The sequence below is a fragment of the Nanhaiella sioensis genome, assembly GCF_046557775.1.
Taxonomy (GTDB): domain Bacteria; phylum Bacillota; class Bacilli; order Bacillales; family SM2101; genus Nanhaiella; species Nanhaiella sioensis.
The window spans coordinates 3,852,472-3,910,142 of the sequence record NZ_JBKAEG010000001.1 but is presented as its reverse complement, the minus strand read 5'-3'; the positions used below and the strand labels follow the sequence as shown (position 1 = coordinate 3,910,142).

Here is a 57,671-nt window from a genome sequence, read left to right as displayed (position 1 = left end):
GAACCATCCTCATCTATCACTTCTTTATGATACGTTACATCTTTACCGACAAATTGATTGTAACTAACAAGATTGGATTGTATGCTCTGTTGTAGCATAAGTTCCATCGATTCTGACATAGCCATCATTTGCTCTAATGAAGAAAACGTTGCCATTTGGGCAATAAAATCCTTATCCTGCATTGGATTTAGTGGGTCTTGATTTTGCAATTGTGTCATTAAAATTTTTAGAAAATCGTCTTTTCCTAATATATCAGACCCTGTATTTCTCTCTTCATTTTGATATGAGGATAAATAATAATCTGCTGGAATTGTAGTAGCCATATTCATCACCTTTACCTATACTTGTAGATTAAGTAAAACTTCTTCAAAAGATAATGGTTCATCATTTGCTTGATTATCATTTTGGTCATCTTGCTCGCTTTGATTTTGTCTCTGTTGGTCATTTTGATCACGGTTAAGGAATCTCATAAATTGTTGTTCTAGTTGATCAGAAATGACTAGTTTATCTACTTGAATATTTTGAGCCTGAAACGATTGCTTTAAGTTAAATAATTGAGACTCTATTAATTCTTTAGCAGCAGTTGAAGACGTAATAATTCTAGCTAGCATACCAGCTTCGGTTTGTTGTAATTCAATTCTTAATGAACCGAGATGCTCAGGGAATAGTTTTATTTGTAATGTTTTATTCCCATTTAAAAATGATAGATTACCTTTTGCTAATATGTTCTGAAAATCTTTAATAAATTGCTCTTGATTAGCACCTTTATCTGGTTGCCCGACAAATAAGACAAATTGTTGAATTTTATCCATTTGCCCTTGTGGAATGTCAACATTCACTACAGGTTGTGTTATAGCTTCTATCGGTTGCTTCAAGGTCATTCCAGATAATAATAGATTATTGTTTTGTGAAGCAGGGACGGTCGAATTACCCTTCGTGAGCTTAATATTTAATCGATTATCTGCACCGATAAAAAATTGATGACGTCCATTTGTTTTCACGTCATGATTACTCGTTTTGTTTTGTTCCTTCACCATTTCAGAAGATGCATTTACTAGTGAATTTAATAGTTGCTGCAAGGTCGATAAACTATCATTGTTACGACCTGACGACGCTCCCTGTAGTTGATTTGTTAAATTTTTCAAATTTTCTACAACATTCATGAGTAAATGTTGGGATACTGTACCATCATTTTTCAGCGAATTAGCAACACGTTCTATAGCTGTAAGAATATCCTCCGATAATTTACCTTGTCCTTGAAGAGTTAGTAATAAATCTTGGCGGATGGTTAAATTATTGGCCATATTATCTATTAATAATATAAGTTCTTCATTAGATAATTCGCTTACATCTGCTGCTAATAACTGATCAAGTTGTTCATTAATATAATCAATGTCCTGCTCTTTCATTTCCTGGGCAACATGAGCTTTTTCATTATGTTGATCTACACTATTATTATTTCCGTTAACGTTAACACCTTTGTCTTGATCCTCTTTTGTTACGTTAGTACTATTGCCTTGATCTTTACTTGAAATTGCTCCTGATAGTTTTTCTTTAAAACCAGAGTCGTTTGATGTTGTATCCAGAAAATTGTCTTTAGCCTTCTTTTGACTAACAGAAATTGGCTGTATTAGTTGTACACTCATCATTTTCACCTCCTCTCATGTAATGACAGAATTTTTACTCACCATTAAATTCTTCTGCTAGTAGCTGTGTAAACTCCGCTGCAGATTTAGGTTCCATTTTTTCTAAGACTGCTGCTCTTTTTTCCATTTCCATTGACGCCAATATGTCTATCACATAGTCATCATCCATCTTTTGCATAATTGCAGCAGCGTTTTTTGCTGTCATATTCTCATATGGACTGACGATTAAATCATCTTTTTTCTCATCATTCTTTTTCACATTTAAATTGTTTAATTCTGCTTCTAACTCATTTATCTGATCTTCTTGTTTTGCGATTGTAGCTATATGATCATCTACCTCAGCCTGTTGGTTTTCAATTTTCGCTTCCAAATCAGCTATAGTGGCTTTTTGTTCTATAATTGTATCTTGGTTCTCATTCATATCAGGATCCGTTGTACCCGTTGTGCTTACAACATTAGCAATGAATGGTATTTGTGCAGCGTATTGCTTTGTATCTTCAAAGACATTACCGCCCTTCAAACTGATGATGATGAGCACTATGCTAAAAGCTAATGCGAACGGGATAACTATTATGAATAGAAACCTTCGGAACTTACTGAGTTCTTTTTTCTTTTTCACTCTGTATTCACCCTCGTTCTTAAAAATTGCTGCACCGAAATTTCATTCATTAATTTATTTTCGTTACACTTATTAGTCATAACGAAGTTTTCATAGTCAATTTCTTTCATTCTTTCATATTTTTTCATTTCAATATTAGCCTCAAGGAGCAACTTTTCTTTTGCTTGCATTTGGGCACGTGCTTCAGCAACTAACTGTTGCAAATTGTTAATATCTTGATCGATTTTTAACATGAAGCGTTGATATTTTTGGATATCCTCAATGGACGATCCTCTCGTTATTTTTTCAGATTGCCCAGCCTGACGTTCTTCCTTTTGCTTTAACAATTCATATAATTTCTTACCTACTATTTCAAAATTCTCAATTGATTTATTATACTCAACAAGAACAGCCTCTTTCTCATGTTCCTTAATCGATAATATTTGATGAAATTTATAAGAATATGTCATTGTATTTTTATTCACCTGTCTCTATTAAACGAAGTAATGACGATACACTATCCTTGCTATTAATCTTATCATTTGTATTCTGCTTCAAGTAATCAACAAGTTTCGGATAAAAACGAATGGCTTCATCTATATTCTTTGATGAACCCCTTTTATATGCTCCAATATTAATTAAATCTTCGGAATTCATATATGTTGATAGAAGTTCTCTAAATTTTTCTGCAGCTACTATTTGTTCGTTTGGTGCTATCTGGTTCATCACACGACTTACGCTTTTTAATAAGTTAATAGCAGGAAATTGTCCTTTATTCGCAAGATTACGATCTAACACGAAGTGGCCATCCAAGATTCCTCTGACCGCATCCGCAATTGGCTCGTTCATATCATCTCCGTCAACTAATACAGAATAAAAGGATGTAATAGAACCGAGTTGATTTGTACCAGTTCTCTCTAATAACTTTGGAAGTATTGCAAATACGGACGGGGTATACCCCTTAGTCGTTGGTGGCTCACCAGTAGCTAAGCCAACTTCTCTTTGTGCCATCGCGACCCTAGTAACTGAATCCATCATTAACATAACATTTAGCCCTTGATCTCGAAAATATTCGGCAATCGTTGTAGCTGTATAAGCGCCTTTTATTCTCATTAAGGCAGGCTGATCGGAAGTTGCTACAATAACGATTGATCGCTTTAGACCCTCTTCTCCAAGATCTCTTTCGATGAATTCACGAACCTCTCTTCCACGTTCACCAATCAACGCGATGATGTTTAAATCTGCGCTAGTATATCGGGCAGTCATGCCCATCAATGTACTTTTCCCAACACCTGATCCAGCGAAAATGCCAACACGTTGCCCTTTCCCAACTGTTAACAGGCCATCTATCATGCGAACACCGACTTCTATTTCTTCGTCAATAGGCGGTCTCTCCATTGGGTTTGGAGGAGACTTTTCCGTCTTAACCGTCGCTAATCCTTTTGGTAGCTCCCCACCATTTAAAGGATGTCCTAACGAATTTAGCACCTTCCCTATTAATGCTGAACCTACTTTTATTTGTAGTGGATTTTTCGTTGTTTCTACAACACTGCCTGACGATATACTACTAACACCCATATAAGGCATTAGTATTACAAATTCATCCCGAAACCCAACAACCTCTGCCATGATTTTATTGTTCTTGTTTGAATCAACGTATATGTAACATACGTCCCCTATTGAGCTTTCGGGACCTTTAGACTCGATCATTAAACCTACAACTCTTGTTACTTTCCCATATCGTTTATATGTGTCTATTGAATGGATGTCATTCATTAAGCTAGCTAATTTCAACTACTATCATTCCTCTACTAAAAGTTCAATTAGTTTAGCCTTTATTTCTTCTAACTGGCTATCTACACTTGCATCAATTTTGCCAAATGATGATTCTATAATACAGCCAGTTTCTTTTCTATCCTCGTCTGGATAGATATATAATTCAGTCATATGGTTTAAAAGATCGAGCAACTCATTTTTGCGACTTATAACAAGGTCATATTGCGATGGGTGAACATATATTTTAATATCAGTATGTTCCTTTACTTCTTTTAAGGCTCGCTTAACAATATGTACGAATTGCCCTTCGTCTCCGTCTAGAGTTTCTCCAAGGATCCGTTCAGCTACTTTTATGCCGATAAGCAGCATTTTTTCCTCAGCTGAATCCAAGATTTCATGGTAATCTTTTTTTGTTAAACTGACTATGTGTTTTGCTTCACTCAATTTTTCACTATACTCGGTGTAGCCAGCTTCTTCACCAGACTGAAAACCTGCCTTATAGCCAGTCTCTTTCGCCTCAGCTTCTAGCTGTTGTTTTTCTTTTAGCCATGCTTGTTTTGTTTGTTCAATTTCTTCATTTACTTGCTTAAGTTGTTTATTGGCATTCTCCAGCAATTCTTTCGCTTCTTGTTTCGCATCAGTTATCAGTTGTTGAGCTAGCTGTTTTTCCGAATCATTGCTAACATTGTCGGCTCCTCCTTCATTTGAAAAAGTTTGGAGTCCTATCACCTTTTTGTCTCTAGAAGTGACTGAAGTAAATGGTGCTTTTATGACGTTAGACAATAATATCATCTCCTCCACCACGAGCCACAATGATTTCTCCTGTTTCTTCTAGTCTACGAATAACTTCAACAATTTTGGTTTGGGCTTCCTCAACATCACGTAAGCGAACAGGTCCCAAATATTCCATATCTTCCTTAAAGGATTCAACCATACGTTTAGACATATTTCTAAATACAACGTCTTTGACCTCTTCACTAGATACTTTAAGAGCAAGAATGAGATCATCATTTTGAACCTCTCTGATTACTCTCTGTATTGCACGGTTATCAAGAGTAACAATATCTTCAAAGACAAACATTCTCTTTTTAATTTCTTCTGCTAGCTCTGGGTCCTGTATTTCTAATGCATCAAGTATCGTTCTCTCAGTGCTTCTATCAACACCATTCAATACATCAACTACAGACTCAATCCCACCGGTTTGATTATAGTCTTGTGTAACAGTTGCCGAAAGCTTCCTTTCCAATACTTGTTCAACTTCATTTATAATCTCAGGAGATGTACCTTCCATTAATGCAATTCTTCTTGCCACCTCTGTTTGTAACTCTTGTGGTAATTCTGACAATATTAGTCCTGCTTGTGCAGGATCTAAGTAGGATAAGACTAACGCAATTGTTTGCGGATGCTCTTCCTGAATATAATTCAATATTTGACTAGGATCGGCTTTCCTGACAAAATCAAAAGGTCTAACTTGTAAGGAGGATGTTAAGCGATTAATAATAATCGCTGCTTGCTCACTCCCTAATGCTTTCTCAAGGATTGTCTTTGCATAGCCAATTCCCCCTTGTGCTATATAATCTTGCGCAAGGGCGATATTATGAAATTCCTCCATAATTTTCTCTTTGGCTTTAGAATCGACCTTTTTAACATTAGAAATCTCTAATGTTAGCCTCTCAATTTCTTCTTCTGATAAATGCTTGTAAATAGATGCTGATACATCTGGACCAAGAGAGATTAAAAGAATGGCAGCCTTTTGTTTTCCTGTTAGTATTGTTTTTCCTTCTTTATTAGCCATCTTTTTTCCTCCTAATCTTCAGCTAACCAAGATCTTAATAGCTTTGCAAAATCATCTGGTTTGTCTTTTGCCATCTTTTCTAACTGTTTTCTTCTCACATTCGTTTCAGTTTCTTTCTCATCATTAACATCTGGAAGGAAAATCTTTGATTGGTCCGTCATATCAATTTCCTCTGTAGCTCGTGATCTGTTATATAGTAATAAAGCGACAAGTAAGATAATGATTGCTAATAATATCGCTCCAACGATGTAAATCCAAGGCGGAATTAACGGTTTAGATGGCGCACTAAATACAGGTTTACCATTAAATTGAGCAATGTGAACGACTACTTTATCTTCCGCATCTTCCACTGTCAATTTGTCACCGTCGTCTAATACGATTGAAGTACGTACGATTGAGCTTAGTATATCTTGAATGTCATCTTTTGGCACAGCAGTAGTATCACCACTAGCTACTGGGGGCTCAACCATTACTTGAATACCAAGATCTCTTACCTTATACGGACTTTCAACTATTTCTTTAGTTATTCGGTCTACTTCACTGTTAATTGTTTCTTCAATACGTTCATATTCACCGGCATTCTCATTATTAGCTGAACTTTGTAAGGTCGTAAGGTCATTATCACCAGCCGGTATCCCCCCAGCTTGAGCACCTTCTCCAGAATACGTTTCTCTAATGGTTTTAGCACTGATTGCAATTCCTTCATTATCATCAGTCGTAGCTTCAACCCTGTTTTCTATCCGATTTTCTTTAGTAAAGTCTAGGTCAGCTGTCACAGAAACAACTACTTTATCTTGCCCCATCATCATACCGAGCATTTGCTGAACTTGTCGTTGAATATCACGCTCAACTTCCCGTTTAATCTCCAATTGATTAGCGATAATTGCACCATCAGAAAAATTATTTTCTTTATTTAGGTCAAAATACTCAAAATTTTGGTTCATTATGACGATATTATCAGTAGGAAGGTTTGGTACACTTTTTGAAACTAAGTGATAAAGCGCTCTCACGTTTTCCTGATCGAACTTATATCCTAGTTTTGTTTGTAGTACAATAGATGCAGATGCTTCCTCTCCAACCTCATTCACAAATAATGTCGGTTGCGGAAGATTAATCATTACTTTGGCATCATCTACGCCATCGATGCCTTCAATTAACCTTGCCAATTCATTTTGAGTAGCATCTAGCTTCAACATATTAAATTCGTTTTCAGTTGTTCCTAAACCTGAATTATTACCGAAATCACCATAGTCAAAGCTGCCACCTTCAGGGATTCCCTCTGCTGCTAATTCAACCATTAGCGTATCGACAATCTCTGTAGGTACCAATATTGATGTTCCATTGTCAGCAACTGTTGATTCTATCCCTCTAGAGTCTAATGTTGCTTTAATCTGCCCAGTCTCTTGTGGTGACAAGTTTACATACAGCGGTTGAAGACTTGTGTTATTAGCTAAAAATAATATAATTACAATTGCTATTCCAAAAAGAGCAATGGCTCCGATCATACCACCCTTTTGGGTTTTTGATCTTGCATTCCAAAATTGTGATAATTTCTCTTTATATTTATTCATTGTCTCGTTCATCATTTTCCTCCGGTTATTCTAGCGAATTCTCGGTTGAGTAAATAACCGTTATTGTTTTACATCATCAGTCTTCTATCCATTTAACGGTTAAGAATATTATGTATTTGTATTTTACACTTGCATTCGCATAATTTCCTGATATGCTTCTACTGCTTTATTTCGTATTTCGAGAGACGTTTGTAAAGTTATGCTCGCTTTTTCAGCTGTAATCATTACTGTATGCAAATCAACATTTTCACCGTTTACAAGGCTTTCAATTGCATTATTTGAAGCAATTTGAGCATCATTTACCCGATTAATAGCACTTTTCAACATAGTAGAGAAGTTTTGTTGTGCTTGAGCAGGTGTGATGGTTGTCTTCATGTTTTGTTCAGGTGTGACAGCAGTACTTACAATTGGGGTTGTACTAATCATTATAATTCACCTACTTTCCTATTTCTAATGCCTTCATTAGCATCCCTTTAGAAGCATTCATAACAGTAACATTTGCTTCATAAGATCTAGTTGCGCTCATTAAATCGACCATTTCCTTCAACGGGTCAACATTTGGTAGCTCAACATAGCCTTCAGTATTTGCATCTGGATGTTCAGGGTCATAAACCAATCGAAACGGCGTCTCGTCTTCCATAATCTTTGTAGCTTTTACACCACTGCTAATATCTTCATTATTCATCGCCTTATTTAAAAATGATGAGAATTGACCACCATTTTCTTCTATATAAACCATTTTTCTTTTATAGGGTTGCCATTCACCATCTACTAATTTCCCGCGTGTCGTATCTACATTTGCCATATTCGATGAGATGACATCCATCCTAAGCCGTTGTACAGTCAGTGCTGAAGCAGTTGTATTCATACTTTGAAAAATAGACATGTATTACCTACCCCCTTTTATAACCGATTTTAATGATGAAAACTTTCCGTTAATTAAATCTGATAAAGCATAAAAATAGATTTGATTTTCAGCTAACAGGGTCATTTCTTTGTCTATATCTACGTTATTCTCATTGTGGTTAAAGATTAAATCACCCCGGCTTGAAACTGACATTGGATGTTGTCCAGAAGACGAGGAGATATTAAAGTGTCTAGCATTTGTTGCGTTGCCTTGAAACTCCTCCATCGCATTTTCTAGATTCAGTTTAAAACTAACAGATTTAGCTTTATAATACGGAGTGTCAACGTTAGCAATATTAGTTGAAATTGCTTTTTCTTTTAAAGATGAATAATTCAACCCCGACTCTAAAGCATTAACCGTATTAGAAAATAGCTTCATTTTAACCCCTCTATTCTTTGTTGAATAATGTAGTAACGCACATAGTTTATTGGTTAATCTGGAAAATCCTATTTAAAATTTGTAGGATAAATTACCAAATAAATAACATGATTTCATTATAACAGCTTTGTATTGCATGTCTATACGGAATGTCTAAAAAAACGACAAATTACCCCCATAAAAATGGCGATAAAAGTCGAATATACTATTTTTTGTCGTTTTAAAACTGGGTAAATTTACCCTTTATTCCACCTAATTTCATTATAAGTATAAAATTTCTTAAAATGTCATACATACTCTACGTTATGTTTATGAAGTGCGGATACATATTCAGGAGGTTTTAATATAAATAGCTAGTGTATCATTTGATCTTTGTGCAAGAGATAACAACGTTAATCTGAACTCATAGTAATGATAAAAGGACTTATTATTGAATGAGTGCAAGGCTTGAAAAAATCCACTTAGTGAAACAGTTCGAAGACATTTAAGGGGAAGATTAATTGGGATAGGATAGGTAGGATGAAAAGATTTACAGGACACCGCTACAACGAATGAACGAAAAGTAGCAGCACAGAAAAAGCAATAGAATAATTTTCAGAAACGGCACTTGTCGTATTATCACCATTAAGCTATCAATAAGATAATTAATATATTGTAAGAGGAAACTATGACATGCTAACTTCTTAGTTGTTATTTATACCTATAGAAAAAGAAGTCTTATGTGATTATTTTCATTATATAAAAGAAAAGATGCTGCAATACTATAGTGGTATTGCGTTTAGTAGTAAGATGAACAATAATCAATGCGAAAATAGCCTTTAGTTACTATTATGATCCTACGAATCATGACAAGAAATTCAAGTGTACTTCCTTACTCTCCTAAATAACACAAAAACAGCTAAAGAAAAATAGGTAATTTTTCTTTAGCTGTTTTATTTGTTAACTAGTTAACGTACAGCCTTCTCCAATAAAATTAATTAGATTTAAGCTTTTCTAGCTCTACTAAAAACTTATCATTTAACACCTTAATATACGTACCTTTCATTCCTAGTGAACGAGACTCTATTACACCAGCGCTTTCTAATTTTCTCAATGCATTTACAATAACAGATCGGGTAATCCCTACTCTGTCAGCGATTTTACTAGCGACTAATAGACCCTCGCTGCCATTTAACTCTTCAAAGATATGCTCAATCGCTTCTAATTCACTATAAGAAAGTGAGCTGATAGCCATTTGTACGACAGCTTTACTTCTCGCTTCTACTTCAATTTCTTCAGCTTTCTCACGTAAAATCTCCATTCCTACAACAGTTGCTCCGTACTCAGCAAGAATGAGATCATCATCATGGAACTCTGCTTCAACGCGAGCCAAAATCAATGTTCCAAGACGTTCTCCACCACCATTAATTGGCACAACCGTAGTTAGCCCAGATTTAAATAATTCTCTATTTTCTACAGGGAAGGCTGTATATTCACTTTGTACATCTAAATTAGAAGATGTTTCAGTAATATTGAATAAGTTATTCGTGTACTCTTCTGGAAATTGGCGATCTTCTAGCATTTTCTTCATGCGCTCATTTTCTATTAATCGATTAATTGAAAAGCCAAGTAGTTTACCACGGCGACTTAAAATAAAAATATTACATTCAATTACATCACGTAGCGTATCAGACATTTCTTTAAAATTTACTGGTTTTCCAGCCGCTCTTTGGAGCATAGCATTAATTTTTCTCGTTTTTTCTAACAAATTCATTTCTTTCTTCCTCCTGTACTTTGCATTCATCAACTTCAGAGGTTATGTAAAAAGTCGGGTGCAGAACGATAATACTAAGAAGATCATAGTAGAATTTTCTGTTCTAATCCGATCTTTTCATCCTCCGTTAGAACACCTAGTTATAATATAAATTGACTTAAGTCTTTATCTTTTGCTATCATGCTCAGTTTTTCTTCAACATATTGTTGTGTTATCGTAATGCTCTCCATCGTAATATCAGGAGCTTCAAAAGATAATTCTTCAAGAAGTCGTTCTAAGATTGTATGAAGTCTTCGTGCTCCTATATTGTCAGTGTTTTGATTTACGTCAAATGCGATTTCAGCAAGCTTACGAATAGCATCGTCAGAAAATTCAAGTTGTATACCTTCTGTGCCTAATAATGCTGAATATTGTTTCAATAAGGCATTATTTGGCTCTGTTAAAATTTTAACAAAGTCTTCAATCGTCAACTTCGTTAATTCTACACGAATCGGAAATCTCCCCTGTAACTCTGGAATTAAATCCGACGGTTTAGCGATGTGGAATGCTCCAGCTGATATAAATAATATGTGGTCTGTTTTTACCGATCCATATTTTGTAACGACGGTTGAACCTTCAACAATTGGTAAAATGTCTCGCTGCACACCTTCACGAGATACGTCACCAGAAGATGATTGTTGACTTTTACTTGCGATTTTATCAATCTCATCAATAAATATAATTCCTGTTTGCTCTGCCTTTTGAACGGCTTCTTGTGTTACTTCATCCATATCAATAAGCTTCTGTGCCTCTTCATGTGTTAATACTTTGCGAGCTTCACGTACAGTTAATTTGCGCTTTTTCCGTTTCTTTGGCATCAGCCCACTCAAAGCATCCTGCATATTCATGCCCATTTGTTCCATACCTGAGCCTTGAAGCATGTCGAACATTGACGGTTGCTGTTCCTCTACTTCAACAGTCACATAATAATCTTCAAGCTCTCCTAATGCAAGCTTATGGGCAATTTGCTTGCGTTTTTCTTTTACTGAAACCTCGTCAGCTTGTTCCTCATTGTCACTTTGGGAAGATTGACCTCCAAATAACATCTCAAATGGATTTTTATAGTTTGTTTGTTTAGATTTCCCTGGAGCTAATAGCTCAACAAGACGTTTGTTGGCGTTTTCTTCCGCTCTTTCCTTCACTGCTAACATTTTTTCCTCTTTAACAAGACGGACTGACGTCTCCACAAGGTCTCTGACCATAGATTCAACGTCACGACCAACATAACCTACTTCAGTAAACTTAGTCGCTTCTACTTTAACAAATGGAGCTCCGACAAGCTTAGCTAAACGTCTAGCAATTTCAGTCTTACCGACGCCAGTGGGTCCTATCATTAAGATGTTTTTCGGTACAACTTCATCTCTAAGCTTCTCATCGAGAAGACTTCGACGGAAACGATTTCTTAAAGCAACAGCAACAGCTTTTTTTGCATCACTTTGACCTATAATAAACTTATCTAACTGCTCTACAATTTGTCTCGGAGTGAGATTCTTTCTCATTAAAAACCCTCCTTCATTGCTCAAAGTTGTTCAACGATAATCTGATCATTTGTATACACACAAATTTCACCAGCAATTTCTAAAGCAGCTTTGGCGATTTCTTCAGCTGATAAATTATCTCCAGCATAATTTTTAAGTGCTCTGCCTGCAGATAATGCATAATTACCACCTGACCCAATAGCTAAAATTCCATCATCAGGTTCGATCACTTCACCGGTACCCGAAATAAGTAATAAATGCGTTTTATCCATTACAATTAACATCGCTTCTAATTTATGGAGAACTTTATCTGACCTCCACTTTTTCGCGAGTTCAACCGCTGCCCTTTTAATATTTCCATTATACTCTTCTAGCTTTCCTTCGAATAGCTCAAACAGCGTAAAGGCATCTGCAACAGAGCCAGCAAAGCCTGCTATAACTTTTCCTTGAAATAGTTTTCGAACCTTTTTGGCAGTGTGTTTCATTACAACGGCATTACCGAAAGTCACTTGACCATCACCTGCCATCGCACATTGCCCATTGTGGTGAATAGCAAAAATTGTTGTAGCATGAAACGTTGACATGACATATCCTCCTTTTTTACACTCACTCAGGCTCTTGGATGGTGCTTCATGTAAATATTACGCAAATGATCTTTAGTTACGTGCGTATATATTTGTGTTGATGACAAATGCTCATGCCCTAAAAGTTCTTGAACAGATCGCATATCCGCACCTTCATTTAATAAATGTGTGGCGAATGTATGCCTAAGAACGTGTGGACTTATATGTATAGTTATGGAAGCCTGCTTTATCATCTTATCGAGTATGACACGAACTCCTCTTGCAGTTAAAGGCTCACCTCTATAATTTAAAAACAGATGTCCTGTTTTTACTTGCGACTTATCCTGCAAGATTTGCCTACCTTCAGAAATGTATTTTTCAATTGATTCATGAGCAAAGCTACCAAATGGCACGTATCGTTGTTTATTTCCTTTTCCAGTAACTAATACTGTACCAATTGAAAAATCCAAGTCTTGTATTTGAATATTACAGCACTCACTAACACGAATACCAGTAGCATACAACAATTCTAGTATTGCTTGATTACGCAGCCCTAAAGGCGTTGAAATATCACTGACAGCAAATAATTGTTTTAGCTCTTCTTCATATAAAAATTGCGGTATCCTTTGTTCCTGCTTCGGTAAAGAAACGATGGAAAAGGGATTTTCGTTCACTAATTCTTCTCTTAACAAAAAGGCGAAAAAGCTACGCAGGCACGAAACCTTTCTTGCTATAGACTTTCTTGCATATTTCTTGCTATGAAGTTCAGTCAAATAGATACGAACATCAGCATATGAAACATCCAAAAGCTTATCAATCGCCTGTTGATTCATAAACTGAAGAAAATGCAAGATATCATTTTTATAATGCATTATGGTATATTCTGAATAGTTTTTTTCAATTTGTAAATATTCAATAAATAATTGTAATTGTTTGTTCACATTTTTCAATTCGCCATACACCTCGCAAGGGCTACTAAATAGTAACATACTTTAGTAGCCCCTTGCAAACAATTTCTATACATTTTTTATAAAATTCTGAATTGTTTCTAACGCGCGATTTGCATAGCTTTCATAGCGTTCTTTTTTATTCTTTATCCTTACACCTAGGTCAGGAAACAAGCCAAAATTCGCATTCATTGGTTGGAAGTTTTTTTCATTTGTCGTTGTAATATACTTAGCCATACTTCCTATCGCTGTTTCTTGTGGGAATACTAACAAGCTCTTTCCGTCCACTGATCTGGATGCATTAATTCCAGCTACCAAACCTGAAGCAGCAGATTCAACATATCCTTCTACCCCTGTCATTTGTCCTGCAAAAAACAAATTCGGCTTATTATGGAATTGATATGTTGGCTTAAGTAAGTGAGGTGAGTTAATAAATGTGTTTCGGTGCATCACCCCATACCGAACGATCTCAGCGTTTTCTAAACCAGGAATAAGTCGTAACACTTCTTTTTGTGCTCCCCACTTTAAATGCGTTTGAAAGCCCACTATATTGTATAACGTTCCTGCTGCATCATCTTGTCTAAGTTGAACAACAGCATGCGGTCTTTTTCCGGTACGCGGATCTTCTAAACCAACAGGCTTTAACGGGCCAAAAAGCATTGTTTTGTGACCACGTTGTGCCATAACCTCAATTGGCATACAGCCCTCAAAATAAATTTCCTTTTCAAATTCTTTTAGTGGAACTACTTCTGCATTGATTAATGCCTCGTAAAATGTATTAAATTCCTCTTCGTTCATAGGACAGTTAATATAAGCAGCCTCACCTTTATCATAGCGAGATTTCAAATAAGCCTTGTCCATATTTATGCTTTCTTTGTCAATAATCGGTGCAGCAGCATCATAAAAATAAAAATAATCCTGACCCGTTAACTCTTTTATGTTGTTCGACAATGCCTTTGATGTCAAAGGTCCTGTTGCGATAACTGTAGGGGTATCATCTATATTAGTCATTTCCTCGTTAAACACCGTAACATTCGGATGATTTTTCACATAATCTGTGACCTTGTCCGCAAATTCGTGGCGGTCAACAGCTAACGCTCCACCTGCTGGCACAGCACATTCGTCCGCTGCTTTAATTATAACTGAATCTAACATACGCATCTCTTCTTTAAGTACGCCTACAGCGTTTGTTAAGCTGTTTCCTCTCAAAGAGTTACTACAAACTAGTTCAGCAAATTTATCTGTATGGTGTGCAGGAGTTTGTTTAACAGGCCTCATCTCATATAAATTCACCTGAAAACCACGCTTAGCAATTTGCCAAGCAGCTTCACTTCCAGCAAGTCCTGCACCAATTACGTTTATAGCTTTTGTAGTCATTCTTTTTCCTCCATTATTGCATTAGCTTTCACAGTTTTTTGCTATCCAAAAGAGGTGAGCATCAAGTTAGCTCACCTTTATGGTTACTTCTGTTGCTCTTCTTTATAGTCACAATTTACACATTGAACTTGCATACCTTTTTTCAGTTTTTTCTCAACAAGCATGTCGTCACATTTAGGACACATACGTGCAATCGGTTTATCCCAAGAAACAAAATCGCATTCTGGGTATAAGTTACACCCATAAAATACTCTTTTCTTTTTACTTTTACGTTCAACGATACTCCCTTTATTACATTTTGGACATTGAACACCAATTTCTTTTACGATTGGCTTCGTGTTTCGACAATCAGGAAAATTTGAGCAGGCCATGAACTTACCGTATCTTCCCATCTTTATGACCATTGGATTCCCACAAAGCTCACAATCAACACCTGCAGGTTCATCCTTAATCTCCACTTTCTCCATTTCTTTCTCTGCTTTTGTTAAATGCTTTTCAAAGTCTTGATAAAATTTATCAATAATCGAAATCCATTCAACATCTCCAACTTCAATTTCGTCAAGATTTCGTTCCATATTAGCTGTAAATTCTACATCAATAATATCTGGGAAGAATTCAACTATGAGGTCCAATACTATTTCACCTAATTCAGTTGGAGTGAACCGCTTATTTTCTAGCGCAACATAACCACGTCTTTGGATGGTATCTAAGGTAGGCGCATACGTTGATGGTCTTCCAATCCCTAACTCTTCGAGCGTCTTTACTAGCCTTGCTTCTGTATATCTCGGAGGTGGTTGTGTAAAGTGCTGCTTTGGCTCTAGGTCCTTCGAAATGATTGTATCACCCTTTTGTAGATCAGGTAACATATGATTTTTTTCTTCTTCTTGATCATCTGTACTCTCAACGTACACTTTCATAAATCCAGGGAATTTTACTTTTGAACCATGTGCTTTAAACATCACACCTTCATTTTCTAGCACAACAGTCATCGTATCCATCGTTGCTGGAGCCATTTGACTCGCAACGAACCGTTCCCAAATAAGCTTGTATAAACGAAATTGATCTCTACTTAAATACTGTTTAATTGAAGCTGGATCTCGATGTGTACCAGATGGTCTTATTGCTTCATGTGCGTCTTGAGTATTTGCTTTCTTTTTTTTGTTGCGTTTATCCTCGGATAAATATTGTGTTCCATATTTATCTTCTATGTAAGCAGCAGCCTCGTTTTGGGCAGTATCAGAAATCCTTGTAGAATCAGTACGCATGTATGTAATGAGACCGACCGTACCACCCTTACCAAGCTCAATCCCTTCATAGAGTTGCTGTGCAAGCATCATTGTCTTTTTTGCACGGAAATTTAGCTTTCGTGCAGCTTCTTGCTGTAATGATGATGTCGTAAATGACAGCGCTGGATTACGTTTTCGTTCCTTTCTTGTCACGTTATTTACTTTAAATTCATTCCCGTTTATTTTACTAAGTACACTTTTTACATCGTCTTCCGATTTTAACTCTAACTTTTCACCCTCGATACTATGAAAGAAAGCTTCGAACTGTTTTTTTCCTTTAACAAAATCGGATCTGATTGACCAATATTCTTCTGGGATAAATTCCCCTATTTCTTTTTCTCGATCAATAATTAATCTAACCGCTACTGACTGTACTCTTCCAGCGCTTAATCCTTTTTTTACTTTTTTCCACAATAAAGGACTAATATTATACCCTACTAATCTGTCAAGTACTCTTCGAGCTTGCTGGGCATCGACTAAATCCATGTTTATCGCACGGGGATGCTTAAATGATTCTTTAATCGCATCCTTCGTTATTTCATTAAATACGACACGGCAGTTTGAATTAACATCGATTGCTAGGCTGTGAGCAAGATGCCAAGCGATCGCTTCTCCCTCACGATCAGGGTCAGCCGCTAAGTAAATCTTTTTTGCTTTTTTAGCAGCATTTTTTAATTCCTTTAAGACTGGCCCTTTACCTCTTATCGTAATATACTTTGGGTCAAAGTTTTTGTCTATATCGACACCCATTTGACTTTTCGGTAAATCTCTAACATGTCCCATGGAAGCTTTTACTTTATATTTTTTTCCTAAATATCGTTCAATCGTCTTCGCCTTAGCAGGCGATTCCACAATAACTAGATAATCTGACATTCAAATGTCCTCCTCAAGAGGGTAATGATAATAATTCTCTAGGCGTTTACAAATGGCCTATCTATTTTCTCAACTCTCAATATTAATATAATTTTTTCTGATTTATAAAATCTTCACTATTATTAAATATTCACATACAGTTTGTCAAACACTACTCTCAAAAAAGTTAACAAACCTTATATTTGTGATATCATTTCAGCTTCAATATCGTTGCTCGACATAACAAGCTTTGCCCCTTGTTGAATGAGCTTATTTGTTCCAATTGAATGCTCAGCAAAAATTGAACCTGGTATAGCAAATACCTCTCTCCCTTGCTCTAAGGCTTGATCAGCTGTAATGAGCGAACCACTCGATTCTCTTGCTTCTATAATAACTGTACCGAACGACAAACCGCTAATAATTCTATTTCTCATAGGAAATTGCCAGCGTTCAGGTCTTACGAAGGGCGGGTATTCTGATAATAATAAATTTTCCTCACTTAACATATTTGCAAGTTTTGCATTCTCTTTTGGATAAATATATTGAAAACCACCTGCAATAACAGCGATAGTTTTTCCCTTGTTTAATAAAGCTAACTCATGTGCTTTAGAGTCAATGCCTTTTGCTAAGCCACTAATAATGGTCCACCCCGACTGAATTAAAGGTAAAATGACCCTTTCTATACTTTTCAAACCATATGAAGAAGGATATCTCGCCCCCACAACACTAAGACATTTTTGATCTGAAAGTAATCGAATATCTCCTTTGGCATAGATTACCCAAGGGGGATCATATATTTGTTTTAGCATGTTTGGATACTCATCGTCAAATTTTGTAACAATGTGAATATTGTAATCACTATACTTATTTAGCATACTTTGGATGTTAGAAGAATGCAAATCTTTCATGAGATTTTTCAGCTGAGAAGTGGAGATTGGGAGATGTGGTTGAAGATCTGTAAAAGAAGATTGATAGATTCTTGTTAAATTTGGATCGTAAGTTAAGAGGTTTTTTATTGACCTCCATCCGATGCCTCTACAATGATGTAAATGTATTAATCTTTTGCGAAAAGTGTCCATGAGCTCCTTCCTTTCAGACTAAATAGCCCCAAACCGAGTGGTATGGGACTATTTATTTATAGATTAATGAGTTTTACATTTTTCGTAAATGCCTTTTTCCTTAAGGGTAGAAATTAAAGTTTCTCCCATTACAGCTGGAGTATCAGCAACTTGAATTCCACACTCGTTCATCACTTTAATCTTTTCGTCAGCGGTACCTTTTCCACCAGAAATAATGGCACCAGCATGTCCCATACGTTTTCCTGGAGGCGCTGTTCTCCCACCGATAAATCCGACTACAGGTTTTGTCATATTTTCCTTCACCCATAATGCAGCTTCTTCTTCAGCTGTACCACCGATTTCCCCGATCATAATTACAGCATATGTGTCTGGATCTTCATTAAATGCTTTGAGAGCATCGATAAAATCCGTCCCATTCACAGGGTCTCCACCAATCCCTACTGCAGTAGATTGACCAATTCCAGCTTGTGATAGCTGATGAACTGCTTCATAGGTTAATGTTCCAGAACGAGACACTACACCTACATGCCCTTTTGTATGAATGTACCCAGGCATAATACCGATCTTACATTCCTCAGGAGTAATAACCCCTGGACAATTTGGTCCAACTAAACGGGTCTTTTTACCTTCCATATACTTCTTAACCTTTACCATATCAAGAACTGGAATATGTTCAGTAATACAAATCGCAAGGTCAAGCTCAGCATCTACTGCTTCTAGAATTGCATCAGCTGCAAAAGGAGCTGGCACATATATGACAGATACATTAGCGCCTGTTGCCTTCACTGCTTCTTCAACCGTGTTAAATACTGGAACGCCTTCAGCTTCAGTTCCACCTTTTCCTGGTGTCACACCAGCAACGATTTGCGTGCCATATTCTAACATCTGCTTAGTATGAAAAAGAGCTGTTGAACCTGTGATACCTTGGACGATTACTTTTGTATCTTTATTAATAAATACACTCATTTCGTTCCCCTGCCTTTCTTACCCTACGTGTTCTACGATTTTTTGAGCACCATCAGCCATTGATTCTGCTGCAATAATATTTAAACCAGACTCTTGTAAAATTTTCTTCCCTAGGTCGACGTTTGTTCCTTCTAAACGGACAACAAGAGGAACGCTTAATTCTACTTGTTTAGCTGCTTCTACAACACCCGTTGCAATAACATCACATTTCATAATTCCTCCGAAAATATTAACAAAAATCCCTTTAACACTTTCATCAGATAGAATGATTTTGAAAGCTTCAGTTACTTTTTCAGCAGTTGCACCACCACCAACATCAAGGAAGTTTGCTGGGTCACCGCCGTAATGTTTAATAATATCCATCGTCGCCATAGCAAGGCCCGCTCCGTTAACCATACAACCGATATTACCGTCTAATGAAATATAACTTAAGTCATATTTCGAAGCTTCAATTTCTTTTTGGTCTTCCTCATCAAGATCACGGTAAGCTAAAACATCTTTTTGACGATAGAGAGCATTTGAGTCAAAGTTTAATTTTGCATCTAGCGCCATAACGTTCCCATCACCTGTTACAACAAGTGGGTTAATTTCAGCAATGGAACAATCTTTTTCGATAAATGCTGTATAAAGACCTATCATAAATTTGACAGCCTTGTTCACTAGTTCTTTAGGAATATTAATATTAAATGCAATTCGTCGTGCTTGGAAGCCAGTTAATCCAACTACAGGATCAATGTACTCCTTAAAAATTTTCTCTGGTGTTTTTTCTGCTACTTCCTCAATTTCTGTACCGCCTTCCTCTGATGCCATTAAGACGACACGGGAAGTTTCACGATCCAATACAAGCCCTATATAGTATTCCTTTTTAATATCGCAGCCCTCTTCAACTAATAGGCGTTTGATTTCTTTACCTTCTGGACCCGTTTGATGAGTAACAAGTATTTTACCTAAAAGGTCATTTGCATATGTACGAACTTCATCAATACTTTTCGCAATTTTCACGCCACCTGCTTTACCACGACCACCAGCGTGGATTTGCGCTTTCACAACACAAACTTCCGTTCCTAGTTCCTTCGCTGCCTCAACTGCCTCTTCAGCTGAGAAGGCAACTTTGCCATTCGGAACGGCTACCCCGTAACTTCTGAGGATTTCTTTCCCTTGATATTCATGGATATTCATTTCCCATCCTCCTACTAAATAACAAAATAAAATAGACTGCGCTTTCATTTTATATAATGGCTAGTATAATGTCTAGCATTCCAACAAAATTATTATTTTTATCTTTCACCTTGTTGTTTATCCACACGGTAAATAAAGGCAAATATTTCTGCTACTGCTTCATATAATTCTTCAGGAATTGCTTCATTTATATTTAGCTGACTTAACAAATTTACGAGTGTAGGGTCTTCCTGAAGAGGAATATTATGCTCTTCAGCTAGAGAAATAATATTCTCTGCAACAATCCCTTTTCCCTTGCCAACAACCGTTGGGGAAGATTTTTTTTCGCTATCATATTTAAGTGCAATCGCTTCTTTAATTAAATCTACTTTTTCACTCATATACGTATATCTACTCCATAATAGTTGTTATCGACATGCTTTTTCTCTGCTATAGATTTAGTGATTGACACATTTTGTTTTCCTTCAGCCGATTGCAAAACTTTAACTGAAGATAGCTGATAGTCTAACGAAAGTAAATTTTCTTTCAAAACATTTTGCATACTTTTAATGAGATTAGCCAATCCTTCCGTATCATTAATAATTGAAATATTAATAATACGATTTTGAATGTGTACATCTATAACTGTTTCCTTTATTGATTCTAACTCCACAAAAAAGATGACTCGACAAAAATTTGGGTCAATTTCGCCACTCTGTTGTTTTTTTCCACTCCATTGAATTGATACATCAGTCAACCGATCGTATAACGGTACAGGTAGCTGCATCATTATATGTTGAAATGGACCTTGTTCCTGACTTAACAACTGTTGAGCATTTAATCTGTATAAAACGGCCTCAATGCTTTCATTTAGCTGCTTAGAAATAGACTGTTGTAAAATAGTTAACAGCAATGGTTTTATTGACTCTAATCTTTCAATTTCGTGAGGGGTTTTTGTAAAATCTTTTAATAGTGATTCATAGTCTAAGCCCATCGAATTACTAATTTGTTGAAATGCCATTTTAACTGCCGTTCCATTTTCCCATCCATCATTATTTTGAATTGATTGACCAAGTTGGAAAAGAAGCTGTTTCTCCTTAGAACTAAAACCTATTAAATCATCTTTACCTTTTGTTATTTGCTCAACAATTTCATTTAATTTATTGCCTATGCCACTCACATCCATATTTGATCCTAGACGTGAAGAAATTGTTCCGATGATACTTTTATCTTTGTCGGTTATTCCCTCCGCCGTTAATATCGTATGTAGTTGAGCAACCACTTTTTCAACACTTGGTAATAAATTAGACCTGTTCCCTAGCTCCTTGGAAGAATCAATATCTACTTGTATAGTATTGTTGGATTTGTTTGTTTGTACAGTAAGTTTATCAAGTATTGATAATAAAGTTTGTTTGTCCGCTATGTGAGCATTGTCATCAACGAGCGTCTGCAGAAGCTTACTTAAAGTGGTTTCTTGCGATTGACTATTTATCGAAATAATTGACGCTATTTTCGCTTGCAGCAGTTTATTCTCTGCTGATTGGAACTGTTGAGCTCCTAATAATTCTTGAATTTGATACAACTGTTTGCTTAACGGCTCTTTGCCGTATGTAGATGAAATTGAATGATAAACTTCATCCGTAAATGGGAGGTCATTAACGAGCATCGTTTTAATCGTTTGTAACGTTCCTTCACGATCAGTAGATTGTAGAAACCAATTACTAGCATGGTTGATCTCCCCTTTCGTGAAGGGCATGTTTTCTTTCATCAAAAAACGGAGAAGAGCAATATTAGCCTTTGAGTCATCCAATTGAAATTGACTGAGGAGTTGGGTGATCATACTAGATTCGTTCATTTGATTTTTTGTAGATGCGGCATTTCCTATTACTTTTAAATTTAATTGCCCCTCATGATTTGTAGCCTGAAACCAATAGTCTACACCTACCGATAACGGCACTTCAAATGAAGCCAATAATTTCATTCCACCAATTTGAACAGCAGCAATATCATTAGGAAAAAGCTTCGTTACTTTCCCTTGAAAAATATCTCCTTGATTTATTGATACCGCTTTAGTTTGTTGAACCTCTGTATCGTTAATAAAAGTGTGTATAAGCGACGGATGAATCATTATTGTTTACACCTCACTGACCATTTCTAATGTCTCACGCACCGGGCTAAATGTTTTACGATGTTCTCTCGTTACGCCAAATTGTTGCAACGCTGTCATATGCTCTTTTGTGCCGTACCCCATATGCTTTTCGAATTGATATTGAGGAAACTCTTCTGCTAAGTTAATCATTATCCTGTCTCGTGTCACTTTAGCTACAATAGAACTAGCTGCTATTGCAATACTTTTTGAGTCACCTTTTATAATCGATAACTGTGGTAAGTCCGTTGACAATTCCATGGCATCGATCAATAGAAAATCAGGCTGTACGTTAAGGTCTTCAATTGCCTGTTTCATGGCATATTTTGTTGCTTGATATATATTTATTTCATCTATTTTCTGTGCAGAAACAATGCCAACACTTGTTGTAACCGCATGCTCCATAATATAATCATACAAATATTCCCTCTTCTTAAATGATAGCTTTTTGGAGTCATTTAACCCTGGTAAATAAAAGTCTTTAGGTAATATCACAGCTGCAGCTACAACTGGACCAGCAAGTGGTCCCCTACCAACCTCATCTATACCTGCAATGCTATTATACCCTTGTTTATATAGGCTTTTCTCATATGTACTCATCTCAATAAATAGCTGTTGTTGAGTGTGATGTTCCTCCTGTTGTTTCAACCACCTAGTCAGTAGTTGTTGAACACCTTTTCGATCATCATCCTCGCATTTTTTAATAATTGGATCCTCTATATTAGTCGTCCCATCTAAAATTTGCTTTATTTGTTTTACTGTAAGTTTATTCATTCTCAATCACTCTTTCAATATGGCTCTCTGCGTAAACTTTATCATTCTTTCAAAATTATTATTATGTAGTAATATGTTTGTGGAAACAAACGCCATAACACTTTACATGTGTTGATCTTTTGTAAGAAGAAATCAACGCGCTACGTATACAGCTGTCATTGACCCGTGTCAATACTGCTTAGAAGTAGACTCTTTATATAAGACTATCTGTGTAAACTTTGTTGATATTTATACTAAATACCTCATTATCAAGAAGTTCTTATGTGATTATCAACATTTTATAGTAGTAAAGATTCCACGAAACGATCGTTGTATCCGTACTTATTTATTCGTACGAAGTACAACAATCAATAGCAAACAGCATAGTCATTATATCGGTTCTAAATAAAAAAAATAAAGGCTCGCTAACATAAGCGAGCAAGGCAAGATAAACTCAGATAAGGTAAGGCCTTAACTGAGCGACGTCAATCGAAGACATTTGTTACACAAAGAACAGGGCTAGTGACCTCGTGCTACCCTGAAGAGACTTCATGTCAATTGACATGAGGAGATATGTATATCACCTCTTAAAACACTATGTTATTCATTTTCGGCAGGACTTTCGAATGTTAATGGTCCTAGTTTTTCTGAACGTATTTCTCTTAACACTAACTCAGATACTTTATCGTAATCTATTATCCCACCAGCCATGATACAGCCTCGTCTTTTGCCGATTTCATCAAATGTTATGACGATGTCATCATGAATTTCTTGCAAATTGTATCTATCTTTCAGCCGATCTGGATATTGATGGCTTAAGAATCTTAAAGCGTATACAGTAATATCTTGTAAGTTTAATATCGTATCTTTTATAGCACCTGTTGTAGCAAGCTTTAACCCAACAGCTTCGTCCTCAAACTTCGGCCATAAAATACCCGGAGTATCTAAGAGTTCTAATTCTTTACCAACTTTAATCCACTGTTGTGCTTTTGTTATTCCCGGTCTATCACCTGTCTGTGCAATTTTTTTCTTTGCAAGACGATTGATTAACGTTGATTTACCTACATTAGGAATTCCTACTATAACAGCTCTAATCGGACGTGGTTTCACGCCTTTTTGTCTCATCTTATCAAATTTGTCTTGCAGCATTTCTTTGGAAATGGCAACAATCTGCTTCATTCCTTTACCTGACTGAGAATCAATTGGTATAGCTCGATCCCCTCGTTGTTGGAAGTAATCAATCCATTCTTTTGTTTTACTCGGGTCGGCCATATCAGCTTTATTAAGTAGTATAAGCCTTGGCTTATTACTAATCATTTCATCAACCATTGGATTTCTTGAAGAAGCTGGAATACGTGCATCTACAAGCTCAAAGACGATATCTATGAGTTTTATTTTTTCAATGACCTGACGTTTTGCTTTAGCCATATGCCCCGGAAACCATTGAATTGTCATTTTTTCATTTCATCCTCTCTTACTAGTTTGCTATCCTTATTTTAGAAAACGGCCAATACACAACACTAGTTTTTCCAAGGACTTCGTCAATAGGTATCGTTCCAATATGACGGCTGTCTCTGCTTGCACGACGATTGTCTCCCAAAACAAATAACTCTCCATCCGGAACTGTGACTTCAAATGGGTCCGTAAGAGGTGTACCTGCTATTAGCTCTTTCTTTTTCTCATCTAAATATGGCTCTTCAAACTTTTCACCGTTAATAAAAAGTGTATCATCTTTGTATTCTACATGATCACCTGGCAAACCAATCACTCTTTTAATGTAATCTTTTTCAGCATTAGCATGAAAAACAACGATATCGAAGCGGTGAGGCTCGCCGATTGTGTATGAGATTTTATTGACAATCATTCTGTCTGTATTATTTAAGGTTGGCATCATTGACTCTCCATCAACGACGATTGGAGCGAATAGAAAGTATCTGATGACCGCAGCTAACAATATGGCAATAATTAAGGCTTTAACCCACTCAAATAATTCATTTTTTTTAGTTGTCATAACGCTACCACCTATACTTTTTTAATCTTATATATGAAAAAAGAGCTTGATAGACAAGCTCCTTTTTAGTTCTATTATCGAATTTCTTTAATACGCGCAGCCTTACCTCTAAGGTTACGTAAGTAGTAAAGTTTTGCACGGCGTACTTTACCACGTCGAATTCTTTCAAGTTTAGCAATTTTAGGTGAATGTAATGGCAATGTACGTTCAACACCTACACCGTAAGATACTTTACGGACAGTAAATGTTTCGCTAATCCCGCCACCACGACGCTTAATTACTACACCTTCAAACACCTGGATACGCTCACGGCTACCCTCGACAACTTTAATGTGTACACGTACAGTGTCACCAGAACGGAATTCAGGAAGATCTGATCTTAACTGTTCTTTTGTGATTTCTTCAATTAATTGTTGCATCGTTTTCAACTCCTTCCACAGATGTTCATTCCAATGTTTTACATTACAGCGGAACATCAGTCATCAGTAACATAAGGATATTCATCCTTAGTCACAAAAAATATCATAGCATAAAAATGAATGACATGCAATAACTAGCTTTATTGTTTTTTTAACTCTTCTAACCATTTTTCTTGTTGAGGTGTAAGGTCAGCTTGATTCAATAAATCTGGTCGGCGAAGCAGTGTACGTCTCAAAGATTCTTTTTGACGCCACTCTGAAATTTTTTGATGATTCCCAGATAATAAAACTTCTGGCACTTGATGACCTTGGAAGTTTGCTGGTCTTGTATATTGAGGGTGTTCAAGCAAACCCATTGAAAATGACTCCTCAACAGCTGATTCATCATTTCCTAACACTCCAGGAAGGAGTCTTACAACACTATCAATAACGACCATCGAAGCCAATTCTCCACCTGTCAATACAAAATCACCAATGGATATTTCGTCAGTAACTAGTTGTTCGCGTATTCTTTCATCGTACCCTTCATAATGGCCACAAATGAACACTAGATGATCCTCTGTTGATAGTTCTTTTGCCTTACTTTGATTAAACTTCTCACCTTGAGGGCACATTAATATAATTCGAGGATTCGTATTTATATCTTTGCTCAAGTCTTCAATAGCTGAAAAAATAGGTTGTGGGGTTAATACCATACCTGCCCCACCACCATATGGATAATCATCAACTTTCCCATGCTTATTAGTCGTATAATCACGAAAATTAGTTGCTTTTAATGATACAGCTTCTTTGTCTTGTGCTTTTTTTAATATAGACTGACCGAATACGCCTTCAAACATTTCAGGGAACAATGTAAGTATGTCAATCTTCATATTTAAAGTAACCCCTCTAAAGGTTTAATAACAATCTTCTTGTCATGAATATTAATATCTAGCACAATGTCATCGATATACGGAATGAGTATTTCTTGATTATTATGTCCTTTGACGACCCACACATCATTTGCCCCTGGTGTTAATATTTCCTTAACCGTACCTAGTTCTTTCGCCTCATCTGTATACACATGGCAACCGATAATTTCATGGAAATAAAATTCACCTTCATCAAGTTCACTTAATTGATCCTCAGGCACTTTTAGTAAGGAGCCCTTATATTTCTCAACTTCATTTACGTTGTGGTAGCCCTCAAAAGTCAACAGATCAAAATTTTTATGCAAGCGATGGCTTTTAACTACAACCTCGATAGGTTGATTATTTTCACCTGTAAAAATATACAGCTTATTCCCTAGTTCATAACGTTCTTCAGCAAAATCAGTTTTAGAAATGACTCTTACTTCTCCTTTAATACCATGAGTATTAACAATTTTCCCAACATTATACCACTTACCCATTTAACTTCACCTCTATCTCATTTCTACTACAATACCTTCCTTGATAATAATTGTTTTCTCATGAGATATGTCGTCCCAACTATCACCAACATTTATATCGACAATGGCCTGCACTTCTTTTTCTCTTAATTCACTGCCAATAGGTAAAATTTCTAGCTGTTCAATTTGAAAATCCAAAACTTTAATTTTATCCAGTCTCGAATTTATTTCTCGTTCAAAATATGTATGTAGTGTTGATGCCTGATACTTCTTATTATTTTCCATTTTCTTACGTTCAAATCGTAGCTGATCACATTCTTTTTGTAATTGAAATTTTGACTGTTGAAACTTATCTAGTAGACCGTCTTTACTTTTCTCAGTGAGAACTTGCTTTACAATTATATTTTGTATAATTTTCATCGCAACCATCCCTTTGATAGGTTCGTTCTAGCCTAATTGTACATTGAAACTCATGTTAACTACACTTGTATACCTACAATTATAACAAAGAAGTATATCGTTCTCATTCAAGCTTAGTACTTCACCCATACACACGAGACCATTTGACCTTCATATGGATAGGTGAAGTGACGACCTTTGTTAGTAGTTTTCTCTTCCCTAAACAAAGCACGTCTAAAATGTAAAGAAAGGGAGGAGGTTACCCCCCACCCTTTTCTCTATATACGGATGTTCAAATTGTTCGGGAAATATGTCTGTAGAATTACTGCGTTGGCTTGTTCTTCTCAGACCTTTTTCTCCTCCCATTTGAACACGTACATTTAGCGGATGTTCAAATCGTCTGGGAAATATGTTTGTAGAATTACTGCGTTGGCTTGATCCCACGTAAATCCCGTTCATGTGATTTGCTTAACATTGCTATTAGTCATTAATCTCTAGATGAATTCGTTTCTTTTCACTTGCACCCGCTGCATAAACAACAGTGCGTATCGCTTTTGCCACTCGACCTTGCTTACCAATTACTTTCCCCATGTCTTCTTTATGAACAGATAAATGGTATGTTATGTTGCGTTCATCAGATGTTTCTTTCACCAATACATCATCCGGATAATCGACAAGGGCTTTTACGATCGTTTCAATTAACTGTCTCATCCGATTCACAACTGTTACTTACTGTTTTTAGCATTATGGAATTTTTCCATAATCCCTTGTTTTGAGAATAGATTACGAACAGTATCAGATGGTTTTGCTCCATCTTGCATCCACTTAAGAGCTAACTCTTCATTGATGTTTACTTGAGCTGGTTCTGCAACTGGGTTGTATGTTCCAACTGTTTCGATGATTCTACCATCACGTGGTGAACGTGAATCTGCTACTACAATACGATAAAAAGGAGATTTTTTTGCTCCCATACGTTTCAAACGAATTTTTACTGCCATTATAAGCACCTCCGAAAATATTTCACACAGAATAGTATATTATCAAAAAATCAATATGTTTGTAAAGTGTTTTTTCTTAACAGTATTATTTTCCCTACATAAAAGGGAATTTCATACCCTTTTTCTTACTTTTGGACATGTTCGTCATTTGTTTCATCATTTTCTTCATGTCCTCGAACTGCTTCAACAAACGGTTAACTTCTTGAACAGAAGTTCCGCTTCCTTTTGCAATTCGCTTCTTTCTACTTGCATTAATAATCTCTGGCTGAACTTTTTCAACTTTGGTCATCGAGCGAATAATAGCCTCAACATGACCAATTTGCTTTTCATCCACTTGAACGTTCTTTAGACCTTTCATTTTGTTTGCTCCAGGTAACATATTAATTAAGTCATCTAGAGGGCCCATTGAACGAACTTGGGATAGTTGTTCCAAAAAGTCATCAAAAGTAAAGGACATTGTCCTCATTTTTTGTTCTAACTCTTTGGCTTTATCTTCATCAACTGTAGCTTGAGCTTTTTCAATTAATGTTAGTACATCCCCCATACCTAGTATACGAGATGCCATGCGTTCAGGATGAAATGCTTCAAGCGCATCAAGCTTTTCTCCCAAACCAACAAACTTAATTGGTTTACCTGTAACAGCCTTTACCGATAATGCTGCACCACCACGTGTGTCTCCATCAAGCTTCGTCAAAACTACACCTGTAATTCCAAGTTGGCTATTAAAGCTTTCAGCTACGTTAACAGCGTCTTGACCTGTCATTGCATCGACGACCAAGAAAATTTCATGAGGGTTTGTTACCTCTTTGATTTGAGCTAACTCATCCATTAATGCTTCATCGATATGGAGTCGCCCAGCAGTATCAATAAGAACATAATCATTATGTTCTTCTTTTGCTTGCGCGATTGCCTGTTTAGCTATTTCCACCGGGCTCACTTGGTCACCAAGAGAGAAAACCGGCATATTCAGCTGTTTCCCTAACGTTTGTAGTTGTTTTATAGCAGCAGGTCGATAAATATCAGCAGCTACTAGAAGTGGATTTTTGTTATATTTCTTTCTAAGTAAATTTGCTATTTTCCCAGTATGAGTTGTTTTACCTGCACCTTGTAACCCTACCATTAAAATAACAGTTGGTGGACGATTTGCTACTGCAATTTTACTTTGCTCTCCACCCATCAGTTCAGTCAGCTCTTCTTTTACTACTTTAATAACCTGTTGACCAGGGGTTAAGCTCTTCATAACCTCTTGACCGACGGCTCTTTCACTGACTCGTTTCACAAAATCCTTAACAACTTTAAAGTTAACGTCCGCTTCTAATAATGCAAGACGCACTTCTCGCATCATCGCTTTTACATCCGCTTCCGTTACTTTTCCTTTGCCTGTGATTTTCTTAATTGTATTTTGCAGTCGGTCGGCTAATCCTTCAAATGCCATTTATGTGCCGCTCCCTTACTCTAATTTCTCGAGTTCATTAAGTACTGCAAGCTGTTTTGTATTATCTTGAACGCTACTTGACATGATTTCTTTCAGATCAGAAAAAAGTTGTAGACGTTGCTGAAATTTTTGAAATAACAACAACTTCTCTTCATACTGTTCAAGCATCGTTTCTGTACGTTTAATGTTATCATATACTGCCTGGCGACTAACATTAAACAGTTCAGCAATTTCACCAAGGGAAAAGTCGTCTAAATAATATAAAGACATATAGCTTTGTTGTTTTTCCGTTAACAACGAATGATAAAAATCGTATAGATAATTCATTCTTGTCTTTTTTTCAAGCATAGTCTTTCCCCCTATGTTAAGTGAATTACCTTTACAAATTGTACTAGGTCGAATCATTAATGTCAAGTTTTTTTCTTAACAGCTCTATTATGCTTCAGTATCTGCGATTAAACCAGCAAACAAGCCAAAGACGTATTGTTCTGGATCAAATTGTTGTAAATCATCAACTTGTTCCCCAAGACCGACCAATTTAACAGGAATCGATAGCTCGTTTCGAATAGCCAATACGATACCTCCCTTTGCAGTACCGTCTAACTTTGTTAAAACAATGCCTGACACATCTGTTGATTCTGCAAATTGCTTGGCCTGACTCATAGCATTTTGACCTGTGGTAGCATCTAAAACGAGTAAGACTTCGTGGGGAGCCCCAGGAACTTCCCGTTCGATCACACGCTTCACCTTTTCAAGTTCTTTCATTAGATTGACTTTGTTTTGCAATCTACCGGCTGTGTCACATAATAAAATATCAGCGTTACGAGCTTTAGCTGCCTGAACAGCATCGTACATAACAGCAGCAGGGTCAGAGCCTGGAGATTGCTTAATTACATCTACACCAACTCTTTCTCCCCATACTTCCAGTTGGTCTATAGCACCAGCACGAAATGTATCTCCTGCTGCTAATAATACTGATTTTCCTTCATTTTTAAATTTATTTGCAAGCTTCCCAATCGTAGTTGTTTTCCCAACACCATTAACTCCAACGAACAAAATGACAGTTAAAGACTGCTCTTGAATATTTATATTTGCAGATAAATCGTCCTGTCCTTCATAAATATCAACTAGCTTTTCCGTAATAACATCTTGAACTTCTCTCGTGTCCTGTATATTTCTACGCTTTACCTCCATTTTTAATTCATCAATTAATTCCATTACAGTTGCTACACCTACGTCTGCTCCAATTAAGATTTCTTCCAACTCATCAAAAAAATCTTCATCTACAGACCTGTATCTCGCAACAAGGTCATTCATCTTTTCTGAAAAAGAATTCCTTGTTTTCGATAAACCATCTTTAAATTTTTCTGTTACTGAATCTGTCTGCTTAGTAATTTTTTCTTTCAATTTTTTAAAAAAGCTCATAATTGTTCTTCCCTTCTTATGTCATAAAATCGTTACTCACGTACCTTTTAGTTAGGTAGTTTTCGCATTTAGAAACAACACCTATACAACTAGCGTTCGGTGGATCTTTTCTTTTATATAACTTTGAATAACTATATAAACCACTTTTTATAGAACTGTTTTGATTACAATAGCAACAAAGTTTACGAAAATATCCTTTAGTTAATATCAAGTAATCGTTTCTTTACTTTAGGTTATTTTCGCATAAATTGGTGCTTTTCGTATTAAAAGTTAATCACGTACACAATTAGCGTTCGTGGTATCTTTTCTATTGCATAACTTTGAATAACTATATAAACCACTTTTTATAGAACTAATTTAATTACAATAGTAACAAAGTTTACGAAAAGATCCTTTAGTTAGGTTGTTTTCGCATCGGTGGGATCTTTTCTTTTATATAACGTTGAATCACTATATAACCCACTTTTTATAGCAATAATTTAATTACAATAGTAACAAAGTTTACGAAAAGATCCTTACTTAACCAATTCAGCAGTTTCACCGAGTCGAACTGAAACTAGCTTAGACACACCCGATTCTTGCATCGTAACTCCATAAAGAACATCAGCTTCTTCCATTGTTCCTTTTCGGTGAGTAATAACTATAAATTGTGTATCTGAGCTATAACGTTGTAAATATTGTGCAAAACGATGCACATTGGCTTCATCTAGCGCAGCTTCTACCTCATCCAAAACACAAAATGGAACAGGGCGAACCTTTAAAATTGCAAACAGTAATGCTATAGCAGTTAAAGCTCTTTCTCCACCTGATAATAAACTTAAATTTTGAGGTTTTTTCCCTGGTGGCTGTGCAACAATTTCAACTCCAGTATTTAATAAATCTCCTGGATCAGTAAGCTTCAATTCTGCCCGTCCACCACCAAATAATGCTTGGAAAACAGGCTCGAAGTGAGAACTGATATTGTTAAATGTTGCTTGAAACCTTCGCTTCATTTCATCGTCCATTTCATCGATAACCTGATATAATGTGTCCTTTGCTTGTAGTAAATCTTCCTTCTGCTCTTGTAAAAAGGAATAACGCTCATTTACACGTTCAAACTCATCAATTGCACCAAGATTTACATTTCCAAGCTCATCAATTGCAAGCTTAATTAATTTTACTTTCTGTCTAGCTTCCTCTATATCCAATTCCAAAGGATACCTTTCTTTCGCAGCCTCAAAAGTTAACATATATTCTTCTCGCAAGTGAGTTAATCTGTTTTCTAATTCCACGTCTAAACGATTAATTTTTACTTCTTCATCACGTAAAACCTCTACAAGCTGCTTATATTGTCGTTTTTGTTCTTTCGCTTCGCGCTCCTGATCTTCTAATTTTTGCTGTAGATGAAGGCGTTGATCACGACGTTCTGCGATAAGCTGAACAGTAGCTGATTTATCCTGTTTCTTTTTTACAGCTTCAGAGACTAAAACCTCTTCACCCGATGAGTTTGAACTCATCTCATTTTGCAGTAATGAAAGATCCTCCTTCGCTTCCTGCAATTTATCTTCAATTTCAGCAATAGCATGTAATGTGCGACCTGCTTTCTCTTGATGATTCGCTAACAGCTGCTCTTGGCTTGCTAATTCAACCTTTAATTCCGTTATTTCTTTTTGTAGTGACTCTTTTGATATTTGTTGGTCATTCTTTTCTAAAGTAAGTTTTTCTATTTCTTGATCAAGATTCATCACTTGGTTTTCGATGACGCTCACTTGTTCTTTAATCGTTCTTGTTCTTGCATTCATTTCATCCATCTGTTGTGAGAAATTTTCTTTTTCAAAGTCGTAAACAGTTAAACGATCGTTAACATTTTTTTCTTCTATTTCAAGCTCTCGAATTTCTCCTTTTATCGACTGTTCACTCAAACGAAGCGTATTACCCGTTTCACGTAATACCTCAAGCCCTGCCTCATCTTCTTTAATGGTGTCCTTCAGTTCCTTTACTTGAGCTTCAAGCTGTGAAGTCTTTTGCTCCATATCAAGTACTTTTACTGAAAGTTCTTCAAGCTCACGCCCTCTGCTTAATAACGAATTTGATTTCTGCTTTACTGCCCCACCTGTCATGGACCCACCAGGATTTACTACATCACCTTCAAGTGTAACGAGACGATACCTAAACTGTAATTGTCTTGCTAAATCATTTGCACCTTTTAAATCCGTAGTAATGACTACTGTCCCTAGTACGTTTTTTAAGACAGCACTATACCTTTCATCAAATGTTATTAAGTCTGAAGCAACCCCTACATATGATGGGTGGTTTTTTATTTGATTCAGTTGCAGGTCTGAAATCTTACGCTCTTTAATGACTGATAATGGTAAGAATGTAGCCCTGCCATATGAGTTTTTCTTTAAATAACTAATAGCTTGCCTAGCATGTTGTTCATCATGAACGACAATATGCTGTGTTGCTGCTCCCAATGCTATTTCTATAGCAATTTCATACTCCTGAGGTACTTGAATTAATTCTGCGATCGCACCTTCAACACCTTGCAAATGTTTATCTCTAGCTTTTAATACTTCTTTAACACCATGAAAAAATCCTGAATAATCTTCTTTGATTTCTTCCAACATTTCTTTACGAGATTTGGTCTGCTGCAAGTACTGATATGCTTGATAAAGTAAATTCTCTTTTTTTTGGTACTTGGTCTTCGAGTGTTCAAGGTTTGTTTGTTTGTTTCGAAATGTACTAATTTGATCGTTAATTTCTTCTTGAACTTTCGAAATTTTAGCTTGTAGTAGTAGCTTTTGATCATTCGTTTCTTTTCGTTGAATTATATATTTTTGATTTACTTCTTCTAAGTTTGATTTACGGACATTTTGTTGTTTCAGCTGATCTTCAATATTCGTAAGTTCATTATTCAAGGCAGCTTTCTTATTTAATAATTCAATATAGTCACTTTTTAACCCTTCAATTACGTCTTCAATATTTTGATCATAAGATGCATACATTTGTGTTTTCTGCTTTAAGTCAAGCTGCTTAACATTCACATCTTCTTCATAATGTTTCAGTAGCTGAGCTTCTTCATCTCTTTGAGCACTATGCTCGTGTCTTTTCATCTCAAATTCATCAATTATTTTTTCTAATTGTGTTCTATTTTGGGAGGCGTTCTTCTTGCGCTCCTTAAGTACTTCTTTCCGGCCTTCTAGCTTTTCTAATTCTTCACTAGCGAGCAGTAGTACTTCTTGAAGATCATCTATAGATTCATCAAGCGCGATTATTTGCTCACGGTGGTGCTCTATTTCAGATTCTAATTTCTGTAAAGAAGAAGATGATTCGATTTCATCATTTTTATGTTGCTGAAATATGTTACGAAGATCCTCCCATTTTTTATGAAGGTCTTCTACTTCAAATACTGTTAAGGCAACCTCAATTTTTTCGAGGTCATCCTTTTTTTCAATATAATCTTTAGCAATTGATGATTGAATTTCTAATGGCTCTATTTGACCTTCAAGCTCGTGGACGATATCAGAGACACGATGTAAATTTTCTTGGGTCTCGGCTAATTTATATTCTGCTTTTTTCTTACGAGTTTTGTATTTTAACACTCCAGCAGCTTCTTCAAATATTGAGCGCCTTTCTTCAGCTTTGCTGCTTAAAATTTCTTCTACTTTACCTTGGCTTATAATTGAAAAAGCTTCTCTTCCAAGACCTGAATCCATAAATAAATCAACAATATCTTTTAGTCGACACTGCTGTTTATTTATTAAAAATTCACTTTCTCCTGAACGAAAAACTCTCCTTGTGACACTTACTTCATGATAATCTATCGGTAAAAACTGATCTTCATTGTCTAATGTTAACGTTACTTCTCCTATATTTAATGGCTTTCTTGAGTCACTACCTGCAAAAATAATATCTTCCATTTTTGCTCCGCGTAGAGATTTTGCGGATTGTTCCCCCAATACCCATCTTATAGCATCGGTAATATTACTTTTTCCACTGCCGTTCGGACCAACTACTGCGGTTACACCTGGCACAAAATCAATGGAAACTCTTTCTGCAAACGATTTAAATCCAACGATATCTAACCGTTTGAGGAACATGAATATCCCTCCTATTAGGTAAAAATTCTTTTATTATGACGTGCGCACATTTGATCATCTCTGCCTAGCACAGGCAGCATTTCATTTGATCAGCCTTATAGTTCACTTTAGTTGGTAAGTGTTGTTTATGAATAGCTATCTTTGTAGCTTTCCTAGCTAGTGCTTTAATACTTCACAAATAAAGTTCTTTAGCATTTTATTTTTTAAACCATAATTTCCATAACTTTAGCTTTGGAACAAATGTGGAATAGTAACAAATTCGAAAAGAGCCTTTTTAAAAATACCCCCATAAAGGGGGCATTAATGGTGTTATAAAGATTCTTTTACTTTTTGCAAAGCCTTTTTCGCAGCGTTTTGCTCCGCTTCTTTTTTTGACTTTCCCCTACCTTCACCAAGTGTTTTGTTATTTATACAAACTGAAGATACAAACTCTCGATTATGAGCAGGACCGTTTTCCTGTAGGATTTTATATTCGAGTGAACCAGCTCCATCTCTCTGAATTAATTCTTGAAGCTGACTTTTATAATCCATCGTATGAGAAAAAGCACCATCATTTATTTTAGGAAATACAACCTTATCTAGAAAGGAACAAACAGCGTCAATTCCTTGATCCAAATATAAAGCTCCAATAAATGCCTCAAATACATCTGCTAATAATGCCGGTCGTTCTCGCCCACCAGTTAATTCTTCTCCTTTGCCTAACATAACTAGCTTACCGAAGGATAACTCATTTGCAAAAGAAACAAGAGAAGATTCACAAACTACAGCAGCACGAAGTTTCGTTAATTTGCCTTCACTTAGCAATGGGTATTTTTTATACAAATATTGGGAAATAGTTAACTCAAGAACTGCGTCTCCTAAAAACTCTAATCTCTCATTATCTTCATAGAGCCGTTTTCGATGCTCATTCACATAAGATGAATGCGTAAATGCTTGCAACAACAATTTTTTATTTTGAAAATGAAAACCTATTTTTTCTTGAAATTCATTAAATTTCGCATGCTTTTCAATACCTGTTTTTCTCATGTTATTTTAGGTACCTCCAACAAAACTTGATGTTAGGAATTGTTCACTTATAGAGGTTGATCAATTGCACTTTATTGCCTATGTACTAAATGGCACCTATTATGATGATAAAGTCCCGCCTTAAACGGGACTTTTAATAGACAAAATTATTGCTGACCGTTTATGTAGTTAACAGCGTCACCAACTGTAGCTATCTTTTCAGCATCTTCATCGGAAATCTCCATATCGAATTCGTCTTCAAGCTCCATCACTAGCTCTACTACATCTAGGGAATCAGCACCAAGATCATCTTTAAATGAAGATTCTAATTTCACCTCTGACTCTTCAACTCCAAGGCGATCAACGATAATCTTAGTTACACGTTCTAAAACATCTGCCATTATTGCTCACCTCCCCTCAAATATTATAGTGTATTTTCATTCAAAAAACTAGTTGTATTATTTTAAAAGACTGTTTTCGTATCGATTGTTGTTTTTCATATTCAGAGATCACGTCTTTATATAGTGTTCGTCGTACCTTCTCTTCTTTTTAGGACAATCAGATAATAATATCATCTAGCTGTTCATATTCAATTAAAAAAACAACAAATTTTACGATAACAGCCATATTAAAAGCACCTTTTTACCAAGCTCTTTACATGACCATTCCGCCATCAACATGCAATGTTTGTCCAGTCATATACCCACTCGCTTCAGAAGCTATAAATGCTACAACAGCTGCTACGTCTGTCGGTTCACCAAATTTCACAAGTGGAATTTGTTTCAGCATTTCATTACGAATATCTTCATTTAGTTCATCAGTCATATCAGTTGTAATAAAGCCTGGAGCTATCGCATTTACTGTAATGTTTCTACTAGCTAATTCCTTAGCAGAGCTTTTTGTTAAACCTATCACACCAGCTTTTGCAGCAACATAGTTTGCTTGTCCAGGGTTACCTGCAACTCCAACGACAGAAGCAATATTAATTATTCTTCCAGCTCTTTGCTTCATCATTTGGCGTGTAACAGCCTTTGTACAATTGAATACGCCCTTTAAATTTGTATTAATGACAGAATCCCACTCATCTTCTTTCATTCTCATTAACAAGTTATCCCTCGTTATTCCCGCGTTGTTTACTAGAATGTCTAACTTACCAAATTTAGCGATCACATCTTTAATCATAGAAGATACCGCTTCAGAATTTCCAACGTCAGCTTGCATCGCTACTGCTTCAGGGCCGAGTGCTTTAATTTCATCCACTACTTCGTTAGCCCTAGCTTCACTTCCTGCAAAATTTACTACTACGCTAGCACCTTGCTTCGCTAGTTCCAATGCAATAGCACGACCAATCCCTCTAGATGCACCTGTCACTAAGGCAATTTTTCCTTGCAACGTCATATTTTTATTCCCCTTTCAATCTTTCAATTGTCAATAGCATTGACTCTTCATCATTTATTGAATAGGCATTAACCCTTCTGTTTACCTTTTTGATGAGTCCTGAAAGAACTTTACCAGGACCAATTTCTATAAAGGTATCTACACCATTATCTAGCATGTATTCTACAGACTGTTGCCACAAAACTGGAGAATATAATTGTTCAATTAAAGCTTGCTTTATATCTGTGCTCTTCGTTAATGGCGTTGCATGAATGTTTGCTACTACTGGAACCTTTGCATGATTAATTGTAATTTCGTTCAGTATGTGATCGAATTTATTAGCAGCTGGTTGCATGAGTGATGAATGAAATGGCCCACTTACAACTAAAGGGATGACGCGTTTTGCACCATGTTCTTTACATTGTTTCGTTGCGATTGATACTCCTTCAGCTGTTCCAGAAATAACAATTTGACCAGGACAGTTCAAATTAGCTAGTTGAACTGGATATCCATCAGCTGTAATTTGGGTTGTGATTTCTTGCAACTGACCTTGATCCATCCCTAACACAGCTGCCATTGACCCTTCCCCAGCAGGAACAGCTTCTTCCATTAATTCGCCTCGCTTCCTGACTGCATACACTGCATCTTCAAATGACATTGCTTCGGCAGCCACAAGTGCGCTATATTCTCCTAAACTATGACCGGCAACATAATCAGGTCGTATATTTTCTTCTTTGAACCGTTCAAGAATAGCTATGCTCGTCGTTAATAAAGCTGGCTGTGCATTCATCGTTAGCGTTAATTTATCAGCTGGACCTTGGAAAATAAGGTCAGTTAGTGACAAACCTAGTTTTTCATCAGCTTTGTTAAAAACAGCTGCCACATTGTCATATTTTTGTGCAAGGCTTTGTCCCATACCAACAATTTGTGAACCTTGGCCTGGAAAAACAAATGCAATTTTCCCCATATGATCATTCCTCTCTTTACTTATCAATCATCAGATTCAACTTGTTGCTTTATTAATTCAGTAACATTGTTATCAACGATATCTTTTGCTTGACGAATAGCGTTGAAGATCGCATTGGCGTCAGAAGAACCATGTGCTTTGATTACTGGAGCTTTTAATCCAAACAACCCAGCTCCACCATATTCTGAATAATCCATTTTAGCTTTTAAATCTAACAGTTGGGGCTTTAATACAGAAGCTGCAAATTTGCTCTTAAAATTGCTTGTTAATGTTGTTTTTAACATAGAAAAAACTGATTGTGCTGTTCCCTCTATTGCTTTTAATGTAACATTACCCGTAAAGCCGTCTGTTATGACTACATCTGCAACCCCTTCTAATAAGTCTCGCGCCTCAACATTACCAATAAAGTGTAATGACGCTTTTTCTAATAAAGGAAAGACTTGCTTCATCAGGTCGTTTCCTTTATTTTTTTCTGTTCCAATATTTAATAAACCCACTCTAGGTGATGGAACACCACGTACTTTCTCAGCATAAATCGATCCCATAATTGCATACTGGAGCAAATGTTGAGCTTTGGCATCCACATTAGCTCCAGCATCTAGCATAATAAAACCACGTCCATCTGCAGTTGGTAATGTGGGAGCTAATGCAGGGCGATCAATTCCATCGATTCGACCGACAATGAATAAACCCGCTGCCATAAGAGCACCCGTATTCCCTGCAGAAATACAAGCATCCGCACGCCCTTCTTTCACTTCTTTTGCCATAAGTACCATTGAGGCGTTTTTCTTTCTACGAACTGCCCTTACAGGCTCATCTGTTGCTTCAATGATTTCATTAGCATGTATTATGGAAAGACGTTTCTGTTCAGAAACATATGTCTTAATTTTGTCTTCATTCCCTATTAAAGTAATATGTAAGTTAGGGAAAGCTTCTAGTGCTTTTAGTGTGCCTAAAACAATTTCTTTAGGTGCATGGTCACCACCCATTGCATCGATTGCGATTCTCATTTGTTGGACCTACCTTTTAATTACTTTTTGAACGATACATCTCAAATTCCCCTGAAAAAACCATTTCTGCTCCGACAAAGCTAGTTACTTCTACTATTGTTCTCCCTTTCTTCTTATCCAAACCTATAACTTTGGCTTTAGCTATCACGCGCTCAGTTTCTTTTACTTGACGCATGAAACGGATTGTTGCCTGGGCTGTTAACGCTAGTTCATCGTTAATAACTGCAACCGCAAGGGAGTTAGCTTGAGCAAAAAGATGATGACCACGCATTATCTTATTTCTTTTAAAAACGTGTTCCTTTTCTACATCAAATATTGAAATAGCACTTTCATCAGGAACAATATCTACAATTTCTCCAATTACCTCTTCAATCGGAAGCGAACGAACTTGTTCATCAAAATTCTTTTCTGCAACATATTTAATTCGCTCACGTAATTCAGGAATCGATAATTCCATTCTATCAAGTCGTATCGTTTGGATGCTCACAGAAAATTGTACTGCTAATTCTTCGTCGGTGACGAATGGATTTTCAGTTATTGTCTGTTGTAATTGCTCCTGTCGTACTTTTTTATTTTTACGCATATGAGAAAACACCATCCGTATTATTATGACTAGGTACTAATAGTAGTATATAATTAATTACTTCAATTTGCAAATAAACAATCTGTTATTAATCCAGTTTTTCTCCATGTAAAGCACCGGTTTGTTGTAAATAATTTCTTAGCGCTTCATACTCATTATTTTGCCAAAATGCCGTTGAATGAATGAGCTTAGCAGCATCATCTCTCGCTACTTCCAATGCACGATAATCATGTACCATATCTGCGACTTTAAACTCTGGCACGCCACTTTGCTTTTTACCAAAGAAATCACCAGGTCCACGAAGTTCTAGGTCCTTTTCAGATAGCTTAAATCCATCATTTGTTTCTGTCATGATGTTCATTCGTTCTTTACCTACTTCTGATTTCGGGTCCGCTAGTAATATGCAATAAGACTGATTCTCACCACGACCAACCCGGCCTCGAAGCTGGTGCAATTGTGACAACCCGAAACGATCTGCATCATAAATCAACATAAATGTGGCATTTGGAACATTTACTCCAACTTCGACAACAGTTGTTGAAACAAGCACTTGAACGTTATTTGTACTAAAGTCTCTCATGACAGCTTCCTTTTCAGCAGAAGGAAGTTTACCATGCATTAGTCCAATATTATATTGATTGCTAAAATACTGCGTCAAAATACTATGGACATCTATCGCATTTTGCACGTCCAATTTATCAGACTCTTCAATGAGCGGACAGATAATATAAGCTTGTCTCCCTTTGATCAGTTCTTGCCTCATGAACTCAAGGACTCTCTCAAGCATGTCGTGTCTTGCCCAGTACGTTTCTATTTCTTTTCTTCCAGCTGGCATTTCGTCTATTACTGAAACATCCATTTCTCCAAAAACCGTGATTGCTAGAGTTCGAGGGATAGGAGTAGCAGTCATAAATAGAACATGAGCATTTTCACCTTTTTCTCTTAACGTTCTACGTTGTGCTACACCAAAACGATGCTGTTCATCAGTAATAACAAGACCCAATTTATTAAATGAAATCTCATCTTGAATTAATGCATGTGTTCCGACGATAATATCTATTTCACCACGTGTTAGTTGGTCAATTATTGCTCTACGCTTTTTCCCTTTTACAGAGCTAGTTAACAGCTCAATACGCATTGGAAAAGAACTAAATAACTGCTTTAATGAGGATTCATGCTGTTCTGCTAATATTTCTGTTGGAACCATCAAGGCTCCCTGATAGCCTGCCAACACAGTTGCATATAGCGAAATCGCTGCTACAACAGTCTTTCCAGACCCAACATCACCTTGTAATAACCGGTTCATACGGTAGGGTGTCGCTAAGTCACTTGTAATTTCGTGGACGACACGATTTTGGGCAGTAGTTAGTGGAAAAGGTAATTGATCAATAAAGCTGTCAAGCTCATTTCTTGAATATTCCATGACTACTCCTATAGATTGTTCCCTCTCGAACTTTCGAAGTGTTTGCATTTGTAATTGAAATAGTAAAAATTCTTCGTAAACAAACCTTCTTCTTGCTTGTTTTAGATCTTCATGTGATAAAGGTATGTGAATCGCTTGTATAGCATCTTTCTTACCAACTAATCGATACTTTTGTAGTAAAGAGCTAGGCAAACTTTCTTCAATTAATGTGCTATATTGATTTAGTGCTAAAGACATAAATCTTCGCATTCCTTTAACAGTTACCTTCCCTTTGATTGCGTAGGTTGGCTCTATCTCACTATTTTTTTGATGAGGTGAGAAAGAAAGTTCGCTTACTGTTATTGTTTGGCGGTGCTGATCCCATTTGCCAGTAACGGTGATGATTGCATTGATAGACAGCTGTTTTTTATAGTACGGTCTATTAAAGCAGGTTACCGTAATTAAATACCTACCGACAAGTAAACGAAATGTGAGTCGAGATTTCTTTTTTCCATAATAAGTTAGAGAAGGTTCACTATGGACCTTCCCTTCCACTGTAACTTTTTCTTCATGTTTTACATCAGCTAAATCCCTCAATTGATAGTCTTCATATTTGTAAGGAAAATACTCAAGGAGATCTAACACGGTTTGGATACCCATATCATTTAATGATAGTGCTGTTTCTTCACCAATCCCTTTAATTGAAGTTACTAAGTCTGTTATTTCCTTACTCACTTGTACCTAGCGAAACGCCAAATATTTTTTGTTCAAGCTCTTTACCAGTTGGCGTTGCCGCTAACCCTCCTCGCGCTGTTTCTTTTAATGAAGTTGGCATATTTTGACCAATTTGATACATAGCATCTATTACTTCATCACAAGGGATTCGACTCGTTATACCTGCTAATGCCATATCTGCTGCAACCATTGCATTTGCAGCCCCCATGGCATTTCTTTTCACACAAGGAACTTCTACTAACCCTGCAACTGGGTCACAAACTAAGCCGAGCATATTCTTTAACGTAATAGCCATCGCCTCTGCTGATTGACTAGGTGTTCCCCCTGCCATTTCAACGATTGCTGCTGCTGCCATTCCTGCGGCTGAACCCACCTCAGCTTGACATCCACCTGCAGCACCTGAAATTGATGCATTGTTAGCTACTACAAAACCGAAAGCTCCTGAAGTGAATAAAAACTCTACCATCTGTTCCCTAGATGGATTTAGCTTATTTTTGACAGCAAAGAGTGTGCCTGGTACAACTCCTGCTGAACCAGCAGTTGGTGTAGCACATATCGTTCCCATTGCAGCATTAACTTCGTTTGTCGCTACTGCTTTACTTACTGCATCCAAAATCGTTTCTCCTGATAAGAAATTTCCTTTTTGTATATATGATTGTAATAACAATGCGTCTCCGCCTGTTAATCCAGAAAATGATTTTACTCCTGAAAGACCCTTCTCAACTGCTTTTTCCATAACCTCTAAATTTTTTTCCATTTGATTGAGTATTTCTGAACGACTCTTTTGCTTTACTTCCATCTCTTGCTGAATCATCACTTCAGAAATTTTTACGTTCTTCTCATTCGCTAACTCAATTAACTCAGCTACGTTACGAAACATTTAGGTTTCCCCCTTATATACTTAGCTGGACATACTTTTCTTAATCTACGATTTTCGTCACTTGTAATATATTCGGAAGTGAATCAAGCTCATCTAAAACAAATTGCTCAATATTTTGATCTAGTTCGATTGTCATTAATGCAAGCTTGCCTTTTTCTTTACGTGAAACTTCCATATGTCCAACGTTAATCTTAAATTTTGCTAATACGTTGGCAACAGCAGCTATCGCTCCAAATTTGTCATTATGAGCAATGAGTATGGCTGGATGATGACCAGATAGCTTAAGTTCAAATCCATTTAGTTCAATAATTTCAATTTTCCCACCGCCGATGGATATACCAACTAGCTCTAATTCTCCATCATCATCTCCTATACGTACCCTAGCAGTATTAGGGTGGTCAGTAATAGCTTCTGCTCTTCGGAAAATAATATTTATGCCTAACTGATTGGCAATATCTAGCGACGATTTAATTCGTTCATCATCTGTTTCAAAGTCGAGCAATCCACCAACAAGTGCAATGTCAGTACCATGTCCTTTATACGTTTCAGCAAAAGACCCATAAAAAGATATTTTTGCCCATTTAGGCTGACGCCCAAATAGACTTCGCGCAACTTTACCTATTCTCGCAGCACCTGCAGTGTGTGAACTTGATGGACCAATCATAATAGGACCAATAATATCAAATACACTTTTATATTTCACAATAAACTTCTCCCTTTATTAACATATTTGAGATACACTAAAGACAAGTAGCTTCCAGAAGACAATACTGGTGCCGTTTCAATGAATGCGCTTTCTGATGTCGAGTGCATTGATGAAGCAACCTCGATGGGATTAGCATCTGTGCTAGACAACATAGCTAGTGCAACACCTTTAATTATTATAAGGTTCTATTCGTATACTTGTTCCTATAATTGAGGATAAAGATGTGGTTTACCAGAACACTTATCACGAAGGATGCACCGAATTCTAGTTGTATGCGTGTTAATTTCTAATTATACAAAGTTCTTTTTGTAAACACGGTTGCTATTTTTACTAAAATTGGACAATATAATCAATGTTATGAGAGCTCAACATCATTCTAAAAGCAGAAAAGATGCCACAAAAGCTAGATGATTACGAGCGTATACGTTTTAAAACGAAAAGTAACAAGCTATGCGAAAACAGCCTATGAATAAACATTCAAAGTAAAAACAGCCGATAATAATTACGTAGCTGCTTATTAGTGCTTTATCTATTATAAGTGCTTCACCCATTCACCTAAGACTTTATCTTTGGAGAATGGGTGAAGAAACTCTAGCGATGAAGAATATCAGCTAGATTAAAATGAAAGAGCGTATATGAATGATATAATTTGTTAACCTACGCCATTTATTCTATAGCAAAAACAAATGAATAAAGAGGCTGCTTCCCATTATGCACTTCAACTTCAATTTCTGAATGCTGAGCTTCTATATAAGAGACAAGCTCCTCTACTTCGTCTTCAGCAGCACCTTCACCGAAGAGAATCGTGATAATTTCATCATCTTCATCTATCATATTGTCGAGCAATTCTTTCGCAACAGCTACTTTGTCTTCATTCGTTACATCAATCTTGCCATCATTTATTCCCATAAAATCGTTTTTGGATATATCTAAGCCATCAATATTCGTATCACGAATGGCATAAGTAACTTGTCCAGTTTTCACACCACTTAGTGCATCTGTCATTAACTGTTCATTTTGAGTTAATTCGATTGTAGGGTTAAAAGCCAGTAATGAAACCATACCTTGAGGTACTGTTTTAGACGGAATGACTACTACATTTCCTTCAACAACTGTAGCTGCTTGTTGAGCAGCTAAGATGATATTTTTATTATTCGGTAGAATAATAATATTATCGGCATTTACTTCATTTATCGCATTAACAAAGTCTTCAGTACTCGGATTCATCGTTTGTCCGCCCTCAATGACAGAATGTGCGCCAATGCTTTTAAATAAATCTGCAATTCCTGACCCCATTGCTACTGAAATAATTCCATAAGGCTTTTGTTGAGCAACCTCTCTTGGCTGTATTATTTCTTCCGCAGTGTTAACTATATTACTATGTTGCTCTCTCATGTTTTCAATTTTCATATTAATTAAAGAGCCGTATCGTTTCCCATATGACAGTACTTCTCCTGGTTCTTCAGTGTGAATGTGGACCTTCACAACCTCTTCATCAGCAACAACTAATAATGAATCACCATGTGCACTTAAATCATTACGAAATTGCTCTTGAGAAAAAGATGGCGTATCTTGGTTGTCTTCACTAAACTTCACCATAAATTCTGTACAATACCCAAATTCAATATCTTCTGTATCCATATGGCTTTGTATACTTTTATGATGTTCTGCGTTAATTAATTCAGTCATAGTAGGGATGGTAGATGATTGTATAATTGTTTCATCTTTAAGTTCCGCCAAAAAACCTTCATACACAAAAACAAGGCCTTGACCTCCACTGTCAACAACCCCAACTTCCTTTAATACTGGTAACAATTCAGGCGTTCTACTAAGAGAAGATCTCGCTTCCTTCACAATCTCTTCCATTAACAGGATTATATCTGTTTCATGTTCAGCAGCTGAAAGTCCTCGATTTGCAGCATCCTTTGCGACTGTTAAGATCGTCCCTTCAACAGGCTTCATCACAGATTTATAAGCAGTTTTAACTCCCGAGGCAAACGCTTCAGCAAACTCCACGCTATTAATACTTTCCTTATGTTCTATCGCTGTAGCGAATCCTCGAAAAAGCTGAGATAATATAACACCAGAATTACCTCTCGCGCCCATTAACAAACCTTTTGAAAGCGATTTTCCTACTTTCCCAATATGGTCGGAAGTAACGTTGGAAACTTCCTTTGCTCCAGACGACATAGATAAATTCATATTAGTTCCAGTGTCACCGTCTGGAACAGGAAAAACGTTTAGTGCATCCACTAGTTTTGAATGATTAGCTAAATTTTTAGACCCCTGGATGACCATTTTAATAAAACGTTCTCCACTTAATTTCGTTAAAGACAAGATGTTTCCTCCTTACTATGCGTTCGTAACACGAACTCCTTGTACATAAATATTTACAGCATCTACTGCTAGTCCGATTGTTTGATCTAACGTATATTTCACTTTTGTTTGTACATTATTTGCAACCTCGGAAATCTTCGTTCCATAACCAACTATAATATACATATCGATCTGAAGGTTATCATCCTCTTGTCGAACAATGACTCCCTTAGTAAAATTATCTTTGCGTAATATGTCCGTTAAGCCATCTTTAATTTGATTCTTTGATGCCATACCAACTATCCCGTAGCAGTCTATTGCAGCTCCGCCAGCAATCGTTGCAACCACATCGTTCAAGATTTCAATCTGCCCGTATTTTGTTTTTAGTTCAATGGACATAAACGTTCCTCCTTTGGAATTGTACACCTGATTAAGGTCATTTTACTATAATAACAATTTTTTTAAAAGTAATACTGTAAATTAGCCGACGGCTAATTATAATCTGCCCCAATACGTATCTGTCAAGTAGATTTTCTTGAAAGCTTCATATTGAACTGTTGCAATATGAATTGATGTGTGGTAAATTATATAAGTATTTCTTATAGCAAATATTGAAGTCTTTTTGAAAGCTTTATGGAAGTTAGGAGGGAGATAGACATGGCACGTAAATGTGTTGTTACTGGTAGAAAGACTCGTTCAGGTAATGCACGTTCCCATGCAATGAACGCTACAAAGCGCAAATGGGGTGCGAACCTTCAAAAAGTACGTATTTTAGTTGACGGAAAACCTAAACGTGTATATGTATCTGCTAGAGCTCTAAAATCTGGTAAGGTAGAACGCGTTTAATAAAGTATATTAACCGTTTGCATCAGTAAAAAAAGCACCTGACTATCGGTGCTTTTTTTACTATTCCTTTTTCTTAAAAGTCCCAAGCATTGCTCTAATAATTCCACCTAAAAATCTCGGTAATTTAATCGTATAAAATTTCATTGTTTCCCTCCTCACCAATGGTCCACGCATGACATTTCGATTCAATAAGCCTGTAATTTTTCTGTATAATTTCCTCTATAAGTATATTCAAGAATGCAAAAAAAGTACCTATTAACACTCTCATTAGCGGTATCAGTCTGTGCTTCTTACCATCAATAATATGCCACTAGTAAATGAAAAAGTACCTCGATCATCATTTAGTTCATTACTAATACATAATGTCGACCCTAATTTAATATGACAATTTTCTAATGGATATTTAAACCCAGATAATGATAGTTGCTCTATTTCTTTAGAAAAAGGAAGAAAAGATATGTAACGATAACTTTCATGTTTTTTTACAGAGTATGAACCTGGTTCATACATCGTCACAATATTTTGGGTATCAATTAAATGAATTTGTACGTCTTTTGCCAGTCCATTCACGAGAAGCTGTATATTGCCTAACAGATGATCTAATCTCCCCCCAGAACAGCCAAACAGTTGAATGGTTGTTGGTTGTTGTGCTAAAGCCCATTGAAGAGCAATTTCTATATCAGTTAAATCTTTTTCTTCCGGAAATATATGAACGTGTTTTAGCTGTTGTTCAATATACCTCATCTCATCTGCTGTAATAGAATCAAAGTCTCCAAATGCATGTCTCGGAACAATATCTGAATGGATTAAATATAACACACCTCTGTCAGCACCAACCCATAAGCACTCTTCACAGTTATACTGCTGAAGTGACGGAACATAACGAACAGGACCTCCACCTACAATATTTATGATCATTCCTACCATCACCTATCTTTATATTACGTTATATTTGTAAAAGCTCTTTTAATAAACTTTGTTACTATTGTTACAACATTATTTTAGCTATCTATTGTTGTTTATTCGATTACCATTGTTTTATCGAAGAAAGAGTACCACGAAATTGATCTGAAAATGTGTTTATGTTTTTAGGATAACTCGCAGAATTCCGTAGCCTACGTAAAAAAAGGATATCACCAAAGATATCCTTTCAAGTTCGTATGTAAGCTACCATTAAGAGAGTTTAGTTTATCCCTCGGATACTCTTAATAGCCTCTTTACGATTTTGTTTATTATACACTGCAGATCCAGCCACTAAGACGTTTGCTCCTGCTTCTACGCATATTGGGGCTGTTTCAACATTTACACCACCGTCAACCTCAATTTCAACTTGTAACCTTTTATCTTGTATCATCTTTGATACTGCTTCTATTTTCGGAACAACTGAACGTATAAATTGTTGACCTCCAAAACCTGGGTTCACTGTCATTAGTAATACTAAATCAATATCTTCTAGAATATGTTGAATTGATTCAACTGGAGTTGATGGATTAAGGACTACACCAGCCTTCACGCCGTGTTCTTTAATAAGGTGAATGGTCCTATGCAAATGAGGACATGCTTCTACGTGAACTGAAATAATATCAGCTCCTGCCTTTGCGAACAATGGAATGTATGTATCTGGATTCTCAATCATTAGATGAACATCTAGCGGTATATTTGTAATTGGACGAATCGCATCAACGATTAGAGGGCCTATCGTAATGTTTGGGACAAAATGCCCGTCCATCACATCAATATGAATATAATCAGCGCCTCCTTCAACCACATCTGTTATTTCATCCGCTAATCGTGAAAAATCTGCTGCTAATACTGAAGGTGCTACCTTTATCATACATTAATACCTCGGCTTTCTATCATTAATTTCTTGTAAAAAATGAATATAGTGATCATATCGATAAGAAGCTATAGTACCGGATTTTACAGCATCTTTTACAGCACACTTAGGTTCCGATACATGAGTGCATCCCCGAAATTTACAACGTGAACTTATGTCGCTCATCTCGGGGAAACAATAAGAAAGCTCATTCGCTTCAATATCGGTAAAATCCAAAGAACTAAATCCTGGGGTATCGGCGACTAACCCATTACCGATGGATAATAACTCCACATGACGCGTCGTATGTTTTCCTCTCCCTAGATGTGAAGAAATATCGTCTGTCTTTAATTCCAACTCTGGCCTGAGTGCATTGAGTAATGAAGATTTCCCAACACCAGATTGGCCTGCAAAAACAGAAATATGGTTATTCAAGAAAGGTGTGAGCTTTTGAATACCTTCCGTTGTAATCGACGATGTCAAAACTACTTCATATCCAATTTGGCGATAATCATCAGCATATTGGTGAATTTCTTGAATCAATGTCTCACTGGCTAAATCAATTTTACTTATACAAATAAGCGGCTCAATATTCTTTGACTCTATCAATACTAAAAAACGATCTAGTAATGCTGTGCTAAAAGCAGGCTCAAATGCAGAAAATACTAAGATTGCCTGATCAACATTAGCAATTGGCGGACGGTTTAATTCATTTTTCCGTTCCTTAATGTCCAATATATATCCTTCTTGATCATTATCTGCTTGATAGACAACTTGATCACCAACTAGTGGTGTAATATTTTTTTTTCGAAATACACCTCTACCTCGACATTGAACCGTTTGTCCATCGTTATACACGTAATAAAACCCACTCAAAGCTTTGATGATTTTACCTTCTAGCATTGACTCACTCCTACTATCTAGTCTTGAATATCTTTGTATCGAATCGTTTCTTCATAAAGAATTATTTTATCACGCAAAATTTTATATTCTGCTTTGCCGCCTTTCTCTATAATAAACTCAATTTTTTTATCAATCGTTTCAGTTATATCGAATTTATCGTATACCTCATTTATATATCTTTCCGCATCGTCAATATAAATAACGATTTCATTAAATGTATCTCCGTCATATTTAGGCTCAAAAGGTATTATAAAAGTTTGTTCAAGCGTCTTTATGGTCTCTTCTGGTTCTTCTGGTTCTTCCTCTTTGCCCTTTGATAAATAAACTATCACTTCAGCACCTTTATCTAACTCTGTACCTTCTTGTGGTGATTGTTTAAAAACCAAACCTTTTGCGACTTCATCATCAAATTCATCTTCTATTTTAATATTTAAACCTGTTTCTTCAGCATAGTCGTTGACTCCTTTTTGTGATCTTAGAGTCAAATCCTTCAATATTATTTTTTCGGGTCCCTTACTGACAGTAAAAATTACTTCCTGCTCATCCGGTATGACAAGGGAATCCGGATCTGGGGATTGATCAATGATTATTCCAGCATCATATTCATCACTTGACTGTTCCCTTTTAGTAACATCTGTAAAATTATGTTTTTCTTGCAATTGGTCTTTTGTTCTGTTGTAATCGTCCCCTATATAATCACCAAACTCAAATTTTTCTTTCCCACTGCTTCTATAAATATTTATTCCTGCACCAGGTTTTACCATAGCACCGTCTTCAGGATCAGTCTTAATAACAAGGCTTTCAATGACTTCATCACTTGTTTGATCTATTGTTTTTGTAATAACAAGATCTAATGCTTCAAGCTTTTTTACAGCTTCATCGTACTCCATATTTTTAACGTCGGGTACTGCAACATCATCTGGTGTTAATAAAGAAGGAATAAGGGTCACAGCTAAGACCGCCGCAATGACTAACATAAAAAACGTCGTAGTAATAATCATAGGAAGTCTTTTTCGCTTGTTTTTTTTAAGTTGTTTTGTTTCCTCAGATGATGGCTGTTGTGGCTCTTGTACCTTTGTTTTTTCATTAGCTAACAACTTCTCGTTAGTTAACACCGGAATCGCTTTCGTAACCTCATCATCTTCAACAGGCAGTGTGAATTTTTCTTCTGTCATTTTCTGCGGATCAAGAGCTGATCTTATATCAGCTTCCATGTCGTCTACAGAATCATACCTATGCAATGTATCTTTTGCAGTAGATTTTAAAATAATATTTTCTACACTTTGAGGGATGTCAGGATTCCACCTTTTTGGTGATGGTGTTTCTGATTGTAAATGTTTTAGTGCGATAGACACTACAGACTCGCCAGAGAATGGTATTTCTCCGGTCAACAATTCAAACATGACAATACCTAATGAATAGATATCAGATTTTTTATTCGCCAAACCACCACGCGCTTGTTCAGGAGATAAATAATGAACAGAACCTAATACAGAATTAGTATGTGTAATCGTAGTTGAGCTTAATGCCATTGCTATACCGAAGTCCGTAATTTTCACTGTTCCGTTATTGTTAACTAATATATTTTGTGGTTTAATGTCTCGGTGAACGATTTGGTTTTGGTGAGCGTGAGAAATTGCTGATGTCAATTGTTCCATAATATTTAAAGTTTCCTGCACTGACAAAGGAGCGTATGCTTGAATATATTGCTTCAATGTTTTTCCACGTACATACTCCATAACAATGTAATAAATATTATCCTCTTCTCCCACATCATAAATCGTCACTATATTAGGGTGGGATAAGCTCGTTGCAGCTTGGGCTTCTCGTCGAAAGCGTCTTATGAAATCCTCATCATGAGAAAAATCTAAGCGCAAAACCTTGATGGCAACCTCCCTGTCAAGAATCATATCTTTGGCAAGGTAAACGTTAGCCATTCCCCCTCCACCGACCACCTCAACAATATCATATCTATCATTTAGACGTTTTCCAATTAACATTTTAGATCACCTGCTCTCATATTCCGATGTATATTCGATGATCGAAAGCGTTATATTGTCCTCGCCCCCATGCTCGTTAGCAAGATCGATGAATGCATGAGCTTTCTCACTTAACGAAAGGTCAGACTGTAATGTCGAGGTAAATTCATCTTCTGATATTTTATTAGATAGTCCATCGGAGCATAATAGGAGTATATCATCCTCTTCTAAAATAATGGTCTTTATGTCGAGTTTGATATCCTCCTCAGTTCCTAACGCTCTAAGTAAAACATTTTTTCTTGGATGATGTTCTGCGTCTTCTTTGGTGATTTGACCTGAACGGACCAATTCGTTAACTAAAGAATGGTCTTCTGTAAGCTGAGAAAAGCCCGTATCATTTAGAAGGTAACAACGACTATCACCAATATGCCCAACTGTTGTAAAGTTAGATGTGCATAATGCTACGACTAAAGTTGTACCCATTCCATTACAGTGAGGATTGTCATGAGCATGTTTAAACAGGGCTTCGTTCACTTTCACGACATGCTCCATCATCCACTTCTCAGCTTCTTCTGGTGTGTTGATACGTTCATTGTTCTCCCAAAAATCTCGTAATTGATTACTCGTCATTTCACTGGCAACATCACCTGCTCTATGACCTCCCATACCGTCTGCTACGATTACAAGAAGATCTCCATGTTGATTTTTGAATATCCCACCATTATCCTCGTTATGAGGACGAACTTTCCCCTTGTCTGTGAGAAATACTGAATTCACAACGTTCACCTCGTCTCCTCTTTACGTTCCTTTGCACGTAATTGACCACAGGCTGCATCGATATCATGTCCATGTTCACGTCTGATCGTTACATTGATTCCACGTTTCTTCAACGTTTTCTCAAAAGCAAATATTTGATTTTTCGGCGTGCGTACATAATCGCGTTCTGGCACATAGTTAACTGGAATTAAGTTCACATGACAGTTAATTCCTTTTATCAGCTTGGCCAACTCTTCTGCGTGTTCAACTTGATCATTGACCCCACCAAACAAACCATATTCAAATGATACACGCCTTCCCGTTTTGTCAATATAATAACGTACCGCATCCATTAATTCCGGCAATTTATAAGCCCTATTAATAGGCATTAAATTACTTCTTATATCTGAATTTGGTGCATGTAGTGATATAGCAAAATTAATTTGCATGTTCTCATCTGCAAATTGATAAATTTTAGGAATAATACCACTCGTTGAAACTGTAATGTGTCTCGCACCTATGTTTAAACCTGCATCATCATTGATAATTTTTAGAAAGGATAGCATTTGATCATAATTATCAAATGGTTCACCAATACCCATTATCACAACATGACTGACACGTTCATTTAATTCATCTAACGCCTTTTGAACTGTTACAACTTGTGCAACGATTTCGCCGGCAGTAAGATTTCGTTTTAGACCACCTAAAGTTGATGCACAAAATGTGCAACCTATTCGACATCCAACCTGTGTAGTTACACAAACAGAATTTCCATAATTATGCGTCATTAACACGGTTTCTATTGAGTAACCATCATACAATTCGAATAAAAACTTCATCGTTCCATCCGATGATGTTTGTTGAATAATCGTTTTTAGAGTAGTGATCGAAAAATGTTGCACCAATAATTCTCTCAAACTTTTTGATAAGTTGGTCATATCATCGAATGAATCAACCCTTTTTATATAAAGCCATTCAAAAACCTGTTTAGCTCTATAAGACTTTTCACCATTCGACTTGAGCCAGCTTTGTAATTCTTCTAATTTCAACGAGTAAATAGAAGGTTTAATCTCATCATTAGTTGTATTGTTCTTTTGTTCTGTTTTTGTTGTATCTTCCATTTACATTACACCCGCTTTCTTAAACATGCTATATAAAAACCATCTGTTTTAAAATAATGAGGCAAAAGCTGAAGCTGTCCATTTTGAACATATGGACGTACATTTTCTGGGAGCCTCTCATTAATTGTTAAATCCTGTTCATAATCTTCATGTTCTAGTAAGAACTTATTGATGACATCGCTATTTTCAGCTTTATCTATTGTACATGTACTATATACCAATATCCCATCTTTTTTTAATAAAGGTGCTACAGCTTTTAAAATACTCATTTGGATTTCCGCTAACTTCAATACATCTTCCTCTGTCTTGGCATACTTGATGTCCGGTTTTCTTCTAACAACTCCTAGCCCCGAACAAGGTGCATCAACAAGAATTCTATCAAAGCTTTCTTGCGCATAATATTGCTGAACTTCTCTGCTATCAAGCACATTTGTTTCAACATTTGACAGCTCTAACCTATCTACCTGCTCTTGAACAAGCTTCACCTTATGTTTATGAAGATCAATCGACACAACTCGTCCTGTATTTTTTAATAGTTCCGCTATATGTGTAGCCTTCCCCCCTGGCGCACTACACGCATCAAGAATAGTGTTCTGCTCCTTTACATTTAAAGATTTAGCTACAAGCATAGAGCTTTCATCTTGGACGGTAAACAAACCTTCTTGGAAGGCTGTTGTTTTCGCAAGATTTCCTTTCATACTTTTTATTGCATCGTCTGACAGATCACCTTGTACAACGTCATATCCTTCATTATTTAGATGGGCTAACAGCTCGTCTTTCGTCAACTTATTCGTATTCACTCTAACAGTTTGAACTGGAGGCATCAAATTTACTTCACACATTTGTTTAGTAGCTTCATAACCTAATTGGTCAATCCAGCGTTTGATGAGCCATTTAGGGTGACTCGTTTCAATAGCTAGACGCTCATAAGGGTCCGTAATTTCTGCGAAGGAAGGAGCTCCTTCCCGTTGAAATGCTCTTAAAACCCCGTTTACCATTGAAGAAATACCTTTATGCCCCCGTTGCTTGGCAATTTCTACTGCTTCAAAAATGATCGCGCGGTCAGGGACACGGTCAAGGTATACCATTTGATAAGCAGATATTCTTAAAAGGATGTATACCCACTTTTCTATCTTACGTTTAGATTGTGTAAACGGACGTAAAAAATAATCAAGCGTCATTTTTCGTTGAATCGTCCCGTAAACTATTTCTGTAAGAAGACCGATGTCTTTGCTATTTAGGTGATTTTTTTCTATCATACGATTTAATAAAATATTGCTATACGATTGATTTTTTTCTATAGAAAGTAGTATATCAAGTGCAACATTTCTTACATTACTTTTTTTCATGTCCTTCTCCTAATTGTACACCAACTTGCAATAAAGAACCCATGCCACGTAAATATTCTTCAGCAGTCATGCGCTTCTTGCCTGCTGGCTGTAGCTCAGTAATTTTTATACTAGTATCATCGCCAGTGGATACGATAAAACCATCCTGTTCAATAGAGGTGATTGTTCCAGCTACGTGATCATTATGTGTACTCAACTTTTCTCCCCACCAAACTTTCATTACCTGTCCATCTAGCATTGTATATGCTACAGGCCATGGGTGAAGGCCACGAATCTGATTATAAATTGCATCTCCAGGTCTAGACCAATCTATTTTTTCTTGTTCACGCTTAATATTATAAGCAAAAGTAACTTCGTCTTCATGTTGTTTTGTTGCTTTAATCTCATTGTTTAGTAACAATGGAACTGTTTCTGATAATAGCTTAGCACCAGCAACACTTAACTTATCATGTAATGTACCTACATGATCAGTTTCTGCTATTGGAACCTCTACTTGAGTAATAATGTCTCCAGCATCAAGCTTCTTTTCCATATACATGATCGTAATCCCAGTTTTCTTTTTTCCTTCCATAATAGCATAATGGATTGGTGCACCACCCCTAAGTTCAGGAAGTAGTGAAGCATGAACATTAATACAGCCAAACTTAGGAGCTTCTAGTATTTCTATCGGTAAAAGTTGACCGAAAGCTGCCGTCACAATTAAATCTGGTTGTAAACTGAGCACCTTATCATACTCATCTTTTAAACTAAGCCTTTCTGGTTGTAAAATGGGTATGCCATGCTTTTCAGCTTCCACCTTCACAGGGGGTGGGGTCAAAACTCTCTTTCTTCCTTTCGGACGATCTGGTTGTGTTACAACTGCTATTACGTCGTATCCATCATTAATTAATTGTTGCAATACGGGAACAGAAAAATCTGGAGTTCCCATAAATACTACTCTTGTCATGCTCATCCTGCCCTTCTATAGAATAAATAAGTCCGTAACCATTTCATGACCTATTACCATTCATTATACGTTCTTACTTTACTAGTCCATACGTTAACTTTAAATTTCTTCTGTATTTAATCACATGAGTATGTGTGGATTTAAATCAATAGCAACAGATAAGTTATTTCTAAGCATCTCTACTTGGTATTTATCTATTATTTTCTTTAAAGCTAATCTTAGTTTGGGTTCATTTTTGTATTTTACCATGCATTGGTATCGATATCTATTATTTACTCGCGCCACCGGTGATGCTACAGGACCATATATGATTGTTCGGTCACTTAACTGTTGTCTTAAATATGCAGTAATTTTTTCAGTTATATCTACGACTTTTAATAATTGTGCATGTGAAACTGTAATTAATGCAAGATAATAGAATGGTGGGTATTGATGAAGCTTTCTAAGAACCATTTCCTTTTGATAAAAAATATCATAATTATGTTCACTTGCTAATTGAATACTATAATGCTCAGGTGTGTATGTTTGAATAACGACTTCACCTGGTAATTCATGTCGACCTGCTCGACCACTCACTTGGGTTAATAATTGGAAAGTCTTTTCAGATGAACGAAAATCTGGAATATGAAGTATTGTATCTGCTGTTAGTACACCAACCAATGTAACATTTGGGAAATCAAGCCCTTTAGCTATCATTTGTGTACCTAACAAAATATCTGCTTTCCCTTCACCAAAGTCATTTAATAAACGCTCGTGCGCACCCTTACGACTCGTTGTATCAACATCCATTCTAATTACTCGTGCATTCGGAATTACTTTAGTTAATTCTTCCTCGACTTTTTGTGTACCCGTTCCAAAAAAACGTATATGATCACTTTGACATTCGGGACATTCATTAACAGCTTGTTGTTCGTATCCACAATAATGACATTTCAGCTGATGTTCAGTTCTATGGTACGTGAGAGATATATCACAATGTGGACATTGGACGACAAAACCACAATCACGGCACATGACAAAAGAAGAATAGCCACGTTTGTTCAGCAGTAACACAGCTTGTTCTCCCTTTTCAATCCGATTCATTAATCTCTCAAATAATAGGGTAGAGAACATTGATCTATTCCCACTCCTAAGCTCTTCTCGCATGTCAACGATATCTACTGTTGGCAATGGTTGGTCGTTCATACGTTTAGACAGTGTTAATAGTTTATACACATCTTTTTTGGCTCTAGCAAATGATTCTAACGTCGGCGTTGCACTGCCAAGCACAACTGGACAATTATGATACTCACCTCGATAAATTGCAACATCTCGAGCATGATACCTAGGGTTTTCCTCTTGTTTATAACTCGTTTCATGTTCCTCATCAATAATGATAATTCCTACATTATCAAATGGTGCAAAGATCGCAGACCTTGCTCCAACTACAACGCTCACTTCATTCCTTTGTATTTTTCTCCATTCATCGTATTTTTCACCCGTGCTTAAACCACTGTGCATAACAGCAACTTTTGATCCAAATCTTCCTTTAAACCTTTTTACCATTTGAGGGGTTAATGATATTTCAGGAACTAATACGATTGCTTCTTTCCCTTTTTTAAGAACTGCATCAATTGATTGCAAATATACTTCAGTTTTTCCACTACCCGTTACACCGTACATTAAAAAAACACTATGAATTTCTTTTTCAATTTCACTTAATATTGGTGAAATGACTTCCTGTTGTTCATTTGTTAATGGTAATGGATGAGTTCTCTCAAATACACGA

The 57,671-nt window shown here is 36.4% G+C and carries 57 protein-coding genes (2 of these 57 only partly in view); 1 reads left to right on the top strand and 56 read right to left on the bottom strand.

The window, feature by feature from the left end; genetic code table 11:
* The 46 genes from flgD to V1503_RS18025 all read right to left on the bottom strand — a co-directional run.
* A protein-coding gene (gene flgD / locus V1503_RS18250; RefSeq protein WP_214482686.1) for a flagellar hook assembly protein FlgD crosses the window boundary here: on the bottom strand, positions 1–323 show its 5' portion. It extends 313 nt beyond the left edge of the window; the window shows 323 of its 636 coding nt (coding positions 1–323); it begins with the start codon at positions 321–323; the stop codon falls past the left edge of the window.
* Between the two features lie 15 nt (positions 324–338).
* Positions 339–1,646 (bottom strand): flagellar hook-length control protein FliK, encoded by a 1,308-nt coding sequence (locus V1503_RS18245; protein ID WP_410628607.1) that lies wholly within the window; start codon positions 1,644–1,646, stop codon positions 339–341.
* Positions 1,647–1,680: 34 nt separating this feature from the next.
* Complete coding sequence (locus V1503_RS18240; RefSeq protein ID WP_410628606.1) at positions 1,681–2,265, bottom strand: MotE family protein; 585 nt, start codon at positions 2,263–2,265, stop codon at positions 1,681–1,683.
* Positions 2,262–2,714 carry a flagellar export protein FliJ gene (fliJ, locus tag V1503_RS18235; protein WP_410628605.1) on the bottom strand — a complete coding sequence of 151 codons (453 nt, stop codon included), beginning with the start codon at positions 2,712–2,714 and terminating at the stop codon, positions 2,262–2,264. The genes V1503_RS18240 and fliJ overlap by 4 nt, the downstream gene beginning before the upstream one ends.
* Before the next feature lie 7 nt (positions 2,715–2,721).
* Positions 2,722–4,038: a flagellar protein export ATPase FliI gene (gene fliI, locus V1503_RS18230; protein WP_410628604.1), complete on the bottom strand. Its 1,317-nt coding sequence runs from the start codon at positions 4,036–4,038 to the stop codon at positions 2,722–2,724.
* A gap of 6 nt (positions 4,039–4,044) precedes the next feature.
* Entirely contained in the window at positions 4,045–4,803 is a 759-nt protein-coding gene (fliH, locus tag V1503_RS18225) for a flagellar assembly protein FliH (RefSeq protein ID WP_410628603.1), read from the bottom strand.
* The gene (gene fliG / locus V1503_RS18220) at positions 4,796–5,815 is read right to left on the bottom strand and encodes a flagellar motor switch protein FliG (RefSeq protein ID WP_410628602.1); all 1,020 of its coding nucleotides are present in this window, start codon (positions 5,813–5,815) and stop codon (positions 4,796–4,798) included. Before fliG ends, fliH begins: the two co-directional genes overlap by 8 nt.
* An 11-nt stretch (positions 5,816–5,826) precedes the next feature.
* Positions 5,827–7,398 carry a flagellar basal-body MS-ring/collar protein FliF gene (fliF, locus tag V1503_RS18215; protein WP_410628601.1) on the bottom strand — a complete coding sequence of 524 codons (1,572 nt, stop codon included), beginning with the start codon at positions 7,396–7,398 and terminating at the stop codon, positions 5,827–5,829.
* A 111-nt stretch (positions 7,399–7,509) separates the two neighbouring features.
* Positions 7,510–7,812 carry a flagellar hook-basal body complex protein FliE gene (fliE, locus tag V1503_RS18210; protein WP_410628600.1) on the bottom strand — a complete coding sequence of 101 codons (303 nt, stop codon included), beginning with the start codon at positions 7,810–7,812 and terminating at the stop codon, positions 7,510–7,512.
* A gap of 10 nt (positions 7,813–7,822) precedes the next feature.
* Positions 7,823–8,272, bottom strand: a complete 450-nt coding sequence (gene flgC, locus V1503_RS18205; RefSeq protein WP_410628599.1) for a flagellar basal body rod protein FlgC — start codon at positions 8,270–8,272, stop codon at positions 7,823–7,825.
* A gap of 3 nt (positions 8,273–8,275) precedes the next feature.
* Positions 8,276–8,671, bottom strand: coding sequence for a flagellar basal body rod protein FlgB (flgB, locus tag V1503_RS18200; protein ID WP_410628598.1), 396 nt, complete (start codon positions 8,669–8,671; stop codon positions 8,276–8,278).
* 973 nt (positions 8,672–9,644) lie between these two features.
* Positions 9,645–10,424, bottom strand: a complete 780-nt coding sequence (gene codY / locus V1503_RS18195) for a GTP-sensing pleiotropic transcriptional regulator CodY (protein ID WP_410628597.1) — start codon at positions 10,422–10,424, stop codon at positions 9,645–9,647.
* Positions 10,425–10,564: 140 nt separating this feature from the next.
* Positions 10,565–11,962, bottom strand: a complete 1,398-nt coding sequence (hslU, locus tag V1503_RS18190; RefSeq protein ID WP_410628596.1) for an ATP-dependent protease ATPase subunit HslU — start codon at positions 11,960–11,962, stop codon at positions 10,565–10,567.
* 20 nt (positions 11,963–11,982) lie between these two features.
* Entirely contained in the window at positions 11,983–12,525 is a 543-nt protein-coding gene (gene hslV / locus V1503_RS18185; RefSeq protein ID WP_214482673.1) for an ATP-dependent protease subunit HslV, read from the bottom strand.
* Positions 12,526–12,551: 26 nt separating this feature from the next.
* Positions 12,552–13,454, bottom strand: coding sequence for a tyrosine recombinase XerC (gene xerC / locus V1503_RS18180; protein WP_214482782.1), 903 nt, complete (start codon positions 13,452–13,454; stop codon positions 12,552–12,554).
* 66 nt (positions 13,455–13,520) lie between these two features.
* Entirely contained in the window at positions 13,521–14,828 is a 1,308-nt protein-coding gene (trmFO, locus tag V1503_RS18175) for an FADH(2)-oxidizing methylenetetrahydrofolate--tRNA-(uracil(54)-C(5))-methyltransferase TrmFO (RefSeq protein ID WP_410628595.1), read from the bottom strand.
* Positions 14,829–14,911: 83 nt separating this feature from the next.
* Entirely contained in the window at positions 14,912–16,987 is a 2,076-nt protein-coding gene (topA, locus tag V1503_RS18170) for a type I DNA topoisomerase (RefSeq protein ID WP_410628594.1), read from the bottom strand.
* A gap of 176 nt (positions 16,988–17,163) precedes the next feature.
* On the bottom strand, positions 17,164–18,045 hold the full coding sequence (dprA, locus tag V1503_RS18165) for a DNA-processing protein DprA (RefSeq protein ID WP_410628593.1): 882 nt from the start codon (positions 18,043–18,045) through the stop codon (positions 17,164–17,166).
* Positions 18,046–18,108: 63 nt separating this feature from the next.
* Positions 18,109–19,011, bottom strand: a complete 903-nt coding sequence (gene sucD / locus V1503_RS18160) for a succinate--CoA ligase subunit alpha (protein ID WP_214482669.1) — start codon at positions 19,009–19,011, stop codon at positions 18,109–18,111.
* A gap of 18 nt (positions 19,012–19,029) precedes the next feature.
* Positions 19,030–20,190 (bottom strand): ADP-forming succinate--CoA ligase subunit beta, encoded by a 1,161-nt coding sequence (gene sucC / locus V1503_RS18155; protein ID WP_320258941.1) that lies wholly within the window; start codon positions 20,188–20,190, stop codon positions 19,030–19,032.
* Between the two features lie 98 nt (positions 20,191–20,288).
* Positions 20,289–20,570, bottom strand: coding sequence for an EscU/YscU/HrcU family type III secretion system export apparatus switch protein (locus tag V1503_RS18150; RefSeq protein ID WP_320258942.1), 282 nt, complete (start codon positions 20,568–20,570; stop codon positions 20,289–20,291).
* Positions 20,567–22,297, bottom strand: coding sequence for a TP0910 N-terminal domain-containing protein (locus V1503_RS18145; RefSeq protein WP_410628592.1), 1,731 nt, complete (start codon positions 22,295–22,297; stop codon positions 20,567–20,569). The genes V1503_RS18150 and V1503_RS18145 overlap by 4 nt, the downstream gene beginning before the upstream one ends.
* 6 nt (positions 22,298–22,303) lie before the next feature.
* A complete protein-coding gene (gene rnhB / locus V1503_RS18140) occupies positions 22,304–23,089 on the bottom strand; it encodes a ribonuclease HII (protein ID WP_410628591.1) in 786 nt (261 codons plus the stop codon).
* A 579-nt stretch (positions 23,090–23,668) separates the two neighbouring features.
* A complete protein-coding gene (gene ylqF, locus V1503_RS18135; protein WP_214482664.1) occupies positions 23,669–24,523 on the bottom strand; it encodes a ribosome biogenesis GTPase YlqF in 855 nt (284 codons plus the stop codon).
* Positions 24,524–24,545: 22 nt separating this feature from the next.
* Complete coding sequence (lepB, locus tag V1503_RS18130; RefSeq protein WP_214482663.1) at positions 24,546–25,079, bottom strand: signal peptidase I; 534 nt, start codon at positions 25,077–25,079, stop codon at positions 24,546–24,548.
* A 74-nt stretch (positions 25,080–25,153) separates the two neighbouring features.
* Positions 25,154–25,498: a 50S ribosomal protein L19 gene (gene rplS, locus V1503_RS18125; RefSeq protein ID WP_214482781.1), complete on the bottom strand. Its 345-nt coding sequence runs from the start codon at positions 25,496–25,498 to the stop codon at positions 25,154–25,156.
* Positions 25,499–25,638: 140 nt separating this feature from the next.
* Positions 25,639–26,370 (bottom strand): tRNA (guanosine(37)-N1)-methyltransferase TrmD, encoded by a 732-nt coding sequence (gene trmD, locus V1503_RS18120; protein ID WP_410628590.1) that lies wholly within the window; start codon positions 26,368–26,370, stop codon positions 25,639–25,641.
* Positions 26,371–26,372: 2 nt separating this feature from the next.
* Entirely contained in the window at positions 26,373–26,888 is a 516-nt protein-coding gene (gene rimM, locus V1503_RS18115) for a ribosome maturation factor RimM (RefSeq protein WP_214482661.1), read from the bottom strand.
* 12 nt (positions 26,889–26,900) lie between these two features.
* Positions 26,901–27,287: a YlqD family protein gene (locus V1503_RS18110; protein WP_214482660.1), complete on the bottom strand. Its 387-nt coding sequence runs from the start codon at positions 27,285–27,287 to the stop codon at positions 26,901–26,903.
* Between the two features lie 459 nt (positions 27,288–27,746).
* Entirely contained in the window at positions 27,747–27,977 is a 231-nt protein-coding gene (locus V1503_RS18105) for a KH domain-containing protein (protein WP_214482659.1), read from the bottom strand.
* A gap of 14 nt (positions 27,978–27,991) precedes the next feature.
* Positions 27,992–28,264 (bottom strand): 30S ribosomal protein S16, encoded by a 273-nt coding sequence (gene rpsP / locus V1503_RS18100; RefSeq protein ID WP_214482658.1) that lies wholly within the window; start codon positions 28,262–28,264, stop codon positions 27,992–27,994.
* A gap of 94 nt (positions 28,265–28,358) precedes the next feature.
* Positions 28,359–29,699, bottom strand: coding sequence for a signal recognition particle protein (gene ffh, locus V1503_RS18095; protein ID WP_410628589.1), 1,341 nt, complete (start codon positions 29,697–29,699; stop codon positions 28,359–28,361).
* A gap of 15 nt (positions 29,700–29,714) precedes the next feature.
* Positions 29,715–30,047, bottom strand: coding sequence for a putative DNA-binding protein (locus V1503_RS18090; RefSeq protein ID WP_410628588.1), 333 nt, complete (start codon positions 30,045–30,047; stop codon positions 29,715–29,717).
* Positions 30,048–30,134: 87 nt separating this feature from the next.
* Positions 30,135–31,124, bottom strand: coding sequence for a signal recognition particle-docking protein FtsY (ftsY, locus tag V1503_RS18085; RefSeq protein WP_214482655.1), 990 nt, complete (start codon positions 31,122–31,124; stop codon positions 30,135–30,137).
* 515 nt (positions 31,125–31,639) lie between these two features.
* Positions 31,640–35,203, bottom strand: coding sequence for a chromosome segregation protein SMC (gene smc, locus V1503_RS18080; protein WP_410628587.1), 3,564 nt, complete (start codon positions 35,201–35,203; stop codon positions 31,640–31,642).
* 309 nt (positions 35,204–35,512) lie between these two features.
* Positions 35,513–36,229: a ribonuclease III gene (gene rnc, locus V1503_RS18075; protein WP_410628586.1), complete on the bottom strand. Its 717-nt coding sequence runs from the start codon at positions 36,227–36,229 to the stop codon at positions 35,513–35,515.
* A gap of 146 nt (positions 36,230–36,375) precedes the next feature.
* Entirely contained in the window at positions 36,376–36,609 is a 234-nt protein-coding gene (gene acpP / locus V1503_RS18070; RefSeq protein ID WP_214482652.1) for an acyl carrier protein, read from the bottom strand.
* A 253-nt stretch (positions 36,610–36,862) separates the two neighbouring features.
* Positions 36,863–37,606, bottom strand: a complete 744-nt coding sequence (gene fabG / locus V1503_RS18065) for a 3-oxoacyl-[acyl-carrier-protein] reductase (RefSeq protein ID WP_410628585.1) — start codon at positions 37,604–37,606, stop codon at positions 36,863–36,865.
* Between the two features lie 4 nt (positions 37,607–37,610).
* Entirely contained in the window at positions 37,611–38,552 is a 942-nt protein-coding gene (gene fabD, locus V1503_RS18060) for an ACP S-malonyltransferase (RefSeq protein WP_410628584.1), read from the bottom strand.
* Between the two features lie 23 nt (positions 38,553–38,575).
* Entirely contained in the window at positions 38,576–39,562 is a 987-nt protein-coding gene (gene plsX, locus V1503_RS18055; protein ID WP_410628583.1) for a phosphate acyltransferase PlsX, read from the bottom strand.
* A gap of 16 nt (positions 39,563–39,578) precedes the next feature.
* Positions 39,579–40,145, bottom strand: a complete 567-nt coding sequence (gene fapR / locus V1503_RS18050; RefSeq protein ID WP_214482648.1) for a transcription factor FapR — start codon at positions 40,143–40,145, stop codon at positions 39,579–39,581.
* Between the two features lie 88 nt (positions 40,146–40,233).
* The gene (recG, locus tag V1503_RS18045; RefSeq protein WP_410628582.1) at positions 40,234–42,282 is read right to left on the bottom strand and encodes an ATP-dependent DNA helicase RecG; all 2,049 of its coding nucleotides are present in this window, start codon (positions 42,280–42,282) and stop codon (positions 40,234–40,236) included.
* Entirely contained in the window at positions 42,275–43,162 is an 888-nt protein-coding gene (sdaAA, locus tag V1503_RS18040) for an L-serine ammonia-lyase, iron-sulfur-dependent, subunit alpha (RefSeq protein ID WP_410628581.1), read from the bottom strand. The genes recG and sdaAA overlap by 8 nt, the downstream gene beginning before the upstream one ends.
* 40 nt (positions 43,163–43,202) lie before the next feature.
* Positions 43,203–43,865, bottom strand: coding sequence for an L-serine ammonia-lyase, iron-sulfur-dependent subunit beta (gene sdaAB, locus V1503_RS18035; RefSeq protein WP_214482645.1), 663 nt, complete (start codon positions 43,863–43,865; stop codon positions 43,203–43,205).
* 669 nt (positions 43,866–44,534) lie between these two features.
* Positions 44,535–46,205 carry a DAK2 domain-containing protein gene (locus tag V1503_RS18030; RefSeq protein WP_410628580.1) on the bottom strand — a complete coding sequence of 557 codons (1,671 nt, stop codon included), beginning with the start codon at positions 46,203–46,205 and terminating at the stop codon, positions 44,535–44,537.
* A 15-nt stretch (positions 46,206–46,220) separates the two neighbouring features.
* Entirely contained in the window at positions 46,221–46,583 is a 363-nt protein-coding gene (locus tag V1503_RS18025) for an Asp23/Gls24 family envelope stress response protein (RefSeq protein WP_320208655.1), read from the bottom strand.
* Positions 46,584–46,841: 258 nt separating this feature from the next.
* On the opposite strand from V1503_RS18025, the gene rpmB reads away from it, so the two are divergent.
* Positions 46,842–47,030 carry a 50S ribosomal protein L28 gene (rpmB, locus tag V1503_RS18020; RefSeq protein WP_214482642.1) on the top strand — a complete coding sequence of 63 codons (189 nt, stop codon included), beginning with the start codon at positions 46,842–46,844 and terminating at the stop codon, positions 47,028–47,030.
* 60 nt (positions 47,031–47,090) lie between these two features.
* Here the strand turns inward: rpmB and spoVM are convergent, their stop codons facing one another.
* The 10 genes from spoVM to priA form a co-directional block, all read right to left on the bottom strand.
* A complete protein-coding gene (gene spoVM / locus V1503_RS18015; RefSeq protein WP_214482780.1) occupies positions 47,091–47,174 on the bottom strand; it encodes a stage V sporulation protein SpoVM in 84 nt (27 codons plus the stop codon).
* Positions 47,175–47,306: 132 nt separating this feature from the next.
* Positions 47,307–47,948, bottom strand: a complete 642-nt coding sequence (locus tag V1503_RS18010; protein ID WP_214482641.1) for a thiamine diphosphokinase — start codon at positions 47,946–47,948, stop codon at positions 47,307–47,309.
* A gap of 265 nt (positions 47,949–48,213) precedes the next feature.
* Complete coding sequence (gene rpe / locus V1503_RS18005) at positions 48,214–48,864, bottom strand: ribulose-phosphate 3-epimerase (protein WP_410628579.1); 651 nt, start codon at positions 48,862–48,864, stop codon at positions 48,214–48,216.
* A gap of 3 nt (positions 48,865–48,867) precedes the next feature.
* Complete coding sequence (gene rsgA / locus V1503_RS18000) at positions 48,868–49,749, bottom strand: ribosome small subunit-dependent GTPase A (RefSeq protein ID WP_214482639.1); 882 nt, start codon at positions 49,747–49,749, stop codon at positions 48,868–48,870.
* Positions 49,750–49,766: 17 nt separating this feature from the next.
* Positions 49,767–51,749 (bottom strand): Stk1 family PASTA domain-containing Ser/Thr kinase, encoded by a 1,983-nt coding sequence (gene pknB / locus V1503_RS17995; protein WP_410628578.1) that lies wholly within the window; start codon positions 51,747–51,749, stop codon positions 49,767–49,769.
* A 6-nt stretch (positions 51,750–51,755) separates the two neighbouring features.
* On the bottom strand, positions 51,756–52,505 hold the full coding sequence (locus tag V1503_RS17990) for a Stp1/IreP family PP2C-type Ser/Thr phosphatase (RefSeq protein WP_410629467.1): 750 nt from the start codon (positions 52,503–52,505) through the stop codon (positions 51,756–51,758).
* Between the two features lie 5 nt (positions 52,506–52,510).
* The gene (rlmN, locus tag V1503_RS17985) at positions 52,511–53,608 is read right to left on the bottom strand and encodes a dual-specificity RNA methyltransferase RlmN (protein ID WP_410628577.1); all 1,098 of its coding nucleotides are present in this window, start codon (positions 53,606–53,608) and stop codon (positions 52,511–52,513) included.
* Positions 53,609–53,613: 5 nt separating this feature from the next.
* Positions 53,614–54,957, bottom strand: a complete 1,344-nt coding sequence (rsmB, locus tag V1503_RS17980) for a 16S rRNA (cytosine(967)-C(5))-methyltransferase RsmB (protein ID WP_410628576.1) — start codon at positions 54,955–54,957, stop codon at positions 53,614–53,616.
* On the bottom strand, positions 54,944–55,903 hold the full coding sequence (gene fmt, locus V1503_RS17975) for a methionyl-tRNA formyltransferase (protein ID WP_410629466.1): 960 nt from the start codon (positions 55,901–55,903) through the stop codon (positions 54,944–54,946). The genes rsmB and fmt overlap by 14 nt, the downstream gene beginning before the upstream one ends.
* Positions 55,904–56,023: 120 nt before the next feature.
* Positions 56,024–57,671, bottom strand: partial view of a primosomal protein N' gene (gene priA / locus V1503_RS17970; protein WP_410628575.1) — the 3' portion only. 764 nt of this gene lie beyond the right edge of the window; 1,648 of the gene's 2,412 nt are visible here — the last part of the coding sequence; its start codon lies beyond the right edge, outside the window; it ends in the stop codon at positions 56,024–56,026.

Coding starts and splice junctions, on each gene's coding strand:
- rimM (WP_214482661.1), bottom strand. CDS start 26,888: ATGGGTAAGTGGTATAATGTTGGGAAAATTGTTAATACTCATGGTATT.
- V1503_RS18025 (WP_320208655.1), bottom strand. CDS start 46,583: ATGTCCATTGAACTAAAAACAAAATACGGGCAGATTGAAATCTTGAAC.
- fliG (WP_410628602.1), bottom strand. CDS start 5,815: ATGGCTAATAAAGAAGGAAAAACAATACTAACAGGAAAACAAAAGGCT.
- fliJ (WP_410628605.1), bottom strand. CDS start 2,714: ATGACATATTCTTATAAATTTCATCAAATATTATCGATTAAGGAACAT.
- sucC (WP_320258941.1), bottom strand. CDS start 20,190: ATGAATATCCATGAATATCAAGGGAAAGAAATCCTCAGAAGTTACGGG.
- rlmN (WP_410628577.1), bottom strand. CDS start 53,608: ATGGAAGATACAACAAAAACAGAACAAAAGAACAATACAACTAATGAT.
- fliF (WP_410628601.1), bottom strand. CDS start 7,398: ATGAACGAGACAATGAATAAATATAAAGAGAAATTATCACAATTTTGG.
- rpe (WP_410628579.1), bottom strand. CDS start 48,864: ATGATAAAGGTAGCACCTTCAGTATTAGCAGCAGATTTTTCACGATTA.
- sdaAA (WP_410628581.1), bottom strand. CDS start 43,162: ATGTTTCGTAACGTAGCTGAGTTAATTGAGTTAGCGAATGAGAAGAAC.
- rpmB (WP_214482642.1), top strand. CDS start 46,842: ATGGCACGTAAATGTGTTGTTACTGGTAGAAAGACTCGTTCAGGTAAT.
- lepB (WP_214482663.1), bottom strand. CDS start 25,079: ATGACAACTAAAAAAAATGAATTATTTGAGTGGGTTAAAGCCTTAATT.
- ffh (WP_410628589.1), bottom strand. CDS start 29,699: ATGGCATTTGAAGGATTAGCCGACCGACTGCAAAATACAATTAAGAAA.
- pknB (WP_410628578.1), bottom strand. CDS start 51,749: ATGTTAATTGGAAAACGTCTAAATGATAGATATGATATTGTTGAGGTG.
- fmt (WP_410629466.1), bottom strand. CDS start 55,903: ATGACAAGAGTAGTATTTATGGGAACTCCAGATTTTTCTGTTCCCGTA.
- rnc (WP_410628586.1), bottom strand. CDS start 36,229: ATGAGAAAAACAGGTATTGAAAAGCATGCGAAATTTAATGAATTTCAA.
- trmFO (WP_410628595.1), bottom strand. CDS start 14,828: ATGACTACAAAAGCTATAAACGTAATTGGTGCAGGACTTGCTGGAAGT.
- codY (WP_410628597.1), bottom strand. CDS start 10,424: ATGAATTTGTTAGAAAAAACGAGAAAAATTAATGCTATGCTCCAAAGA.
- smc (WP_410628587.1), bottom strand. CDS start 35,203: ATGTTCCTCAAACGGTTAGATATCGTTGGATTTAAATCGTTTGCAGAA.
- flgB (WP_410628598.1), bottom strand. CDS start 8,671: ATGAAGCTATTTTCTAATACGGTTAATGCTTTAGAGTCGGGGTTGAAT.
- rplS (WP_214482781.1), bottom strand. CDS start 25,498: ATGCAACAATTAATTGAAGAAATCACAAAAGAACAGTTAAGATCAGAT.
- V1503_RS18090 (WP_410628588.1), bottom strand. CDS start 30,047: ATGCTTGAAAAAAAGACAAGAATGAATTATCTATACGATTTTTATCAT.
- fabG (WP_410628585.1), bottom strand. CDS start 37,606: ATGACGTTGCAAGGAAAAATTGCCTTAGTGACAGGTGCATCTAGAGGG.
- V1503_RS18010 (WP_214482641.1), bottom strand. CDS start 47,948: ATGATCATAAATATTGTAGGTGGAGGTCCTGTTCGTTATGTTCCGTCA.
- trmD (WP_410628590.1), bottom strand. CDS start 26,370: ATGAAGATTGACATACTTACATTGTTCCCTGAAATGTTTGAAGGCGTA.
- V1503_RS18105 (WP_214482659.1), bottom strand. CDS start 27,977: ATGAGACAGTTAATTGAAACGATCGTAAAAGCCCTTGTCGATTATCCG.
- plsX (WP_410628583.1), bottom strand. CDS start 39,562: ATGAGAATCGCAATCGATGCAATGGGTGGTGACCATGCACCTAAAGAA.
- spoVM (WP_214482780.1), bottom strand. CDS start 47,174: ATGAAATTTTATACGATTAAATTACCGAGATTTTTAGGTGGAATTATT.
- rpsP (WP_214482658.1), bottom strand. CDS start 28,264: ATGGCAGTAAAAATTCGTTTGAAACGTATGGGAGCAAAAAAATCTCCT.
- hslV (WP_214482673.1), bottom strand. CDS start 12,525: ATGTCAACGTTTCATGCTACAACAATTTTTGCTATTCACCACAATGGG.
- hslU (WP_410628596.1), bottom strand. CDS start 11,962: ATGAGAAAGAATCTCACTCCGAGACAAATTGTAGAGCAGTTAGATAAG.
- dprA (WP_410628593.1), bottom strand. CDS start 18,045: ATGGACACTTTTCGCAAAAGATTAATACATTTACATCATTGTAGAGGC.
- ftsY (WP_214482655.1), bottom strand. CDS start 31,124: ATGAGCTTTTTTAAAAAATTGAAAGAAAAAATTACTAAGCAGACAGAT.
- V1503_RS18145 (WP_410628592.1), bottom strand. CDS start 22,297: ATGATTCATCCGTCGCTTATACACACTTTTATTAACGATACAGAGGTT.
- flgC (WP_410628599.1), bottom strand. CDS start 8,272: ATGTCTATTTTTCAAAGTATGAATACAACTGCTTCAGCACTGACTGTA.
- V1503_RS18245 (WP_410628607.1), bottom strand. CDS start 1,646: ATGAGTGTACAACTAATACAGCCAATTTCTGTTAGTCAAAAGAAGGCT.
- sucD (WP_214482669.1), bottom strand. CDS start 19,011: ATGAGTGTATTTATTAATAAAGATACAAAAGTAATCGTCCAAGGTATC.
- topA (WP_410628594.1), bottom strand. CDS start 16,987: ATGTCAGATTATCTAGTTATTGTGGAATCGCCTGCTAAGGCGAAGACG.
- acpP (WP_214482652.1), bottom strand. CDS start 36,609: ATGGCAGATGTTTTAGAACGTGTAACTAAGATTATCGTTGATCGCCTT.
- V1503_RS18110 (WP_214482660.1), bottom strand. CDS start 27,287: ATGAAAATTATACAAAATATAATTGTAAAGCAAGTTCTCACTGAGAAA.
- fliE (WP_410628600.1), bottom strand. CDS start 7,812: ATGATTAGTACAACCCCAATTGTAAGTACTGCTGTCACACCTGAACAA.
- fabD (WP_410628584.1), bottom strand. CDS start 38,552: ATGGGGAAAATTGCATTTGTTTTTCCAGGCCAAGGTTCACAAATTGTT.
- V1503_RS18150 (WP_320258942.1), bottom strand. CDS start 20,570: ATGAGTGAAAAAGTAGATTTAATTAAAGAAGCGATTGCACTTAAATAT.
- ylqF (WP_214482664.1), bottom strand. CDS start 24,523: ATGACAATTCAATGGTTTCCGGGGCATATGGCTAAAGCAAAACGTCAG.
- rsgA (WP_214482639.1), bottom strand. CDS start 49,749: ATGCTAGAAGGTAAAATCATCAAAGCTTTGAGTGGGTTTTATTACGTG.
- fapR (WP_214482648.1), bottom strand. CDS start 40,145: ATGCGTAAAAATAAAAAAGTACGACAGGAGCAATTACAACAGACAATA.
- rnhB (WP_410628591.1), bottom strand. CDS start 23,089: ATGAATAAACTTACAGTAAAACAAATAAAGCAAATTTTAGATGGGACG.
- rsmB (WP_410628576.1), bottom strand. CDS start 54,957: ATGAAAAAAAGTAATGTAAGAAATGTTGCACTTGATATACTACTTTCT.